This window comes from Streptococcus sp. 9903, from assembly GCF_013276625.1.
Taxonomy (GTDB): domain Bacteria; phylum Bacillota; class Bacilli; order Lactobacillales; family Streptococcaceae; genus Streptococcus.
The window spans coordinates 62,377-119,165 of the sequence record NZ_VMLI01000004.1 but is presented as its reverse complement, the minus strand read 5'-3'; the positions used below and the strand labels follow the sequence as shown (position 1 = coordinate 119,165).

Below are 56,789 nucleotides of genomic sequence, written 5' to 3'. Positions count from 1 at the left end.
GCAACCTGCGGCTAGTTTCCTACTTTGCTCTTTGATTTTCATTGAGTATGAATTTAAAGATAATCAAAATGATAATGATGGTTGCCAAGATAGTTTTATCGTGATTGTAACGGTTAAATCCATAAGCGATGGCCACGTTACCGATACCACCAGCTCCAACCGCACCGGCCATAGCTGTTTCACCAACAAGGGAAATCAAGGTCACAGTCGTCACACGAATCAAATCTGGAAGATCTTCTAGTAAGCCTTAGCTTTCTAGGCTAAAATTTTTTACCCGAAAAACTTCTTTTTTCTAGTGATAAAATCAACCCTATCACACTCACTACCAAAAACACCCACCAACAAAGTCTGATATCTTGTAAAGCTAAGAAGGAAAATACAGACATCCCCAAGGGTAATGTTAGGGAAAAAATCATACTCAAGAGATTATTACTTCTAGCTAATACATCCGCACTCAAATTAGACAATAACAGAGTATCTAATTTAGGCATTGATTTCGACATCAAATACATGACAAAAGCTAAGCAAGCAACACCTACTAGAGGAGAAAAATCTAAAATATTAGCAGTAGCAAGTAATACAAACAAAATTGCATTGAGCGATAGCAAACTTGAAAAAGACCATTTCCCAAAATAATCATGGGGAGTTAGGCTACCAAGAATAGCTCCTCCCAAGCTAACACATTCAATTAAAAATAGGGCTTGAGCATAACTGAGATGATAGATAGTATGATCTAATAAGTAAAAGTGATAAATACCTCCAACAGCTCCTCCCAAAGTATTCATTACTAAAATAACAAGAATAATTTTAAACAAAGATTTACTTTCTCTCTGTCTAAATATATTATCCATGTCCTCATAGATTGCCTTAACTTGTTGAAGTAAACTAATCGACTTATCCTCTACACTTACAGACAAATGCGTCAATTCTCTTCTATTTTTGAACAAAATAAGAGAAGATAGTAAAAAGAAGCCAGCATTCACAATTGCAACAAAAGAAAAATTTTGGTGGCTTGTTGTGAGTAACCACACTCCTAAGGCTTGACCTCCTAGATTTGATAAATAGGAGACAAACTGAGTAAAGGAATAAGCTTCATAGAGCTTATCTTCCGAAATATTATGCTGGATAATCGGCATACGAAGGCCTGCTGTATAATCTGATAAAATATCTGAACAGATATTAACCATACAGATAAAAGCAAACGTTACGAAGTTCTGGTCATGAATCACACTAGCAATCAAAAGAAATAGGAGGCTTTGCACACAACCAACCCAGATAATTGTCCCTGCTTTATTTCGAGTATGATCAGCCTTAATCCCAACATAAAAAGTAAATAGGAAAGGTAAAATCGTAATCATATTCGCCATAAATACAGCTATATTTTTAAAGGGTAGACTCGCAGCATAAACGATAAATACCAGATTATAAATATAAGCTCCACTTGAGCTTAAAAACCTTGATAAGGTCAGTATTCTAAATAAATGATGTCTTAAGAATAGTTTCATAACAGGCCTTTCTCCATATTTCAAAGAGTATTCTATTGAAACCAGTCTAACAAAAAAAGCGGGACTCCCCACTTTTTTGTAATATATTTTTTCTGAAAATAGAAACTCTAGCGCCTAGAAACTGCTAATTATCAATCCATCTACAAGCCTATTTATTTTGCATCAATAGATGTAACGAGAATATATTACAAATCTTTATTTGAGAGCTGATTTGCAAAATAATTTTCATAGTATCTTGCACCACCTACATACTCTAAATCTTGTAAGATTGTAATGCCTCTCTGGATTTTTTCAAGACCCTTATTTTTTACATTAAAAATAGTATCATAATACCCTTTAGCAATCATATAAATGATTTTAAGATAAGCTTGAGATTCTGGCAATTCTCGTTTTTCAATCTGAAAAACAAAATAGTCTGCTTTTAATTTATCCTTTTCCTCTATCGCTTTAAAAAGTCCATTAATCAAAATGGTGTCAATACCAACTTTGTTACTAGGTAAAGAGCCTAATAAATCCGTCTTTTGTAACATCTCCCTAGAATATTTAAAATAGAGGGGCAGAGGAAACAAAGTAGAAATCGTTGAAAATAGTTCCAATTCATAATTTCCCCAGATGTCAATAGTAAAAAAATAGTCATAGAGAAAAGTCAGTTCTTCATCCGTTGCCCTTATGTTTGAATCAAAAAACACGAGAAGGCTTTTGATACGAATCATTTGTAAGAGATAGCTTGTTTCACCACTTGATCTATACTTTTGAGTCGTCTCTTCATACAAGGAATGGAGAGAATCAATCCCTTCTCTATCATATAAATCCCAAAGATTTTCTTGAAAAGCCAAAACCTTTTTCTGAGAAAAACCACGTACCAAGTACATAAATTCATTCAAATCAGAGTGGATGTTATCTAAGGCAGTAATCAATTTCATAGATGATAAATCTGCTTCTCCACGCTCAAATTTGCTCAGCATAGAATAAGTAAACTCTCCTCCCGTCGCCTCCTGTAGAGATACATTCCGGCTCTTTCTCAATTCTTTAAAAACTTCTCCCAGATTTTGCATATTGACTCCCCACAATTCTTAACTCTCTTACTCATAAAAGTAACGGTTGATAGCAACCAGTATAGAGAATTTTAAGTCTTGACTATAACGACAACTCCTATGAATGATGTACAGATTGCCCAAATCTCTTTATTTATGGCTCAATTTCTTAGTCAAGAAGTCTCCCAAGAATTGGATTGCAAAGATAATCAAAATGATAATGATAGTTGCCAAGATAGTCACATCGTGATTGTAACGGTTAAATCCATAAGCGATGGCTACGTTACCGATACCTCCAGCTCCAACCGCACCGGCCATAGCTGTTTCCCCAACAAGGGAAATCAAGGTCACAGTCGTCACACGGATCAAATCTGGAAGACCTTCTGATAGGTAAACACCTACGATGTCCCAAAAAGTCGCTCCGCTCGCTTGAGCTGCCTCAATGACACCGCCATCCAGTTCAGCCAAGACAACCTGCACCTGACGGGCAAAGAAGGCAAAGACTGCAAAAGATAGGGGTACGATAGCTGCATTTGGACCAATGCTTGTTCCTACGATTAGATGAGAGAAGGGTGACAAGACTGCCAAGAGAATGATAAATGGTACCGCACGGAAAATGGAAGTAATCTTATCCAAAATCCAGAAAACAACTTTATTTTCCAAGACCCCACCTGGAGCTGTCAAGACAAGGAAAAGCCCTGCAACCAGTCCTAAGAAACCTCCGATGATAAAGGAAAGAACCGTCATATAAAGAGTCAAGTAGATAGCTGTCCCCCAGCCAGCTTGACCAGACCAACCCATCTTATAGACGTTTGGTAAGTATGCTTTAATCAATTCTGCCATCTTACTGTCCTCCCTTCAATACTTTTAGTTGTACACCAGCCTGACGGATGGCCTCTTGAGCGCTTGCCAAGGCTGCTTTTTCACCTGACAAGACCACAACTAATTCTCCAACAGGAGTGCCGTCGAGGATTTCGATATTTCCATAGAGGATATTAGCTGTTACTTGGTAACGCTTGTACAATTCATTCAAAAGTGGCTCGTCTGTTGAAGCCCCTGCATACTTGAGCTGCACCAAAAGGCTGTTTTCAGACAAGTGTTCCACGATTTCTTGCTTCTCGATTTTGACCATGGCTTCGTCAATACCTGTGGCTGTTGAGATAAAGTCTTGGGTCAAAGGTTGTTTAGGGTCTGAGAAGATTTCAAGGACACTGCCCTCTTCAATCAAATGCCCGTCCTGCATAACTGCCACACGGTTGGCAATATCTTTGACAATCTGCATTTCATGAGTAATCAAGACAACAGTCAAACCTAATTTTTGGTTCAAATCTTGCAACAAGGCCAAAATCTGCTTGGTTGTCTTAGGGTCAAGGGCAGAAGTTGACTCGTCTGAAATCAAGATTTTTGGATCATTTGCCAAGGCACGCGCAATGGCCACACGCTGTTTTTGCCCTCCAGATAGTTGTGAAGGGTAGTTTTCAGCACGGTCTGCTAAGCCAACCAAGTCCAACAACTTAGCTACTTTAGCCTTCTTTTCTTCCTTGCTAAGTCCAGAGTGTTTGAGTGCAAAGGCTACATTCTCCTCTGCAGTCTTCTGACTCATGAGGTTAAAATGCTGGAAAATCATTCCAATATCTTGACGTTTACGACGCAACTGTTCTGCCGTCAAGGTAACTTTGCCATCAAAAATCACATCGTCGTCAATGGTAATTTTCCCTGCAGATGGTTTTTGCAAGAGGTTAATCACCCGTACAAGGGTTGATTTCCCTGCTCCAGAATATCCAACGATTCCATAGATATCCCCTTCTTGGATGTGAATGGTCACATCCTTGACCGCTGTGATAGTTCTCTTCTTTTGATGAAAAGTCACATCGATCTGATCTAACTTGATAATATCTCTACTCATAGCTTCTAATCAGCTCCTCTACTAATTCAATATGGGTGTAATAATCGGCGATTCGCACGTTCTCATCTCCACCGTGGTCTCGGCTATTGGCATTTCCTAGACCGAATGCAACCATTGGCACCTCTAGGGCATCAAAGACCGTATGCATAGGTCCTGTCCCCGCTGTCGTCGGCAAGACTGAAACGCCCTGTGGATAGAATTTCTTGGCCAACTCGATTACATTGAGAATGGCTGGTGCGCTCATATCGCTTCGATAGCTCATCTCTCCCAAGGTATAGTATAATTCTACCTTATCAAAGCCATTTTTGTCTAGCTGTTTCCGAATTTTTTCCAGAACATCATGCGGTTCTAAGCCCGGAACCAGACGAACCTCTAGCTTGGCACTAGCTTCTGCAGGCAAAATAGTCTTAACACCCTGACCTTGATAACCTGACTGAATCCCTTCGATATTAAGGGCTGGCTCGAAAAAGAAACGTTTTAGAAAGGCTGCGCGATCCTCTTGTAAGAGAGGCAATTCCAAACCATAAATCTGGCTGATTTCCCCTGGATTTCGTTGGGCGTAAGTATCCACCAAGGCCAATTCACGTTCATTTGGTTCTTGCACTTCTTCGTACAAACCTTCAACCAAGATACGGCCATCTGCGGCACGAAGAGACTGTAGAGCTTGAAGGAGATACCATGGAGCTGATTCCACAACCCCACCATAACTAGAATGGATATCGACATCCGCACTTTTTACCTTGGCATCAAAGGTCACAATCCCTTTATTTCCACCAGAAATTTCCAGCTGTTCCAAGGCATTTTTGGTTCCTTGTTCCCAGACCAACAAATCCGCCCCACGGAGTTTATCCGCATGCTTTTCCAAATACTTATCCAGGTCTGTCGAAGCCGATTCCTCCGCTCCCTCCATGATAAAACTGATATTGACAGGCAAATCATCATGGTCCTGCATATATTTTCTCAAAGCACTCAAACGAGCTGTGATATGACCCTTATCATCGTCAACCCCACGCCCATACATGAAGCCATTGCGCACCGAAAGAGTAAAAGGATCCTCTGTCCAGACCTGATCCCCATCCGCTGGCACAGTGTCATAGTGGTTATAGAAAATCAAGGTCTTAGCATCTGGGCGCGAACTCTTGAAATGCGCCATGACAAAGGGCGCCGTGTAAGTCTCATCAATCTCCACTTCAGCCCCCACACGCTTGAAAATCTCACCCAGATAGTTGGCAACTTCTTTGAGACCCACCTGTTGGGCAAAGACCGACTTCTTAGAAATCAAGGTACGCAAAACCTCAAAATAATGCTGGGCTACATGATCCTTTTCAAATTTTTCAATCTGTTCTTGTTCACTAGGAAAAACCATATTCTCTCTACCTTTCTATGAACGAATAGTCTTCTTTACAATCCATGCTCTATACAAAAGCAAGAGGTGGAATTTTCTCTCCCACCTCCCTGTTTCTTATTACCAAACTGGTTGATCCAAACCGTCTGATGTTTCTTCGATAACTTTTTTCACGTCATCTGTGTGGTAAGCTGCGATCACTTTCTTGATAGCATCAGCCTTAGGTGATGTTTCCCAATCTTTTTTCGCAACGATGATGTTATACCATTGTTTTGAGTTTTCATCAGCTTGTTCTTTGAAAAGAGCTTTCTTGTAGTCCAATTTTGCTTCTGTAACGAAGGTATTGTTTACAACGGCAGCGTCAACTGATGACAATGAACGAGCTGTTTGGCTAGCATCCAATTCAGTGATTTTCAAGTTCTTTGGATTTTCTTTGATGTTAGCAACTGTTGCAAGGGCAGTTCCAGAAACATCCAATTTAATCAAGCCAGCTGATTGAAGCAAGTAAAGCGCACGGCTTTCGTTTGTAGCGTCATTCGGTACAGCGATTTCTCCGTTTGCTGGGATGTCTTCTACTTTAGTGTACTTGTTGTCACTTCCATTCAAACCTGAGTAAAGGCGAATTGGAGAGATGTAAGTATCAGCAATCGCTACAAGGTCTTTTCCGTTTTCTTTGTTCCAGTTGTTCAAGAAGTTATAGTGTTGGAAAGCGTTCAAGTCTACTTCCCCGTCAGCAGTTGCCTTGTTTGGTTGTGAGTAGTCTGTGAACTCTGTAAATTCCAAGGTAATTCCGTCTTTTTTAACCAATTCTTGAACTTTATCCCAACGAGCTTCTTCAGAACCGCTACGGTTAACAGTTGCGATTTTGATAGTTGTTGCATTGTCTGCTTTCTTTTCTGAGTTTCCGCAAGCTGCAAGAGCCAAACCTGCGACTGTAGCAAGGGCTGCTAGGCCAAGCCATTTTTTGATTTTCATGATTCTTTCTCCTTAAAAATAATACCGTACTAGTATCTCATACTTTCTTCAATTGCACAAATTGTTATTAGATAATCAGATATATAGTTTAAAACTATATCCCTAAAAACTGAGAAATCACCCATCTTATTCAGAATGGATGATTTCAAGAAATTATTTAATATCAGCCTCTGCTGGTAGATAAGTGTCTCCGAAGAATTGTTTAGACAATTTTTCAAGCGTTCCGTCTTTGTAAAGTTCTTTGATGCGTTTGTCCACAAATGATTTCAACTCATCTTGACCCTGAGCAAGAAGTGGGTAAACGTAAGGTTGTTGGTCGCTTGGAAGTTCGATCACTTTCAAGTTGTCCAAACCTTGGTCCTTGATGACTGTTTCAACACCGATTTTATCAAAAATCTTGTAGTCAAACTGGCCATCGCTCAAGCGTCCCATGATTTGTTGGAAGTCTGCTTTAGTATACTTTAGGACAGTTGGATTATCTGAATGTTGTTTGTTGTAGTCTTCTAGCTGTTTAGCAGAAGTTGTCCCTTGAACAACTTCTGTTGATTTTCCACCGATATCATCAAGCGATTTGATGCTAGGGTCATCTTTTTTCACTACAAGAACGTTAGGGTTTTTAGCAGTTGGAGCTGCATAAAGGTATTTTTCAGCACGTTCTTTAGTGTAGCTGATGTTGCTAACAGCCATATTGTAACGGTCGGCATCAAGTCCTGCAAAGACTCCTGACCACTCTGTCTTCTCAAACTTGACATCATACTTGTCAGAGTCTTTAAAGATAGCGCGAACCACTTCAATTTCGTAACCAGTCAATTCGCCATTTTCTTCATAGTTGAATGGTTTTGGTGTAGCATTAGTTGCAACGATAATTTCTTTCTTGCTAGCTGCTTCTCCTTCTTTCTTAGCACCCCCTGAGCAAGCTGCTAAAACACCTGCAGCAACAAGCCCTAGGGCAGCAAGAGATGAGTATTTAACGATTTTTTTCATGTCATTTCCTCCAAAATAGAATACCTTATTATCTTATCAGAAAAAAAGTAATTATGCCATTATATGATATTTATCTCTGTGATAGATTTTCTTTATAGCCCATTTAAAATAGTAAACGTAGGACGGCAATCAAGATCACTCCAAAGAGAACTGTTCCGACTAGATTGCGGTAGCGAAAGGCTACCCAAGCTGTTGGAAAGACTGCCAAGAAGTCCAGCCATTTGATTTGAGGAAGACTACCAACCTTGCCTGTTACTACGCTTGAAAGAATCAAGGCAAAAATAATAGAAACGGGCAAGAACTTCAAAAAACGCTCAACGATTGCAGGCAAACCCTTATACTTGACCAAGATGAAGGGAATCATACGGGGAATCCAAGTCACCAAGCCAGAGAAAATAACTGCTAATAAAAGATACTTACTGACCATCTAAAACCACCCCCATTGTACAACCAAGTAGCGTCGCAAACAGAACAGCTAGTGACTGAGACACCACTGTCAAGAGTAAAAAGAAGGACACCGCAACAACTGCTAGGATAATAAACAGATTGCGAACAGGAATCCGTCTTTGCATAATCTGGAATTGCGAAGCAAAAATGCCGATGAACATCCCAACTAGGGCAAAATCTAAACCAAAGATTTCTGGATTTGGCAGCAGGCCACCCAGAGCCGTTCCGACTACTGTTCCCACAAACCAAGCTACATAGCTGTTAAGATTGTTTCCGTGCATCCACATCGGATTGACCTTGTCTATATGGGCTAATTCTCCCATCAAAACGCTATAGGTCTCATCCGTCAAGATACTAGACATACCGATATTGTGCCAAAGACTGGTATGACGGAAATAGGTTGACGCATGCAAACTCAACAAAAAGAGACGTAAATTGATCAAAAAGACCGTCATAGCAATAGCTGCTACAGGTGCTTGAACCGCAATCAATGCCAACATGGCAAACTGGGCACTCCCAGCATAAACAAAGAGGCTCATCAAGCCCATCTCAACAGGTGTCACATAGGGTGCACCAATAATCCCGCAGGCCAGGCCGATACTGACATAACCAAGGGCCGTTGGCATAGCTGCCTGCGCCCCCTCCCAAAATCCTTTTTCTTTCATCTTTCTCCTCATATTGTCTTAATAATACTCAATGAAAATCAAAGAGAAAACTAGGAAGCTAGCCGCAGGCTGTACTTGAGTACGGCAAGGCGAAGCTGACGCGGTTTGAAGAGATTTTCGAAGAGTATAAATAGGCTGAAAAGGCTCCAGCCACAGCATGGACTATTATAACACATTCAGGAAAGAGAAAAAAGTCTGTTGATTGTAGCTATCATAAAAAGACTGGCAATCCAGTCTCAAACATATATTATAGAAATTCTCCGCTAGATACTTTCACGAATATTCAAGAGCATGGCAAAGGCAACTAGAAGAAATAGCAATAAAACAAAGCTAACTGCCAGAGTTCCAAAGCTAGTAGCAATGGTCACCAAAGCTATTGTAAATAAGCTAGGTAAAACAACCGTAATGGCACCGATAGAAGATTGAACTGCTCCCATTGACTCCTCAGGTATTTGTTTAAAGACGACTTCTTGCAATCTAGGAGAGAGAATACCCGCGAAAAAGGCATCCAAGGTACTAAAGATGAGAATCCAATCAAAACGAACTGTGGCAAATCCTACTAGAAGAAGCAACTGGATGACAAGTGAGGCATAGAGAGCTGTTTTTATAGAAATCATATTTTTCAGATAGCCACTTACAAGGCTTCCGACAATCAGGGCTGACAGTTCAAAAGTGGATAGCAAGGCAAGAGATTGACCTGTTTGTAAATTCAAAAAGGGTTGATTTCTCAAAAACAGAGTAGAAACAGGAACTGTAACATTTATCACTGCTTGACTAATAGAAATAATAAACAAAACCAAGAGCACCTTATTCATATTCCATATCAATTTCGATGATTGGAGCAAATGCTGGCAAAAGGATTTTACAGAGAGTCCTTTTTGATAGCTAATCGTTTTTTCTACTTTCAAGAGGTCAGTTTTTATGAATAGGATACCTAAAAATGCGATTAAAAATGTAAGAGCGTTCAGTAAGGAAATAAACTGGATAGATAGAATACCTAGTAAGACTCCTCCTAGAATATTACTGATTGTTTTTACTAAGCTAACAGTTGACTGTTTAAATCCAATAGCTTCTGCCAGATGGTCTTGTCCAATAATTCTAATGAAAATCGGAGTGAGCATGGCGCCTGAAAAATAACTCAATGTGTCAGACAAGAGGTTAATCAGACAAATAAATGCTACTAATACTAAGGAAAAGGACTGCCCTGAAAGTGATAAAGAAACGATAGAGTAAAGCAAAAATTTTGCAAAACTAATGACTGTGTATTTCAAGACACGATGATGTTGAAAATCCGCCAAAACTCCCAGAAAGATTTGTAGAACTTGGGGAAGAGTTTCTGAAATCGTGATGAGTAAAATCGCCAGAGGGGCAAAAGACGCATCTGCCACATAATTCAGGAAGGCCAGATAAAAAATCGTATCCCCAAGTGTTGAAATCCACTGGTTGATGGTTAATTGCCTAAAATCTCTATTTTGAAGAAATACTTTCATCACAACTCCTTTTTAAATTCCAGTTGGAATTTTTATTCCAGTGTATCAAAAACAAGACTTGGTTTGGCATTGAAATCCAAGTCTTGCTCATATATTTTTCATGTTAGATTCATTCATTATATAACCGTTAATACCGTATTTTATAATAAATCATATCTTAAAAATACCAGACCACACTATTCCCTGCTTGTATTTAGCTTCTTTCTTTTGTACAAATTTTGCTAAATCCAACAACTCTGTCGGCGGTTTACCTTTAAATCCCAACAATTCTTTAGAGATGGCAAATGAGAGACGTACAGCTAGCAAATCTTCATTACTACTAGAAAACTGTTTCGCTGTCTCCAGCAATTGCTTCCTAAATTCTTCCGTCAAGCTAATTTCTTTATTATTGTACAGGGAATGAATTAAAATTTGTAACTGACTCTGTTTTCCCATCGTTTACCTCATTTTACCTAGGACGCCAAGTTTCACTTTTAGTCCAACTATTTACAGTATGCTCAGAATTAAACATATACTGTCCGAATTCCCATCTATAAACCGCTTCTGCGACTTAGGATTTGCTTCAAGTGCTTTACAAGGATAGTATAACACAGAAATTGGCTTATTTTAGAAAATCGCATATTTGACATTTTTTCTCACAAAAATATCACATTTGCGATTGTTGACTAATCAATAAGTTCTTTGTATTGCTTCAAACGCAATTCGAAGAGGGCTAGCAATTGTGGATTTTCTAATACTTGCAGAGATTGGATAAAGTGTTCAATCTCTTTTTGATTGCTTCCTTTGGTTTGAAGGAAAATCTGCATTTTCTTTAAAAACTGCCACAATACTTTTTCAAAAACATCATACGGTCGTAACATCCTCTCCAGCTCAGCTTCAAATGAAAATTTCTTCATAGTAATTCAAAACTTTTTACCAAAATCAAATACTCTGAAATTTTCATCTTTTTAAATCCTAGTGTAATAACATCAAAATCTGACCAATGCCATTGTAGACTATATGCAGTCCAATAGGCCAATAAATGGACTTTGTCACTCTAAATAAGACTGCAAATATGAGTCCGCCACCCATATAGAAGACAAAGTCTGTCAATACCCAACCGTGATTACTAATGTGCGAGACCCCAAATAAAACAGCGGAACCAAGTACATCTAGCCCCCATTTCTTTCCTTTTTCCAGAGCAGTCATCACTAATCCACGATAAATCATGTCTTCAAAAATGGGACCTGCAATCACAGGATAAAAAAATACATCAAAAATGCCGTAGCTCCTGTAAAAGTAGGAGCAGCATGTTGATAAGAAATTTCATTTCGAGTAGGTGGGAAAAGAAAAAAGGTGACAAAATTCCAAGCAACAAAAGCAAGCAGAGCTAGGAAGGAATAGAAAAGATAAGATCCTTTAAACTTTCTACTATTGATTTTCTGCCATTTCCCAGACCAAATCATAGCAATAAGAGCAAATAAAACCACAAGAAAATTCAACATCATATCCGACAGATAATAGCCAAAGTCAGATAGCCCAGTAACAAGGTCGCTGCGTAAAACTAGAACACTGAACTTCTGGTCAGCAATGATAAGCAGAACAACTACAATAAAATAGTATTTAGAAATTATCTTTTTCATATTTCATCTTTCTAATATCCAAACACCAATAAGCTCACAATAATTAAAAAGGTATTCCACAAGATGTGAAGTGCCATTGACCAATAAATTGAACGTGTATAACGAAAAAGAATACAGAGTAGCAGACCTGCTCCTGCATAAACGATGAAGTCTGTTAACACCCATCCATATTGTAAAACATGGATGAGACTAAAGAGTGCGGAAGAAATAATGGCATCAATATAGTATTTTTTAAATTTAGATAGGGCTGTCATCAGAAGGCCACGGAAAACTAACTCCTCAACTATCGGAGCAATAAGACTGCCATAGAGAATACGTGTCACAAAATAACTAATTCCCGTCAAATTGGCTACGGCTTCTTTTATAGCACTACTATTTTGTGTGCTGGGAAAGATCCTAGTCGTTATATTTACCCACAAAAACATCAATATAAAGGAAAGAAAGAAGATACCCAGATAGGACCAACGAAACTGAAATCGACCGTAATCTTTCCAACGTTGACTCTTAACAAGAAGCACAGTACTAGCAATTCCTTCAATTACTATCAATAAAATTTGAATCCCATAAAATCCAAAATCTGATAATTGATCCACAAACTCTAATCTCACTACTAAACTAAAAATCAAGTAATAAGACATAAGTACCAAAATGGTTCCTAGGTAAAATTTCGTTTCTCCCCTTTTCATAGTTTCTTCTCCTAAATATTAGTTACGGCGTTTTCCAAACAGTCCTTCAATCAGCCCATTAGTCCAATCAAATGCCCCATAAGGTCTGGGACTAATACCTCTACCTCCCCAAGCAGGCAAAGCACTGCCACCACAACCAATATTTTCACCTGCGCAAACCGTAGTGAAATTTCCACCATAGACCTTCTCCAACTCAGTTTCTGTCAATTCCATTGTTTCTGCAAATTGTAAATTTAACATCTTTTACACTCCTTCAATTATTTTATTTGTAAACCACTTCTGCGACCTAGGATTTGCTTCAAGTGCTTTACAAGGACAGTATAACACGAAAATTAGCTTATTTTAGAAAATCGCATATTTGACATTTTTTCTTGTAGCAATTTCTTATTTGCGATTTTGGTAGATTTGATTATTTCCCTGCTATAATAAAGTTATTACTAATGAGGAGGAAAGTAATTATGAAGAAACAAGTTTTAACATTATTGACAATCATCGCTGAGATTATTATCTTTTTCCCATTTCTAACTAATCGATAAGTTCTTTGTATTGCTGCAAACGTAATTCAAAAAGGGCTATCAATTGTGGATTTTCTAATACTTGCAGAGATTGGAGATAGCTTTCAATCTCTTTTTGATTGCTTCCTTTGGTTTGAAGGAAAATCTTCATTTTCTTTAAAAACTGCCACAATACTTTTTCAAAAACATCGTATGGACGAAGCATGCTCTCTAGCTCAGCTTCAAAAATTGGGATATAAGAGAAAAGTTTACGCTCCATGAGTTCTGATATAATATTCAGAAATCCACTTTTCATATACAGTCTATTATGTACCAACTCTTTAAATTCCTTGGATTTTTCAAGTAAGGAGGTTGATAAAAATATCAAATCTTGGTTGCTCAAGAAGGGCATGGTATTGCAAAAGAGATAGAGTTCAAACCAGGTCCAAGACTCAATAGCATAGAGGTAGGTAGTCAAAAATTCGCTATCCTCCTCTGCTAGCGGATAGCTTTTATCTAAGGAATGGATGGCATCTTTGATTACAATAGCATTCAAACGACGATAGGTCTCTGCCATCTGTTCTTGCTTGACCTCCTCTAATAGTTGCTCTAAACCAGCTATATCTTGGTGGGCAAAGCGATCCACAACCTTTCTACCAATTTGCATATGTAGGGATTCTTGATAATTGTTGAGCTTATGACCAAACTCATCAAAATTCATATTGATCCCTTGGATGGCTAGGATCAACTTATCCGCAGATAGCATAGACTGCCCTAGTTCGAACTTGGATAGCTGAGAAGCTGTTAGTCCACCACAAGCCACATCTGACTGCTTGAGCTTTCTAGCCAAACGTAATTCCTTGTAAAATTCCCCCAATTCCATTTTTTCAATCATCCTACCACCTCCTAGCTTTTGCATATTATATCATTATTTTTATAGTTTTGTCAAAATATTCTGACACTTTGGCGATTAAAAAAGCCAGCCTTAAGCTGACTCCATTTTATTCCATCGTATCAAAAGCAAGACTTGGTTTGGCATTGAGATCCAAGTTTGCAAAGTTTTCTTTGTTCCACTCGCTGACGCTGGCATAGGCAATCATACCTGCATTGTCTCCGCAGAGGCGCAGAGGTGGAATGATAACATTGACATCTGTGATTTCAGTTGCTAGGCGTTCTCTGAGACCTTTATTGGCTGCCACACCACCTGCCACGACTAGGGTTTTAACAGGGTATTTCTCCAAAGCCTTCTTAGTTTTTGCCATAAGAATATCCAATACAGCTGCTTGGAAGGAAGCACACAAATCCTCTGTAGACAGACTTTCTCCCTTTTGCTCGGCATTGTGATGAAGATTGATAAAGGCAGATTTCAAACCTGAGAACGAAAACTCCAGATTATCTTCCTTAATCATGGCACGGGGGAAATCATAAATATCCTGTCCCTGATGAGCTAGCTCGTCAATCTCACGACCGGCAGGATAGGTCAAGCCCATGACACGGCCAACCTTATCATAGGCCTCACCAACCGCGTCATCTCGAGTTTCCCCAACAATCTTGTAGTCACCAGCCTCAGAAACATAAACCAACTCTGTGTGTCCACCGCTGACCAAGAGTGCCAACAAAGGAAACTCCAAAGGCTCCACACTCTGAGCTGCCATGAGGTGACCAGCCATGTGATTAACAGGAATCAGCGGAAGTCCATGTGCCCAAGCAAAGGCCTTAGCAGCTGACAAGCCAACTAGCAAGGCTCCGACCAAGCCTGGTCCATAGGTAACCGCCACAGCTGTCACGTCCTCTTCGGTAATCCCTGCTTCTGCTAGCGCCTCCTCGATGCAGGCTGTAATGACCTCGACATGGTGACGACTGGCTACTTCTGGCACTACGCCCCCAAAACGTTTGTGACTCTCAATTTGACTCGCAATGACATTGGACAAAAGCTCATCGTCGTTTTTCAAGACGGCGACACTGGTCTCATCACAGGATGTCTCAAATGCTAAAATATATCTATCCTTCATCTATTTCTCTCTTCATGATAATGGCATCCTCGACTGGATCATGGTAGTAGGCCTTTCGCTCAGCGATGACCGCCATCTTTTCTTTCTTGTAAAATGCTTGCGCTCGTTGGTTTGACTTTCTGACTTCAAGGAAAATCTCCTTGTCTGTTGGCAATTGAGCAAACAAGGCCGAGGCAATCCCCTGACCCTGATAGGCTCCTTTAACAGCGATTTGCAAGACTTCTGCCTCAAAGATATTTTCCTGCACAGCTAGAAATCCAATCACTTCTGCCCCATCATAAGCTAGAGCATACCAAGTCTGGTCTTGGGACAGGTCTGCTTGGATTTGTTCCAACGTCCAAGGACTGACTGGGTAAACAGCTGCCATGACAGCGTAGATGTCTTGAGCCAAGTCAGGCTGTTGTTGGATTCGTTTGATTTCTATCATAGGCGTTTAATGTAAGACTCACCAGACTCGGTGTGGTTCTTGAGCCAGTTTTCCTCAGCCTCGACTCGTTTGAGGTAATTCGGCACAAAATCATGCAAGGAGTCTGCTTCCTTGTCCCAGGCCCAGAGAGCTAGATTAGCTGCATTTGGCAAGGTTTCTTTGAGATTAGTCCTTGGCAAGTGTTCTTGAATCTGCTCCACAAAGGGGCCAACTTCTCCGACAAAGGTAACTTGACTAGCACCCTTGATTAGCTCAATGACTCGCTCAAAAGGCAGGTGTGCTTCTGGCATGACAGGTTTGGCATTTTCATAAAATCCTGCATAAACATTGTTGCGACGCGCATCCATCAAAGGAACGAACAGACCTTCTTGTTGGTATGGCACCAGAGCCAAGAGACTCGACATACCAACCAACTCAATGTTCAGAGTATGAGCCAGCGTCTTAGCAGTGGCTACCGCGATTCGCAAGCCTGTGTAGCTACCTGGTCCTTCCGCCACCACGATTCGGTCCAAGTCCTTGGGTATCCAATCCAAACTCGCCATCAAAAAATCGATGGCAGGCATGAGGGTAATACTGTGATTTTTCTTGATGTTAATCGTCGTCTCGGCAAGAACCTGCTTATCCTCTAAAATAGCGAGAGAAAGAGCCTTGCTAGACGTATCAAAAGCTAATACTTTCATAACACATTCCTATCTTTTTGTCTGCTTACTATTATACTACAAAAGCTGGCACATGGGAATTTTCTTTATCCCTAAACAAGAGTGCCCTCACTTAACTAAAAATAATTTAAAAAAATGTTCACTTTTCCTTTTCTTTTACGAATATAAAAGTGAACAAGAAAAAAGGAGGAAAGTTCAATGACAAATTTTGACGTTCTTGACAATCAATTTTTATCCTTATCTGAAAATGAATTATCAGATATTGATGGCGGTCTCGCTCCCTTGGTTATCTTTGGAGTAGCAGTATCTTGGAAAGCTATTGCAGGTGGAACAGCACTTATAGGTTCTGGTTTGGCAGCTGGTTATTTTTTAGGAGGAGATTAATATGATGAAAGATTTGAACAACTATTGTGAAATTTCTAATAAGGAATTGCAAGAAATAAAGGGTGGCTTTGGTGTAGGTGTTGGTATCGCTTTATTTATGGCAGGTTATACCATTGGAAAAGACCTTCGTAAAAAGTTTGGTAAATCATGCTAGATAAGAAACACATTTTTAGAAGGATAAATTTTATTATCTTTATCTCTTATAGTTTGCTCAGCATTCTCAATGATTTAAACATTACTACTATCCCTTTACCAATCGATTTATCTGTTTGTATTGTTTTATTTTTATGCTTCAACTCTATTTTTGAACAGAACAATGACTCCCATAAAAATAATAAGCTCTGAAAATTCCATTGTCATGTCATTTTAGAAAAATGCAAAGACCACCTCATCTTGATAGATGGGGTGGAATTTTCTTTATTCCCAAACAAAAATGCCCCAGCATGAGCAGGGCATCTAAGCATTTAATCCAAAGTAAAATACAAACCAAACGACATAGGTTACGAGGAGGAGAAAAATCGAGTAGAGAGTCACAAAGGTAATTTTCCACAAGAACTTGCTTTGTCGTTGTTCCAGTTTGGCAAATAGAAGATTCCCCGCATAAACGCAAGCAACAAAAACAATAAAAGCTACCAAGCGAGCTCCGATAGCAAAAGCAAATAAGTTATACATAGGGCAACCTCCTTGACTTAAAAACTATATGGAATTATGACAAACAATAAAACTCATTTCCATTATCAAAATAACATATTTTCTTTATTTTTGCAAACGTTTACTAAAGAAGCCGGCCTGTGACTTTCTCGTTTCCGTCTTTTACTAATTTTTCATTTTGTGGTATAATTGAAATAATTGTAACGAATCAAGGTCAATCTAGACACAAAATGGAATGAAATCAAGCAAATCTATGCTAAAAGTTTGGAATAAGCTGACCTGTAAAATAGAAAGGAACTATATGATTTACAAAGTTTTTTATCAAGAAACAAAAGAACGTAGCCCACGTCGTGAAACTACACGCGCACTTTACCTAGACATCGATGCCAACTCAGAACTTGAGGGCCGTATCGCTGCTCGCCAACTTGTCGAAGAAAATCGCCCAGAGTACAATATCGAGTATATCGAACTCTTGTCTGACAAATTGCTAGATTACGAAAAAGAAACTGGCGCCTTCGAAATTACGGAGTTCTAATATGGCCTATACTCTTAAACCTGAAGAAGTTGGCGTTTTTGCCATCGGTGGTCTGGGAGAAATCGGGAAAAACACTTACGGAATTGAATACCAAGACGAGATTGTCATCGTCGATGCTGGGATTAAATTCCCAGAAGATGACTTGCTGGGTATCGACTATGTCATTCCTGACTACTCTTACATCGTAGACAATATCGACCGCGTCAAGGCTGTCTTAATCACACACGGACACGAGGACCACATCGGTGGGATTCCATTCCTACTCAAGCAAGCAAATGTCCCTATCTACGCTGGGCCGCTTGCCTTGGCTTTGATCCGTGGGAAACTCGAAGAACACGGCCTCTTGCGCAACGCCAAACTTTACGAAATCAACCACAATACTGAGTTGACCTTTAAAAATCTCAAGGCAACTTTCTTTAGAACGACTCACTCTATTCCAGAACCTTTGGGGATTGTCATTCATACTCCTCAAGGGAAAATTGTCTGTACGGGTGACTTCAAGTTTGACTTAACACCAGTTGGTGAACCAGCAGATTTGCACCGTATGGCAGCTCTTGGTGAAGACGGTGTACTCTGTCTCCTGTCTGACTCGACAAATGCAGAAATTCCAACCTTTACCAACTCTGAAAAAGTCGTTGGCCAGTCCATCATGAAGATTATCCAAGGCATAGAGGGACGTATCATCTTTGCATCCTTTGCCTCAAATATCTTCCGTCTCCAGCAAGCAACAGAAGCTGCTGTTAAGACTGGGCGCAAGATCGCTGTCTTTGGTCGTTCTATGGAAAAGGCCATTGTCAACGGAATCGATCTTGGCTACATCAAAGCTCCTAAGGGAACCTTTATCGAGCCAAATGAAATCAAAGACTACCCTGCAGGAGAAATTCTGATCCTCTGTACAGGTAGCCAGGGTGAGCCGATGGCAGCCCTCTCTCGTATCGCCAACGGAACCCACCGTCAGGTACAACTCCAACCAGGTGATACAGTTATCTTCTCTTCAAGTCCAATCCCTGGAAATACGACTAGCGTCAACAAGCTGATCAACATCATTTCTGAAGCTGGTGTCGAAGTTATCCACGGTAAAGTGAATAATATCCATACATCTGGACACGGTGGTCAGCAAGAGCAAAAACTCATGCTCCGCTTGATTAAGCCAAAATACTTCATGCCTGTCCACGGTGAATACCGCATGCAAAAAGTCCACGCTGGACTAGCGGTAGATACTGGTGTTGAGAAGGACAATATCTTTATCATGAGCAATGGTGATGTGCTTGCCCTTACTGCTGACTCAGCTCGTATTGCAGGTCATTTCAACGCCCAAGATATCTATGTCGATGGAAATCGTATCGGTGAAATCGGTGCTGCTGTCCTCAAAGATCGTCGTGATCTATCTGAAGACGGTGTCGTTCTGGCAGTCGCAACTGTTGACTTCAAATCACAGATGATTCTATCTGGTCCAGACATCCTCAGCCGAGGCTTTGTCTACATGAGAGAATCTGGCGACTTGATTCGCCAAAGCCAGCGAATCCTCTTCAATGCCATTCGTATCGCACTGAAAAACAAGGACGCTAGCGTTCAATCTGTCAATGGTGCCATTGTCAACGCTATTCGCCCCTTCCTCTATGAAAATACAGAACGTGAACCGATCATCATCCCTATGATCCTCACACCAGATGAAGAATAAATCATAAAACAGCCCCGATTTTCGGAGCTGTTTTTCTCTATGCTTTCTTTTCTTGATTTTTAGAAATACTACGATTTTTACCTTCCAGATACACCATCAAAATAGAAATATCTGCTGGGTTTACTCCCGAAATACGGCTGGCTTGACCAATAGTTTCTGGATTGATAAGTTTGAACTTCTGGCGAGCTTCTGTCGCGATAGAATCAATATCATCCCAGTCGATATTGGCTGGAATGCGTTTTTCTTCCATGCGTTTCATCTTAGCAACCTGGTCCATGGCTTTGGAAATATAGCCTTCATACTTGATTTCTGTTTCAATCAATTCGATAATCTTGTCATCCAAGTCCTCTGCAGCTGGTCCGATGAAGGCCACCACATCTTGATAAGAAACTTCTGGACGGCGAAGGAATTCCTTGGCTGTCACTGCATCGGTCAACGGCTTGAAGCCCATCTCCTCAACCTTAGCATTGGTTTCTTTGACTGGCTTAAGTTTGATGCTATCTAGTCGCTTCATCTCATTTTCAAATTGATTTTTCTTGATTTCAAAGCGAGCCCAGCGTTCATCATCCACAAGACCAATCTCACGTCCCATCTCCGTCAAACGCATATCAGCATTGTCATGGCGGAGGATGAGGCGGTATTCAGCTCGACTGGTCAAGAGACGGTAGGGTTCAATGGTTCCCTTGGTCACCAAGTCATCAATCATCACTCCGATATAACCGTCACTTCGTTTTAGAATCAACTCAGGTTTACCTTGGATTTTCAGAGCCGCGTTGATACCAGCGATAATCCCTTGGCCTGCTGCCTCTTCGTAACCTGACGTTCCATTTGTCTGACCAGCAGTGAAAAGTCCTGAGATTTTCTTGGTTTCCAAAGTCGCACGCAACTGGTGAGGCAAGACCATATCATACTCAATGGCATAACCTGTCCGCATCATCTCTGCATTTTCCAAACCTTTGATGGAATGAACCAAGTCACGCTGGACATCCTCAGGCAGACTGGTTGAAAGTCCTTGAACATAGACTTCCTCAGTATTGCGCCCTTCTGGCTCAAGGAAGAGTTGGTGACGTTCCTTGTCCGCAAAGCGCACAATCTTGTCCTCAATCGATGGGCAGTAACGAGGTCCCACTCCCTTGACCACACCTGTAAACATAGGCGCACGGTGGAGGTTATTTTGGATAATCTCATGACTGGTACCATTGGTATAGGTCAACCAGCATGGCACTTGGTCCTTGACATAATCCTCATCACGTGAAGTGTATGAAAAATGATTAGGCGCTTCGTCTCCTGGCTGAATCTCGGTCACGTCATAATTGATAGAAGAAGCCTTGACACGTGGAGGCGTTCCTGTCTTGAAACGACCGATTTCGAGGCCCAATTCCTTGAGATTGTCAGCAAGATTAATAGAAGCCAAGCTGTGGTTAGGACCTGATGAATACTTAAGGTCTCCAATGATAATTTCCCCACGGAGGGCGGTCCCTGTCGTCACGATAACAGCCTTGGCAGCATACTCTTGATGGGTCGCTGTACGAACACCGACAACCTTGCCATCTTCCACCAAAATCTCATCAATCATGGTTTGACGAAGGGTCAGATTTTCTTGATTTTCAACCGTCTTGCGCATTTCCTTGGAGTAAAGCTCCTTGTCAGCCTGCGCACGAAGGGCACGGACAGCTGGCCCCTTCCCTGTGTTGAGCATCTTCATCTGGATGTAAGTCTTGTCAATGGTTTTGGCCATTTCACCACCAAGTGCATCAACTTCACGCACGACAATCCCCTTGGCAGAACCACCGATAGAAGGATTACAAGGCATGAAAGCCAGCATTTCAATGTTGATGGTCGCAAGCAAGACCTTACAGCCCATACGGCTAGCGGCCAAGGAAGCCTCGACCCCAGCGTGTCCCGCACCAATTACAATAATATCGTATTCTTCAGTAAAATGATAAGTCATATTTCTCTCCTATTCCTCAAGATGGATGTGTCTTAGTTGGCCGTCCCAATCTTGCAGGGCTATTTTTAAAAAGGCTGGAACTAGATTGATACCCTCAAGCTTGTCTATGTCAATCCATTCACAGGGCTGCCTTTTCTCATCTTCCTGCATGGTCAATGGGGCATCTTCAAGCAAGTCCGCCAAATAATGAAACTCGATATTGTGATAGGAAACACCGTCCTGTTCAAAACGATTTTCAACCACAAAAGCTAGCTGCCCAGCTTGAGCTTTGACACCCAGTTCTTCCTTCACTTCACGGACTACCGCGTCTTCCGTGCTTTCATTGACTTGAATCGCACCACCAATTGTGTAATACTTGCCCTTATCTTTGGTGACTAGAAGCTTACGATTTTGGACAATCAAAGCTGTCGCTCGAACACCAAAAACCGTATTTCCTACTTTTGTCCGAAAGTCTTGTTGAGTCATTTTTATCCTTTCCTCTAAACGACACAAAAACAGTCAAAACTCCAAAGAAGTGCAGGACAAAAAAGCCTGCAACATCCATGAGCTTTGACCATCATTTCTATTGCTTTTATTATTGTAGCAAATTGAGAAAATTTGTCAATCTAAATGTACTGACAAACTTGTCCATCGCGGTAGGCATTGTCAATCAAACCACCACCGAGACACTCTTCGCCATCGTAAAAGACAACTGCCTGTCCTGGTGTGATGGCGCGTTGCGGTTCTGCAAAGATAACCTCTGCCTTATCTCCTTTGACATGGACGGTCACCTTAGAATCAGGCTGACGATAGCGGAATTTAGCCGTACATTCGAGCGTAAACTCCTCTGGCATATCACGAGTAAAGTGGATTTGGCTAGCTTCTAGGCTGGTTGACATGAGCGAATCATGGTAGAAACCTTGGCCTACATAGAGAATATTCTTGCTTAGGTCTTTTCCGACAACGAACCAAGGTGCATTGTCACCACCGTGTTGCCCACCGATACCAAGTCCACCACGCTGACCAATCGTATAGTACATAAGACCTGTATGCTCCCCCATATCGCGACCATCCACAGTCATCATGCGACCAGGCTGAGCTGGCAGGTAGTTGCTGAGGAAGTTTTTAAAGTTCTTTTCTCCGATAAAGCAAATCCCTGTCGAGTCTTTCTTCTTGGCAGTTGCAAGGCCTGCTTCTTCTGCTAGTCTGCGAACTTCAGGCTTTTCCAAATGTCCTAGTGGGAACATGGTTTTTTGAAGTTGTTCTTGCGAAAGTTGGCTGAGGAAATAGGTTTGGTCCTTGCCATTGTCCACGCCACGAAGCATGTGAACAATGCCATCCTCATCACGCGCCACTCGAGCATAGTGCCCAGTCGCTACATAGTCTGCCCCCAAGGTCATGGCATAGTCCAAAAAGGCCTTGAATTTGATTTCCTTGTTACACATAACATCTGGATTTGGCGTACGCCCTGCACGGTATTCCGCTAGGAAATACTCAAAAACGCGGTCCCAGTACTCTTTTTCAAAATTGACAGAGTAGTAAGGAATGCCAATCTGGTCTGCCACCGCAGCCACATCCTTGTAATCTTCGGTCGCCGTACAGACGCCGTTTTCGTCTGTGTCGTCCCAGTTCTTCATGAAGATACCGATCACATCGTAGCCCCGCTCCTTGAGCAAAAGAGCCGTCACCGACGAATCAACACCACCACTCATCCCCACGACAACACGTGTTTTAGAGTTATCACTCATGGTAAGTCTCCCATCTATTCGTTTATTTATACCCCTCAAAATTCTATTTACTATGACTTTCAATAGAATTTCTTCGAGTATAGTCATTTCGTTTGCTTTTAATAGTAAAATGGTCTGGGAGACCATTTTAGCCTATCATCTTAAAATAAAAATATGATAGGTAACGAGTCGCAAGCATAACTTGAATTAGCTCAGCTTGCATCTCATTTCGAGTTAACGACGTAATAAAAGATAAACGAAATGACTAGTTCACGATTGAAGGTCGTGTGTGCTTCACGATTGAAGGTCGCTTGAGCAGTATTCATTATAACATGCTTGGTTGGAGAAGACAAGAAAGAGGCTGTCAATAGACCAACCTCTTATTCTAAACCTATCAATCTATCACTTTCTAGCTTCATTCGCTTTCTTAGCTACTGCAATTTGGTATTTCACTTGGTCAAATCCTGTACCTCCCAAGGAATTTCGTCTTTGAACAGCAGTTTTAGGTTGCAAGTAGACATAAATATCCTCGGCAATGAGGGAATGATAGGTTTGTAATTCCTCCAAAGTCCAATCTTGAATATTTTTAGCAGACTTGATAGAATCTAGCACTAATCTTCCCACAACCTCATGAGCTTCTCTAAATGGCAAGCCTTTCCCTGCCAAATAATCTGCTAACTCAGTTGCATTTGAAAAGTCCTTCTCTGTCGACTCTTGCATTTTTTCCTTGTTTACCTGCAAACTAGATAACATACCTGCCAACACATCGAGGGAATTTAAAATCGTTTCGACCGTATCAAACATTCCTTCCTTATCCTCTTGCAAATCCTTATTATAAGCTAAAGGCAAGGACTTCATGACTGTCAACAGTCCAAACAGATTCCCATAGACTCTACCAGTCTTTCCTCGAATCAACTCAGCCATATCTGGATTTTTCTTTTGGGGCATAATAGAGGAACCTGTTGTAAACGTATCTGACAAGGTAATGAATTGGTACTCAAAACTACACCAATTGATCATTTCTTCGCAAAAACGGCTCATATGCATCATGAGTATGCTGGCATTGGATAGAAATTCTAAGATAAAATCGCGGTCACTAACAGCATCCAAAGAATTTGTATAAGGTTGCTTAAACTCCAGCAAATCGCTAGATAATTGGCGATCAATGGGGAAAGTCGTTCCTGCCAAAGCTGCCGCACCTAGAGGGCATAGGTCTGTATGCTGCTGGTTAAATTCAAAACGTTCACTGTCTCTTTGAAACATATTGTAGTAAGCCATCAGGTGGTGGGCAAAACTAATAGGCTGGGCATGTTGCAGATGGGTATAGCCCGGCATGATCGTCTCCACATGATTTTCCGCCAAGTCTAATAAAACACCCTTGAGATGAGTCAGCTTATCTAGGACATGACCTAGTTGCTCCTTGAGATACAAGTGCATATCTGTCGCAACTTGGTCATTTCGAGAACGAGCCGTATGTAACTTCCCTGCAAGGGGACCGATTTTTTCTGTCAGCAACACTTCCATATTCATATGAATATCTTCGTTTGCAATATCAAAGTCAAGTTGGCCTGCCTCTAGCTCTTCTAAAAGCTCTTTCAAGCCTGCTTGAATCTTTTCTGACTCATTCAAACTCAAAATGCCCGTCTGACCCAACATCTGAACGTGGGCTAAAGAACCAATCACGTCAAATTTAGCTAATTTCTGGTCAAAAGATATACTCGCACCAAAGCGCTCTACCCAGTCTTCGACAGTACCTTCAAATCGACCACCCCATAATTTTGTATTCTTAGCCATATCACATCCACCTCTCTATCCAATCGCCCTATTTGGCACTTTTTTGAACCTCAGAATGAACCTTGGTTGGAAGTCCCCACAACTTAATAAAGCCAACAGCCGCATCTTGGTCAAAGGTATCTGCACTAGTATACGTCGCCAAATTTTCATCGTAAAGAGAATTTGGTGATTTCCGAGCCACGACCTGAGCGCTTCCCTTATACAGTTTGACTTTTGCAGTCCCATTGACAACTTTTTGAGTCTCTTTAATATAAGCAATCAAGGCTTGTGTAGCCGGACTAAACCACAAAGCATTATAAATGAGATTTGATAATTCATTTTCTATGATTGGTTTAAAATGAGCCACTTCTCTCACAAGCGTCAAATCCTCAATTTCCTTATGAGCTGTCAGCAGAGTCACTGCCCCTGGGCACTCATAGATTTCTCTTGATTTAATCCCAACCAAGCGATTTTCCACGTGGTCAATCCGTCCGACCCCATGTTTCCCAGATATTTCATTGAGTTTTTGAATCAAATCTGCCAATTTTAACCCTTCTCCATTGAGGGAAACTGGAACACCTTCACTAAACTCAATCTCAATGTATTCTGGCATATCTGGAGCTTGCTCTGGAGAAGTTGTGATGCCAAAGGCTTCTTCTGGAGCCTGATTCCACGGATTTTCCAAAATACCACACTCATTGGCACGTCCCCAAAGATTTTGGTCGACAGAGTAGGGATTGTCAAGGTCAGCAGGAACAGGCACCCCATTTTCCTTGGCATAATGTATTTCTTCCTCCCGAGACCATTTCCATTCACGAACTGGAGCAATCACTTTTAAATTGGGATCCAAGGCTGCAATCGATACTTCAAAACGTACTTGGTCATTCCCCTTACCTGTACAACCATGAGCAATTGTAGTCGCTCCTGTCTGATGCGCTATTTCAACCAATTTTTTAGAAATAAGAGGGCGGCTCAAGGCAGATACCAAGGGATACTTTTGTTCATAATAGGCATGTGACTGGAGAGCTACTAGCACATAATCTGTAGCAAATTCGTCCTTGACATCAATGACATAAGATTCGACTGCCCCAACCTTAAGAGCCTTATCATGGATGAAATCTAAGTCTTTCCCTTCACCCACATCCATACAAACTGCAACAACATCATAGTCTTTCTTCAGCCAGGTAATAGCAACTGATGTGTCCAAACCGCCAGAATAGGCCAAAATTACTTTTTCTTTACTCATGTTCTTTTCCTTCTTTCTATTTTTCAATGGACGCTTTAAAGGCATCCTCAATGAGTTTGTCTAATTCTCCAGACTCCTTCAACTTTTGAATGGTTTTATCGACTGCCTCTTTTAATTCCTTGCTATCTTTTTTCATGGCGACCGCGTAGGAATCATCTTGCTCTTTTTCAAAATTGAGGTCTGCGATTGCTAAATCAGGATTATTTTCCACAAATCCCTTGGCAACTGGTTCTTCAAAGATAACGGCATCCACTTGTCCTGATTTTAAATCTGTAATTAAATTCCCATTTTTAGGCAGAGATACGAGGGATGAATTTTGTAGCAAATCTTTCGCCATCGTTTCTTGAATCGAACCTTTCTGCGCTCCAACCTTTTTCTGCGCCAAGTCATTTACAGACTGATAAGTGGCCAAGTCAGATTTTTTGACAATGAGCTTATTTTTTGCAGTATAGTAGGAAGTTGAAAAATCGAACACCTTGCTCCGTTCATCTGTCTTAGAAACACCAGATATGGCAAGATCGGCTTTTCCTGATTGAACACTAGCCAGTACATTGTCAAAACTCATGGGAGATAGTTCCAATTCGACACCTAGTTCTGTTGCGATAGCCTTGGCTAATTCGATATCTGAACCCACAATCTGATTTTTCCCATCAACCACTTTTTGGTATTCAAATGGAGCAAAATCTGGATTGAGGGCTACAACCAATTTTCCTTTGGACTTGATGGCTTCAATTCCAGCCGATTGATTGTTACTACAAGCAAATAGTAGGGGGAGCATCACTAAACCAAACATCGTCATCAACACCTTCTTCATCTTATTCATAACAAAGCCTCCTTTATGTTTATTCTTTTTTGTTGTATAAATAATACTCCTATGCTCATCGTTTGTCAAGCCTAAATTGAAAAAATTTTCAATTTGAAACAAAAAAACCTAGAAATACTACATAAAAATGTCATTTCTAGGCGTATTTATGCTATTAGACTTCCTGCGAAACTAGAATCCTAGTTCACGGTTGATAATTTCAGCAATTAAATTTATTCGTAATCCAAAGCGTTTACGTCGATTTCGATAGGTTGTTGAAAACATTTTAAACGTTTCTACTTTGGCAAAAACATTCTCAACCTTGATTCTCTCTTTAGATAGCACATGATTATAGGATTTATCTTCAAGAGTTAGTGGCTTAAGTTTGCTTGATTTCCTCGGAGTTTGCGCTTGTGAATACATCTTCATGAGCTCTTGACAACCACTGTCAGCCAAGATTTTACCAGCTTGTCCGATATTTCTGCGGCTCATTTTGAACAACTTCATATCGTGGCAATAGTCCACTGCAATATCCAAAGAAACAATTCTTCCTTGGCTTGTGACAATCGCCTGAGCCTTCATAGCATGACATTTCTTTTTACCAGAATAATTGGTTAGTTGATTTTTTTAGGACGATTGATTTTTACCTCTGTTGCATCCACAATCACCGTATCCTCAGCACTAAGATGAGTTTTTAAAATCGTAAAACCACTTTGAAGAAGAGTCACTTCAACCCATTGACTCCGACGGATTAAGTTGCTTTCGTGAATGCCAAAATCAGCCGCAATTTGTTCATAAGTTCGGTATTCTCGCATGTATTGAAGAGTAGCCATGAGGAGGTCTTCTAGGCTTAACTTAGGGGTTCGTCCACCTTTTGCGTGTTTAAGTTGATAAGCTGTTTTTAACACAGCTAACATCTCTTCAAAAGTAGTGCGTTGAACACCAACAAGGCGCTTAAATCGTGCATAACTTAATGGTTTACTTGATTCATAATTCATAGTTTTATGCCAATTTGGCATAAAAGATAATCTTACTCTGGAGAGAAATATCCTAAAAGTTCTGCTTTATGGATTGCCTCCTGCCTATTATTAACACCTAGCTTTGAAAATACATTTGCCAAATGATTCGAAACAGTCCGCTTACTTAAAAATAAGGTTTCACAAACCTCATCAATTGTTAAACCATTTCTAATCGATTCTAACACTTCTATCTCTCGTTCAGACAAGATATCCACGATTTCTTCTACCGAAAAATACTTTTTTCCACTATATATACCTTTTAATTGAGTAAGAAGCTTATCTGGATCGATACTTTTATCAATAAAAGCATAGGCTCCCATCTTCTGAGCTCGATACTCATAAATTTTTTTGCTATACCCTGTTAAAATAACGATTTTAATACCTCGTTCTTTTTTTATCATTTCTTCTGCCAAGGCTAATCCATCTGTTTCATAAATACTAGTCAAATTAATATCTATCAAAATGATATCGTATGGACTATAATCAATATCATCTACTGATTGAAAATTTTCAACTAAATCAACATATTCAATTGTTTCTGATAACTCTAAAATCATTTTTATGCTCTGACTAAACAACTTGTGATCATCAATTAATAAAATTTTCATAGCATAGCTCCTTATCTATTGGTAATTGAATTTCTACTTGAAACATAGCATCCATTGTCTGAATTTCTATTGTTCCACCTAAAACACTAACACGATTTTCTAAATTCTTTAACCCATAACCAAGATGGTTACTAGAAATATCATAATTATTTTTACAAGATAAATAAATAATATCGTCAGATACAGAGAGAGATAACCAAATAGTATGTCCTGATGAATATTTAACAGCATTAGTCACTAATTCTTCAATAAAGCGATAAAGAATCTTATCATACGGTTCCATTAGAAAAAAATCAGACTGAAAATCTGTTTCAACTTCTTTCATAGTCTCATATCTCCTCAATATTCTATCAATTAATGATGTATATTTTTTAGTTAACTCCTCATTGCCACTACTCATTGGTTGATAATAATCCATTCTCTCTCGGATACGTTGAACTAGTTCATCTGAGACATATCCAATCTGAGTTCTAAACTTCTCATCTTCTCCATATTTATTAAAATTTTTAATAGCCATCACACTTTGTAATACTTCGTTATGAAGAAATTCTGCGAATTGTTGCTCTATATCTTCATTAGCTAACAAATTCTTCACCATCTTATTTCTTTTCAAAAATAAAACTTCTAAATAATCTTTTGCACCCGTTAGCCGCTTACCTCTAAATAATCTAATAAATTCTTCCGTTAGAAATCCAACAATCAGCACAAGTAAATTAAAACAAATAAAACTTTGTTTTAAATCTAGTCTTGCAATAATAAATGTAGCAATTAAAAGGATACTTACCCCCAGTAGTACTTTTAAACTTGCCTCAATATATAATAGTTTCAACTCATCTATCTTTTTTTGAAAACTCATATAAATTGTTTTCAAGTGGAACGAAACAAGTACCAAAAAAATTTCTACATACCATAAAAAATTTAAAATACCAATATCAGCCGTGTTAATATATAAAATGACATAAGTAACGGGTAGAAAAAATGAAAGGAAGGTTAAATTTTTCCTCTGGTAATTTAAAAAAGATTTCAACTCTTTTTTATACATCATTAACAGAACAATAGGTAAGCAAGAAATGAAAAATGATGTAAATATAGATAAGAATAAAAAGAGAGGCTCACTAAAAAAATAAGATATCTCTGTAATAATCGTAACAATAAAAGTTACAAAAAATAGTTCCTCACCTATTTTTTTACCTAACAGAATAATAGATACTGAACTATAAACTAATAGAAAAGAATTAATGGGATGAAGCAGATCTAAAAAATGGAATAATGTGTGTTCAACATTCAAACTCAGAGCCAATTGCCAACTAATTAAAAATAGAGATAGTAATAGCCACAACTTTAATTCACTATATTTAAACTTTAAGAAATTACAAATATAAGTAGAAATAATCAACAAAATAATAAAAACAACTGCAAATTTTTGAGTAAAAGTTGATGAAAAGTCAAATGGAATTTTAAGGTATATATAAACCATTAATATAAAATGATTTATTAAAGTGCTCCACCATAACAATAATGAGTTATCAGAAATATTCTTTAACCACGTCTTCATATTTAAAATTTCCTACTATGATTTTTTGTTATCATTATATCACAAAACCAGAATAAGGATAGCTAATATCCCATTCTGGTTTTCACTCATTAGATCTGATTACTGGCCCTCACACAAATTTTATAGGTAAAATAGATATAAATTGTAAATAAACCAATCATAAACAATAAATATTTTACATCAATTACAACTGTTGTATTTGCAAAATTTTCAAAGTAGCCTAATAAGCTATTACTAAGTGAACAACTCAATGGAATAGCTATTAGCAACGGTATTAGAAAATAGGCGAGAATCTGTTGAAAAATAATTTTTTTATTTTGCATTCTTTGATTTCCTAATAAATAAAGTATATTGTAATCATTAACACTTTCTAATGCATTTGTGGAAGCCTGCAACGACAGAATACTCAATGTGATAACTGTAAAAATAACTCCAACAAAAATTAGAACTAATACAATGACTCCCATAACTCCTAGATATAGTTCTGCTGATCGAACTTTTGTTTGATATACAAAATCAGCTTGATTTCCTTCTTGATCCGTAAAATAATAATTTTCAATCCAGTTCTCTAAAAATGATTCAACATTTCGTTTATCAATCCCTTTTTTATATAAGGCTACATAATGTAAACTGTTAATAGTCAATTTTTTCGCTACTTTATCAGGGACTATCAATGTCCCTCGATCATTATTTTCTACTGTAGTAACAAAATAAACATTTTCCAAAGGACTTTTAGAACTTGACCTTAACTTTACATCGGAAACAGTCAATTCGTTAGTTTTAGAGAGAAATTCCCTAATCTGCTTCCTAGTGCCTTTATAGTTTGCATTTATTAAAAATTCATTGTCTGACAAACTGACTTCTTTTTTCCCTTGAAGTCTTAATAAAGAATTATAATCAGTAAGCGAAACAATATTAACGAACGAGCCTCCTAATTCTTTATCTAAATCCCATAAATTGCTTGTATCAATAATATCTTTATAAGTCAATTCACTTATATAAGTTGGATACTCAAACTCTTTATCAATAATCGAAAAGTCAAAACCATCTTCTTTTAACTTATTCTTTACATCTATATTGTTATGATGGTATTTTTCTCCCTTAAACATCTGCACATCAATATCATAAGGAATAAATTTATTTAAATCATTACTCAATGAACTGTAGGCACTACCACTAAAAATCAATAAGCTAGTTGCTAATGCCAAGGAAAGCGATAATACCGATATGGTCACCGAATTACGATCTGCTTGCTTAGATAGTTGTCTGAGTTTAAATGAATTATATTTCTTGAAATACCAATTTGGCAATGAATAAGTTAAGCGGATCAAAGAATGACTTAATGTACTGTAAAAAATAAATATAACTAGTACAAACAGTGTTATAAGTAACATTCCCCAATTTCTAAGAATTGAAATATGTGTATAGTCTGATAAATAGACACATCCAAAGCAAATAACTAGTGCCGACAAGATAAATAGTAGCAATTGCCATTTTGTTTCTCCTTTCGAAAAAATAGAACTTTTAACACCATTTTCTTGAATAAGAGAAATAATAGCTTGCTTTCTAAAGGTAACTATGTCCATCACACCAATGATTACACTTGTTGCTAAATATGATATTCCTAATAAATTAACTGATTTCATGTCTAGAAAAAACATATTACCAAAATAATTCCCCATAAAAAAATTAGATGCAATATGTGCTAGAACAATCAATACTCCTAACCCTAAGATAAATCCTGCAAGCAAAGCAAACAGATTAACAACCATTGTCTCACAGAAAAGCGTTCCTACAATATGACGTTTTTTCATCCCCAATGTTGCGTATAGACCTAGCTCTTGTTTTCTTCGACCTAATACGAAACCAGTGGAGTAAACAACTAAAAAAGCAATTGTACTCAATACAACATAAGATAATAGTCCCATATATTGTGTCATAATGGTTGTCATCATCTCCTTAGCACCTGATAAACTTTGCATAACAGGATGACTTGGCAAAGCATTAAATGCATAGAGTAGACTATAAATTAACGTTAAACTAAGAAAATAAACTGTGTAGGTCTGTAAATTTCTTTGAACATTTCTGAGAATTAATTTTGGATACATCCTACTTCTCCTTATCGTGTATGTTTATAAATTTTTTGTAAGTATTCTTCATTTGATAAAGAATGGCGGTACATATCTGCTGTAACTTGTCCATCCTTTAATAGAATAATTCGTGATGAATACTTAGCTGCTGCCGGATCATGTGTCACCATTAAAATGGTAATGCCAAAAACTTGATTAATCTCTTGCAGAAGAGCCATTAAATTTTCTGAGTTAGCCGAATCTAAAGCACCTGTTGGTTCATCTGCAATAAGCAGTTTAGATTCATCAATTAGAGCACGTGCGGTGGCAACACGCTGTCTTTGTCCTCCTGATAATTGATTGGGAAATTTATTTCGTAATTGACCAATTGATAATTTTTCTAGGATATTTTCTATTTTTAAATGACAATCAGCAACTTTTTTCCCTTGAATTTGTAATGGTAAGACAATATTCTCATAAACTGTTAAAGTTTCAACTAAATTATAAGATTGAAAGATATAGGAAATATTTTGTGAGCGATAGTTTGCCAATTGATTATCTGTTGCATTGATGATATCAAATCCCTCAAAGGAAATATCACCTGACGTCGGCTTATCGATTGTTGAAATACAGTTTAACAAAGTTGTTTTTCCACTGCCGCTTGCTCCCATAATAGCAAGAAATTCTCCTGTCTTTACAGAGAGATTAACATCCGATAAAGCATGAACTAGGCTATCTCCCTCCCCAAACTCTTTATTTAAATTTTTTACAACTAATTGTGACATAAATATTCCTCCATTTCTATTTTACAAGACTATTATAATCAATCTGAGCTTTAATATCATGAGTAATTCGTGCATAATCTCTCTAAAGACAAGTAAAAAAGCCATAAACTAGTATGGCTTTTTAAATATACATCATTTTCGTTCTTTTCGTTTTTTCATAACGTAGACGATACCAATAATAGATGCTCCTAGAATCAATACGGGAGCATAAAACTCAAGTGTTCCAATAATTCCTTCCATCTTACTCTCCAATCTTGTTCATTCTATCTACAGCGGACATTTGGTGACGTACATTCATAAGAAAGCGTGAAAGCCCACCCACAGCGACCTTGACTAGTCATTCGAATTGCTGTTCTGAGTCCAGCTGCAGAATTACCTGCTAATTCTTGATTGTCAATTTCATGACGCAAGCTATCAACTTCTACATAATTTTCTTCCATTTTGTTTCTCCTATAATTTATCATTTAACTCTATATCTGTCAACTATAACAAGGAAAATTTTCACATCTCAAGAAACATATATACTTCCTAAATTAACAATTAACATTATTACTTGTACATTCATAAGAACATGTGAAACATCGACCGCAGCGACCAGCTAGAGTCATTTTAAATGCTGAATACCAGCCTCCTGCACCAGAAGTTCCTTCCAATTCTTGAGCGCTAATTTCAAAGTCTAAAGTGTCAATTTCTGAATTATATTGCTTGTTTTCCATATTGTCCCTCGCAAAACTTTCCTTGTTTATAATAAATTTAACAAATACTATTTATCAGAATAAAATTTTCTAATCCTTAGTTAACCGCATTTTACATGATTACTAGTACATTCAAATGAACCAGTAAACCATCGACCACAACGACCTGCTAGACTTAATTGAACTGCCGTGAACCAGCCTGAACCTGATTTGCCTGAAAGCTCCTGCTCGTTTACCTCAAAATCCAAATTATCAATCTCTGATGACATTTTCTTTTCTTCCATCATTTTCTCCTATTTTTATTTACCACAACTTACGTTGTTACTAGTACATTCAAATGAACCAGTAAACCATCGACCACAACGACCTGCTAGACTTAATTGAACTGCCGTAAACCAACCTGAACCTGATTTACCTGAAAGCTCTTGCTCGTTTACTTCAAAATCCAAATTATCAATCTCTGATGACATTTTCTTTTCTTCCATCATTTTTCCCCCATTTTTATTTACCACAACTTACGTTGTTACTAGTGCATTCAAATGATCCTGTAAACCATCGACCGCAACGACCTGCTAGACTTAATTGAACTGCCGTAAACCAACCTGAACCTGATTTGCCTGAAAGCTCTTGCTCGTTTACTTCAAAATCAAGACTATCAATTTCTTCACATTTATGAATATGTTTAGTCATAAACAACTCTCCTTTCTTTTTTTAAGATAATCATCTTTACACTACTAAGTATACATCGCTAAATAGCTTTAGTAATGAGTAAATCGTGCAATAATATTGAACGATTTAAAAATTAAAAATGGTAATACAGATTGATTAGCTAGATATTCTAATATAGCAATAGACTCCGTGTGAAATATCTTTTTCTATCTATGTCAAGCTAGCTTGAACAATTAAATTGGAACAATCAATTTAGCTCTATGACAATGTATCTATCATAATTCTCACACCTTCAGCATACTGCTAGTAGAAAATAAAGTTGGAGGCTATATTGATGTCACAACGGAGTATTTCTTTGGAAATTCCATAATCTTGTCGTTTTTTTCAGAAAAATAGAAATAATCTGTTCTTAAAGTTCGTATTAGAAAATTAAAACTTACCTTGTTTCAAGCTCTCAATCAAGAAACAATAGAAACCATTTTGAGTAAAGTGTTGATCGGTGGCAATTCGACTAGTCATAACCACCCGTGAAAACGGGTGGCTTGTACACTGGCTATAAGCCGTTTCTCTCCAGCGGCGTCTAAAAACGCTCGCTGAACTTCGTTCAGGTCATGCTATATTATTTGACTAATTTTTCTCACAGAGAAAAACTGGCTTGAAACCACAATTAAAAGGACTGAGTCCTGTGCAATACAGGATTCAATCCTTAGCATAAATTAATAGTTCAACTTTTGAGGTCATTACACCTTGACGAAGTAGAATTCTTTTCAATTTTTACATTTTCCAATATTTTTAGTGAGTGATACTATAAAACTAAACCCCATACTTCTGAGACATAAGTTTATTCTTACTTTTCTTGGAAGTGTGATACAAATGATAAGCATAATCAACTCATTTAATGCAAAATAACTTAAACTTGAAATTTTTTATTAAAATTAATAATTCATTTGATAAAGTTGACTGTATAAACCATCTCTATTATTTAATAGCTCTCTATGCGTCCCTCTCTCAGAAATTTTTCCATTGTCCATAACAAAAATCTGATCAGAGTCAATAATTGTAGATAAACGATGTGCAATCAAGATTATAGTAATATTCTGCTCTTTAAATTTTCTCATTATTTGTTTTTCGTTTACATTATCTAAATAGCTTGTCGCTTCATCTAAGAGCATAATTCGAGGTTTCTTGACTAATGCTCTAGCCAAAATAATTCTTTGACGTTGCCCACCAGACAAATTCAATCCCATCTCCGAAACTAGCGTATGATATCCCATAGGCATATTTTGGATTTCATCGTGAATATTTACTAATTTACAAATTTCCTCTACTTCTTCTTGTGAAATAATATTATCACCTATAATATTTTCAAGAATAGTTTTATTAAAGAGTGTCATATCTTGAGGTACAATTCCAATTTGTTGACGTAAGTATTTTTTCTCAAATTTATCATAATCTATATTATCAAACAATATTTCTCCTGAACTTGCTGGATATAGACCAATTAATAACTTAGATAGAGTGCTTTTCCCAGAACCAGATGATCCGACAATTGCAACCTGCTCTCCTTGTTTTATTTCTAAAGAAATATTTTCTAAAACCTTTTTACTATCTTTTGTATATGAAAATGATACATTTCTTAATTCAATATCGCCTTTTAAATCAAATTTTAATTCTCCATTTTCCTCCATGTCTTCTTCTAAAATTTCAACTATCCTAGCTAAAAACGTTTTACTATTGTAAAATGATACTACTGTTTCAAAAATATTATTAGTTTTACTGAATAAAAGAGTACTTAAAGAATAAAGTGCAAATACACTTCCTATACCAACACTACTATTTGATTGTAAAGCAACAAACAGCAATATAAAAGGTGAAATAAATGTGATAATAGTAAATAACGAATTCACAAATCCTGAAAAAATTTCACTACATTTATATCTATATATATTTTTATCAAATAAACTCTTCCACTGCTTATATGTCTGGTCTTCAAAACCTTCCATTTTAATTCCCATCATAGAATAAACCATTTCAATCTGTTTATTCTGTAAGTCATTTTGAGAAATTATAAATGACTTATTTCTTTGTTCTAAACTCTGTCTGGTCAAGAATAATATAAAAAGATTCAAAAAAAACAATAGAACAGCTAATAAGGATATAATATAATTAAATCTAGCAAAATAGATTAAAATGCAAATAGCAAACCCTATATCTAAAATCCCAAGTATAAACTGATTTGTAAATAACTGTCTGATTCTAGACAAACCATTTATTGAGTAGATTAAATCTCCGCTACTTCTAGTAGAAAAAAATTTATAAGGTAACTTAAAGAGATTACTTATCACATTATTGTTTAGTCGCTCATCAATAGCACTTGTCAATATAATTGCAAAATATCTCTGGCACAACATGATAATAAAATATATGGAGACAAAAACTAAGAATCTAAGTAATAAATCGAATTGTTTAATAAAAACTCCCTTTGAGACTTCGTTTAAAATTTGTTGCATCCATAGAGGAAAAATAAAATTTACTCCATAACTACCTAGTGTTAAAAAAAGCAATGGAATAAAATATGGCCAAGTTTTTAACAACTGTTTATAAACTACTTGAAAGTTTTCTTTACTCTTTCTCCTAGATACTTGTGAACTATCTACTATACTGATTAGATACTCTGAAAAACCTTCTGAAAATTCTTCCAAACTATATCTAATTCTACCAAGTTCTGGATCGACAACCCATACAAATTTTTCGTTTACCTTCTCAATTACTACAAAATGTTTACTTTGCCATAAGGCAATTGCTGGAGTCAAAATTTTAGAGAAATTTTCAATTTGTTCTTTGGGATAACGAAACGACTTAATAGAAAATCCAATATTTTCTAATATATCAATTAAGTTTCCAAAATTTGTTCCATCCCTTCCTGTTTCCTGAATATTACGTAAATCTTTGACAGAAATCTCATGATCAAAATAACTTGATACCATTGCTACACAACATAAACCGCACTCTGTTTTTTGATGCTGTTCTATAAATGGTACTCTTCTCTTCATTACATTCCTCCTTAATTTAATAATAGCAATTCATTAAGACATTTTCTACCCGCCTTATAATTAGACATCAATATTCCCATTTCACCTGTCAAAACACCCCAATCATCAGTTTCATAGGTCATTTTTTCTAATAAATATTGATTGCTTTCCTGATGTATCTCATTTTCAAATTGATTAGTTTGAACAGGTAAAATTGAATCCAAAATCACCAAATTACCCACATTCCCATGACAAATTGAATTATCCAAATTTAATCCATTAATTAGTATATCTCTGCTGTAATACTCCACTTCTTCCGATAACAACTTATCTGATAACCCATTAATTAACAAATAATGCTTAGCTTTTACAATACCAACAATACCATTACACCAGGAGTAGTATTTAGCATTTTTTCTTACTTTTAGAACTTTATTGGGATTTAGTTCCTCTCTCTCTTTCCTTAAATAGTCTTGTACACACTGAATAATCATTTTTCTAATATTTGAATCTGTACTTAAACTTAAACTATATTTATATAGCTGAACAATTACACCATAATTCCCGTGAGCATACCCTGGATCTTCTGAAATCCATACCCCTTCTTCGGCATATATTTTAAGCAGACGTTGAACAATTAGTTTCATCAACTTATCTGTCAAATTTAATATATCTAAATTTCCTTTAAATGTACTATTGACTTTCAATAAAACACCTAAAATACCAGAAATCCCACCGATAATATCTAAATTATCTAAATTTGAAACTATATCTTTAGTTCTAAAAATGGTTTCAAAGATACATGTTTCAATCTCCAAAGGAATATCTTTATTACTCTCCTTTAATACACACAATGCATATAGATAGCCATAAATTCCGGTAAAAGCTCCAACATTTTGATATGTAATATCAGAACTAAAATCCTTTATGTAGTTAACAGTGTATTTCATTACTCCAGGAAAAAGTTCTTCTAACTCCTTGATTTTTAAACTATTGATTCCAAGTAAAATGCCTGCTGTACCTGAATATAAATCATACTTCATAGGTGATATATCATAATTTTTATCCATAGCTAGCATTGCTAACCAGCTAATTTCGCCATTATGTTCAAACCTACTAGATAATAGTCTTTTTACAAATAATTCTCTTCCAAGATCTTTTCTTTTAGAAGGTTCAATATTTTTTACAAATAATTCGGTCCCCATAAAAGACATATTAATAATTCTCTTCTGACGAACTAAGTTTGAAGTAGATGCTATTTTTATTCTATTTAAAATTTTCTCTACAATACTTTCGCCCTCAAGTGATAAAATATATTCCTTAACTCCATTTGAAATATTATTATTAGATGAATCGGAATAAAAAATTGGGACATCATCATTTTTCAATTGATTAATCTCATCATGAATCATTTTACTATCAAATTCATTGGAAATATCACCATATTCACATAATCTAAGAAAATACATTTCAAAATCATAACGATTTTTTAAGAGTTCTGGGTGATGACTAGTCTCTAGCAACTGTACATATATATTGGTATTTCTATAAATGTATCTCGTTTCACAATTATTAAAATATTTCTTAATCATTTTTGAGATAACTGACTTATTATCAACAAAAATTCTATAAATCTCTTCAAATCCCTGTTGAACTTGAGGTAAATAATTAGAACAAGAGACATTCTCACCCTCGTATCTAACAGTACTGGGAAAGCTTCCAACCTCTTTAAAAACTTTTTCAATTCTGATTTCATCAGTGCCAACATTAGACAGCTGATGTGTTAAATAGGGAGATTCTCTTCTTGCACCAGAATTTAATGCACCTATTTCCATTCCTTTGTTATTATTAATTGAATATAGCGTCATTGGCAAAATACCTGTACTATATACTGAGTTAGCTACAAAGTCATACATTTTATGTATAGATGTATTAATTGTCTCATTTTCACTAAAATGAAGAATTGTTTCATTATCAATCAAATAAGGAAATCTCCCAGATGCTAATACATTTTCTCCATGATAATCTTTGGCACCAAACAAATGTAAAAATGCTAGAATTTTCCCCATATTTTCGAAATATATTTTTACATCTTCTAAAGTAGAACATTCTTGAATTTCAATCATTTCTACATAGCTATATCCTTTCTTAGTTAAAGTCTTAGGGATAAATAATGTATTCGAGATTCCAAATGTCTTTTCAAATTCTTCTGCAAATAATTTTAAATTAACATCCAATATCATATTACGAGGTTTATACACAATATCCTTATCTTTGAAATTTAATATACAAACTGTCTTGCCTTTAGAATGAGTATCACCTGCATTAAAATTAATTTTGGATAATTGTAAATTCGATACTTTAAAATAATTCTGAATATCTTGAATGTCGTCTTCTAAATTATTTAAAATTTCTTGAATATAAAAACTTATATTTTTTAATTTTTGATCTAATACCTCATATAACATTGGATATCTTTTATAAAAATCAACAATATATTCTTTATCTCGTAATAAAGTGTCTATATAGTATTTATATCTATCCTCACTACTCTCCCCCAGAAGTTTTGAATTTCTGCGTAAATCATTAATTTCTAAAACAACTGTACGATAACTAATATTCATACAAATCTCAAAAAAATATGTTTCAATACCTTCTATAAAAGTCTGTTTATCAGAAATATAATTCTTAGTTTCAACAATACTATAAATTTTTTGGACATATTTATAACACAATGGTTTATATAAATCTAACCAATTGATTCTAGTCTTAAGCCTTTGCTGTGGAGTATATAACATCCATTCACCTTGTTCTAGCGCTTCTTCAATAAATAAATCTTTACTTTCATCATAGTCATTATATAGTTGTTCCCATTCATTGAGCCCTTTCCCTGAAACATTCTTTAAAAATGTATCTAACTCCTGAGAATTATTGACATTATTAAATAGTTTTATCCATTTATCTGTAATTGCTGACATAGTAATTCCTCCTTATAATTACTTTAAGATTATCAAATTTTCAAGTAATGGTAATGAGTATTCTATGCACTTTTGAGATTGAGAGACCCAATTTGTAAAATTAAACTAGACAGAAAAAGCCATCTATGTTAGGCTCAGATAAACACCACATTTGTCTGAAAGAAACTAACATAAATGACCTATACTCAATAAATAGAATTCCTAGGAAATCATCGAATTATCAATCACCCTACCAAGTTTTTCTGAGTTACATGAAAAATCTAACTTAATTTGACAATTTAGTATTCACTCAGTCAAAATAAGCAGAACTAACTCATTTCCCCTCGCCCAATTCAATGATACGATGACATTGTTGGGCTACATAAGCATCGTGGGTCACAATAATGACTGTTTTCCCCTCGCGATTCATCTCTAAGAGAAACTTCAAGACCAAATCTCTATTTTCAGGATCCAGAGAACCTGTTGGTTCATCGGCTAAAATCAGCTGGCTGGGTTTTAAGATGGCTCTAGCAACTGCAATTCGTTGTTGTTCCCCACCAGACAACTCGGAAACCTTTTGATACAACGTAGCTGACAAACCTACTCTCTCTAAAATTTCTTCCACCTTTTTGAGCTTGTCTTTCTTAGACAATTTCACATATTTCAGTGCCAGCATAAGATTGTACTCGACCGTTTCATCATCAATCAGGGCAAAATTTTGAAATAGATAAGAGATATGTTCACGGATTATTGTTTGTGACTTGGCAGAATTAACCGCTAGATTTGTCTGGTCAAAAATCTCATACCGTCCGCTATAATCACCATCTATCAAACCTAATAAATTTAACAAGGTCGACTTACCACTACCACTCTTGCCAACAATGGCTACCAAATCCCCCTGATCAATCCTGAGAGATAAGTTATCCAAAATCACTTTTCCCCCAATGGTTTTGGTAATATTTTTCAACTCAATCATAAGATGCCCCCTTTCAATAACTCTACTAGACTTCTTTTCTCCATCCTAGAAGCCAAGCCTAGCACAAATAGTATATCCAAACATGTAAAGCCTGCAAACAGCAGGAGTGGCAAGAGCGCATGGGCAAAGAAAATCAAGACTAGAAGAGGCAGACTATAGCCCAGCAAGAGCAGAACGAGGAGAGGACGATAGCGATCGACCAGTTTCCACCCCATAAACTTCTTGGTAATGATATCCCTGCGCTTCAACAAGAAAGTAGTAACGAGTAAAAAGTAGGAAATCATCATGCTAAGGAGACCAAACAAAGCAAAGAGTATATTAAGATTTCGAACTGCATCTCGATAAGAATCCACTTTCTCTTGTTGAATGGCTTGAATCGATGAAAATTTTAAATAATTCCCATCTGATAATTTCTCAACTAACTCCGTAATCACTTTTTGATTTTGTTCTGTATTTTCAACTTTCATCGGGTTGTTTAAACCTGTCGTTGACAAGCGAGTCTTTTCTTCCCACATCATGTCTTGATCATTTACTAGACTAATGATTGGATTGTGGAGATTTTCCTTTCGCTCATTATTATAAGGGAAGAAAGACCAATCTCCTTCATAGTAGGCAATTTCTACATCCATATCTTCTATTGTTTGCTTTTGCTGATCTTCATACCTCAGAGAAAGATAGGCGATGGATTTTCCCAAGAATTGATTCTTGCCTTCTTGTCCTTTGTCACTGGCTGGCATCAAAATAACTTTTTTAGTGCCGGTATCTGGTAACTTGAATCCCTTGCTCTTTAGAAAATTGCTATTAGCATAGTAAACATCTACCTTATCAGGCAGTTGGTAGTTCTGCACTTGTTCAGCTTTGATGACTGGTTTGATAGAAAGACTCGCACTTCGCACATAGTTTACTTGTATTTTTGCTAGCAAGTCTTGATAAAATTGGTAGAAATAATCTGTAGATTTCCCTGACCCTGCTAGCTCTTCTTGCCACAGATTATCATTGAGTTTGAAGGTTTCCAAGGTCAGGTAATTTCCTTGGCTTACCCACTGTTGCTGATAAGCAAGTTCTTTGTTTTCTTGTTCTAGACTTCTGCCCACCCCAATCAGTAAGGCCGTCAGTAAAATAGTTGTCCCTATTTTCATCACATAATTGAAGATGAGACCAAGTTTGACAGATGAAAAACCTTTCAACATGGAACTGACTGTCATTTTCTGAATCATCAGGTAGGTCAGCCAACTGATGAACAAATATAACTGTAAAAGCAGAAATTGGGATAAGAGTAAACTTGGGAACAGAAGTTTTGGCCTGTAGTCCAGCACTAAAAATAGTCCCAAGTCAATGACAAGACTTCCACCCAAGAGAAGATAAAAATTAGTCTTTACAAAACCAGCTAAAATCGCCCCGCTTTGAAAACCAAGTAACTTTTGAACCCCCACTCGTTTCATCTCCATCATCGGCTGATAAACTGTTACTAACACAAGAAGTAAAATAGCCAAGACAAAAACAATGGCAGATAAAAGCAAATCTCGATTTATGACTTCCACTGCACTTTTATAGGTAGGCTCTAGCAAGGTAGCCTGGTCTATCTTGAAAAAATCGCTCCATTTCTGTACAATCCTATCCTTATCCATCTCTTGTGTAGAAGTTATCGTATAGCGACCATTTAAACTACGAGATGTATCCTTGATATAGGTTTGAAAAGTTATAAGCTGAATAGGCTTGGCTTTTAGAAAGGTCGGTATCGTATCAAGTTTATTAGAAATTTCTTTATTACTGTAGACTCCTTCACCATCTGTGGTAAAATCAAGAGAAGAAATCCCAAACTCTTGGTAGGGGAAGGTATCTTTATCAAAAACACCAGACTTGATTACCTCATCACCACTGTCTGTTTTGATGATGGAGACTTTGTACTCCTTTGATACATCCTCAAAAAATCGAAGAACAGACGCTGCAGGTTCGTTAATATCTTTCAAATACAAATCCAAAGAATCTACAGTCTTTCCCATTTCCCGAATCCGAACCGCTTCACGTGTGTAGTTTACATTAAAAACAAAAAAAGTGGTACACAGCAACAGCAGAAACATACAAAGATGACTGATTTTTTTCATAAAAGTACCTCCACTAAAGTTCTCCCTCTCCTAATAGAAGAGGGAGAATTTCACTTAAAATCCATAGAAATATTCCATTCCTGTTGGTGGAATTTGATTAAGGGCAGCTTTAGCCCAAACCTCGGGATCTTCACGATCCTTAGAGATTCTACCTCCATGCTTAACAGTTGCTGTATGAGATCGAGTAGAATGTAAATAATCAGAATATCCAAAAGTTCCTGTCCAACCTACTCCATAGTTCCATTGACCACCATCAACCCATACTGCTAAAGCATTTGTAGTAGCAAGTATACCACATACCATTAAAGATGCAACACCAATTTTAACTAATTTTCTCATGATTTATTTCTCCTATTATTGAGAGCTGTTCCGTAAAAACAGCTATAGTAATTTATCAACAAGTATCGTAGTCCATTGGACTCACCTTCCTTTCATTTTTACAACTAGCGCATTATATCGGCCAGTTCCATGGGAAAACCGTAGCAATGCTGAATAAGAAAGCAAGAAGAACTAAAAAGCGAAAAACTTTTTTATTCATACTTTTTCCCTCCTATCTGTATTTTGTATCTATAGTATACCTCTTCTTTATTCTATTTTAAAATTAGTTAACTTTTTTCACACATTATTTTAGTTTTCTTTTTTACTATTCCTGTTATTATGATACAATATTTTTAATAGGATTTTATTATTTGTTAACTTTTTTCACGAAAAGGAGAAAATTATGCGTTATGATTTCGGAAAGGTCTATAAAGAAATACGCGAGTCAAAAGGATTGACCCAAGAAGAGGTCTGTGGAAATGTCATCTCAAGAACCAGCCTATCAAAGATTGAAAGCGGCAAGGTAACTCCCAAATATGAAAATATGGAGTTTCTTCTCCGGCAAATCAATATGAGTTTTGAAGAGTTTGACTATATCTGCCATCTCTATCAACCAAGCCAACGAACAGAAATCATGCAAACCTATCTCAATATGAGCTCAATTCTAGGGACTAGTGAACTCGAAAAACTATTTCAAAAATGCCAAAACTATCTCAAGACCCGCCACGACCTACCTATAGAAGAAATCAGGGATATGCTGGAAGTTGTTATTTATCTCCGTCAACATGGGACTGGGGAACTGTCAGATCAAGTGAAACAGACTATCAAAAATCTTTGGGAAAAAATTGAAAAACAAGATACATGGTATGAAAGCGACCTAAAAATCCTCAATACCATCCTTTTCAGCTTTCCCATCGAACACCTCCATCTCATCACTGGAAAAATATTGCAACGCCTAGAAGTCTATAAAAACTACCAACATTTATATGACTTACGAATGGCAATCCTACTCAATCTGTCCACCATTTACTTATACCATCAAGACAAAAACATGTGTCAACAAATCTGCTATACTTTACTAGAGGATGCCAAGAAAAAGAAGCACTACGATAGGCTTGCTATCTGCTATGCCCGTATCGGGATTTGTAGGGATGACGCTAGACTTATCCAAAAAGGTTTCTCACTTCTGGAGCTGACCGAGGAAACTTCTATGCTGTCTCATCTCAAAAAAGAAGTAGAGACCTATTATCAACGGAAGGAAAGAGAAAAGGGCTTAGAAAAAACTAACTTCTAAATAAAACCACACTGTAATTCCAATCTTGAATACAATCAAGTTGAAAGGAATACCCTGTGGTTTTTAAATTTTTGAAGTTTCATAGGTCAGTTTGTTGGATAACGTTATAAGAAAATTCAGGCTCATCAATAGAAATCTTAATCCCCCTACTACTATCTGTTTACCTCTAATATATTCTAATTTTCTTTAATCAGTGCAACCTCTTTTTATTTTTTACTAAATTTTAAGTAGGTGTAAATAAATCCTGCACTGATAGCCAGAGTTGTCCACCACTTAAAATCAATATGCAAAAGTGAAAAGATTAGAAAATTGATGATTAGCGAGGCTAAAATATAAATAATGATTAAAATTTTATTTTTCATAGGAATTGCCTTTCTGAATGGATTCTAGTATTTACAGCTTATCTGTAAAGTTTACAATAAGCCGCTAGGGCAATTGTCTATCAGAATGTCCTTTTATCTGTCAATAATCCTAGAAAATCTTGTCGTTTCAAGTCTGAGAAATGTTTGGTAGAAAGACTTCCTTTTTGAAGTCCATCATCTCTAACCTGCAAATAATAGCTATGTTGGCTTGTTTTAATTGTCAAAAAATCGCCAAATACAAAAAATTTTTTCCAGTTACGAATCTCAAATTCTTTCATCTCTGATTTTGGAATGCGGATAAGGCCTTGTCGCAAATCACGATGATGCTCACTTGTGAAAGTCATCCCATTCCCAATATTTCTTATCAGTAGTTCATCTGGAGTTACCATCACCAACGCTATTTTAGTTAAGAAAATTTCAACTGTTGGTGGTAAAATCGCCAAATCAAACCAAGGATGTAGGTAGCGATAGGCTAAGAAATAATGAGGCTCCTCACCCAATCCTAGTTGTTTATATAAGTCCTTGACCTCACTATCTAACCTCGCTTCAAAAGACACATCCGAATGCTCTTCTTCCTTCCTCTGATTAAAATAACGCATCCAGACTAGGAAACCTATAAAGACTAGGACAAATATTCCTGATAAAAGATATTTTAAATTGTAGTTCATCACTTAACCTCCTGATTAACTTTTCCGCCTAAAACAGAGGCCTATCTATTTTGAAAATAGTTCCATAACAACTTTAAATAAGACTGGTAGTATTGTATCAAACTAGAATTCTTTCTTTTCTAGCTACATCATAATTCTTTGCTGAATACAAAGTTAAGGGCACTGCATTTGTTAACGCTTACACAACTCCTGCTTTACCTATATTATAAATCAACATATATAACCTGTCAAGTAATAAAAAAAAGAGCCATTCAAAGCTCCTTCCCTATTTCTTAATACCAGCCATTGTTAAGCCAGAAGTTTTTAGCGGCTGTCCATGAACCGTAACGTCCTGCAACGTAGGCATCTGCTACACGTTCTTGGTTTTCAGCTGAGTAGTCACCATTCAAGTATGAATCTGTCAATTGGTAACGTCCGATGTAACGTCCGTTTGTAGCTGTGTAGCTACCACCTGATTCTTTTTGTGCAATCCATTCTTTAGCTTCTGCTTCAGATCCGCTTACAGTTGAAGCAACAGTTTCTTCTGCTACTGTTTCACTTACTACTGGAGTTTCTTCCTCTACCTCTGTAGTTTCTGCCACTGGAGCTGAAACAGCCTCATCTTGAGCTGCTGGAGCTGCATAAGTCGTTGAAGCTGGTGCTGCTGGCGCTACAGGGCCGTCGATAACCAACTCTTGACCAACATAAATCAAATGAATGTTGTCGATGTGGTTGTTTTCTGCCAATTTTTCAACTGTTGTGTTGTGAGTTTCAGCGATTTCTGAAAGTGTATCACCTTCTTTAACAGTGTAAGTTGATGATTCTTGAGCAGATACAAATGATGGAGCAAATACTGCAAACAAGGCAGCTACTCCTGCAAGAGTTGTTTTAATCTTTTTAGTTGTTGATTTCATATTTGAAAATTCTCCTTCTTTCTATAATTCTATGATACCCTTTAAATATTACCGTTTCTTGACACTTTTATGTAGAAATATTACAAAATTATTTTTTATTTCCCTAAATAAGGTGTTTTTTGTCATAAAAGATACTATTTTTATGCTATTTGAGGTATTAGAAAGGTTTTCATCCACAATTAAAGTCAAGACCTTTATTCTTTGATATAATAGAGATAAGAATTTTTATAAGGGGAAACTGATGAAATCACTTCGTTTTCAATCTGTCTTTGATATCATCGGACCAGTTATGATTGGCCCATCTAGTAGCCATACAGCTGGTGCTGTTCGTATTGGGAAGATTGTCTCTTCCATTTTTGATGATACTCCGACAGAAGTCGAATTCCAACTTTTTAACTCATTTGCCAAGACCTATCGTGGCCACGGGACAGACCTAGCCCTTGTTGCAGGTATTTTGGGCATGGATACAGATGATCCTGAAATCCCAAACAGCCTGGAGATTGCCCACAAACGTGGTATCAAGATTGTCTGGACTATTCAAAAAGACAGCAATGCTCCGCATCCTAATACCACTAAAATTACCGTTAAAAATGCCCATAAAACTATCAGTGTGACTGGCATTTCTATCGGGGGAGGGAATATTCAGGTAACCGAACTCAATGGCTTTGCCGTCTCTCTCAATATGAATACACCGACTATCATCATTGTTCATCAAGATATTCCAGGTATGATTGCCCTCGTTACGGAGGCCCTTTCACGCTATGGTATCAATATCGCCCAGATGAATGTCACTCGTGAAAAAGCTGGTGAAAAAGCCATTATGATTATCGAAGTTGACAGTCGCAACTGTGATGAGGCTATCGAAGAAATTCGAAAAATCCCTCATCTCCACAATGTCAATTTCTTTAAATAGGAGGAAGCATGTTTTATTCTATCAAAGAATTGGTCGAGCAGGCAGAACTAGACTTTCAAGGAAATGTCGCAGAACTCATGATTACAACAGAGTTTGAATTGACAGGTCGTGAACGTGAAGAAGTCTTCCTTCTCATGGAACGCAATCTGGAAGTCATGAAAGCTTCTGTCCAACTTGGCCTCAATGAAAATAAATCTCGTAGTGGCCTGACAGGTGGAGATGCTGCCAAACTGGATCACTACATCAAAAACGGAAAAACTCTGTCAGATTACACAATTCTCTCTGCTGCCCGAAATGCTATCGCAGTCAATGAACACAATGCTAAAATGGGCTTGGTCTGTGCCACTCCGACCGCTGGAAGTGCTGGCTGTCTGCCTTCCGTTCTCACTGCTGCTATTGAAAAATTAGACCTCAGCCACGAGCAACAGCTGGATTTCCTCTTTGCTGCCGGTGCCTTTGGACTAGTCATCGCAAACAATGCCTCTATCTCAGGTGCTGAGGGTGGCTGTCAGGCCGAAGTCGGCTCTGCCTCTGCTATGAGCGCTGCCGCCTTGACTCTGGCTGCAGGCGGGACACCCTATCAAGCCAGTCAAGCTATTGCCTTTGTCATTAAAAACATGCTGGGCCTCATCTGTGACCCTGTGGCCGGTTTGGTCGAAGTTCCCTGTGTCAAACGCAATGCCATGGGAGCTAGCTTTGCATTTATCGCAGCAGACATGGCCTTGGCAGGTATCGAATCTAAAATCCCTGTTGATGAAGTGATCGATGCCATGTACCAAGTGGGTTCAAGCATGCCAACTGCCTTTCGCGAAACAGCTGAAGGTGGACTTGCTGCCACCCCTACTGGTCGTCACCTCCAAAAAGAAATTTTCGGAGAATAAGCTTATCAAATAGGAGAAATCATGACCTCTATCTCAGCTATCTTTTTCGATCTGGATGGAACCCTCGTTGACAGTTCTATCGGGATTCACAATGCCTTTACCCATACCTTTAAGGAGCTGGGGATACCTAGCCCTGATGCCAAAACGATTCGTGGTTTTATGGGACCACCTCTCGAAAGTAGTTTTGCGACCTGCCTGCCTAAAGAACAAATTTCTGAAGCCGTGCAGATATACCGTTCTTACTACAAGGAAAAAGGTATCTATGAAGCTCAACTATTTCCTCAGATTGTAGACTTGCTTGAGAAGCTATCGAGCAAATATCCTCTTTATATCACCACTACAAAGAATACTCCAACCGCTCAAGACATGACTAAAAACTTGGGAATCTATCATTTCTTTGATGGCATTTATGGTTCCAGCCCTGAAACACCTCATAAGGCAGATGTCATTCGCCAGGCCTTACAGATACATCAACTAGCACCGGAACAAGCCATCATCATCGGAGATACCAAGTTTGATATGCTGGGAGCTCAAGAAACAGGCATTCAGAAATTGGCCGTCACTTGGGGATTTGGGGAGCAAGCAGACTTGCTAGACTATCAACCTGATTATATCGCCCACAAACCATTAGAAGTTTTAGGGTATTTTCAATAACATAGACTGGGCAACAACCCCATTTCAGAATAAAATGAAGTAAATCTATACATAACAAAACGCATATTACCAAGGTTCTTCTGTACTGACCTGATAATATGCGTTTTTCTTTTTTATTCAACGTGGGTAGTTTGATTGGCAAAGGCGATAATAGCTTGCTTCAACTCATCTCCACTAAGAGTACGAAACTCTTCAATCTTTTGACTGATGACTTCTAGGGGCATGACATTGACCTTACCAACGAAAATCTTATCCATAACTTGGTTATCAACGAGTTCTGTTGATACCAAGAGTTCTTCGTAGAGTTTTTCACCTGGACGGATTCCAACTTCAACGATTGGAATTTCACTTTCGGTGTGTCCACTTAGAAGGACCATTTTCTTGGCCAGGTCATAAATCTTGACTGGTTTACCCATATCAAGGATAAAGACTTCCCCATCCTTGGCATAAGCACCAGCATGGATAACCAGACGGCTAGCTTCTGGAATGGTCATGAAGTAACGGGTCATGCGGAAGTCTGTCACCGTTACAGGCCCACCTTCAGCAATCTGGCGTTCAAAGACTGGAATGACACTACCACGGCTACCAAGTACATTCCCAAAACGAACCGCACAGTAGGTTGATTGACTACGTTGGTTAAAGCCAGTGACAATCAACTCAGCTACGCGCTTGGTTGCTCCCATAACATTTGGTGGATTAACCGCCTTATCTGTCGAAATCATAACCATCTTAGGTACTTTGGCTTCATCAACAGCCTTAGCAACATTGTAGGTTCCACGGATATTGTTTTTGAAGGCTTCTTTTGGATTGCGCTCCATCATAGGAACGTGCTTGTGGGCAGCTGCATGATAAACAATAGCTGGCTTGTACTGCTTAAAGACTTGCAAGAGACGGTCGTAGTCTTGAATATCTGCGATAACTGGCACATAATCAATCCCTTGGAACTTGCGAATCAATTCATGATACACAAGGTAAATTGAGTTTTCCCCATGCCCGAGCAAGACGATGCGTTCAGGATTGAAGCGACTAACTTGGCGACAGATTTCAGAACCGATTGAGCCACCAGCACCTGTAACCAAGATCGTCTTACCTGTAAGTTCTGCGCCCAGACGCGATTCATCAAGACGAATTTCTTGACGTCCCAAAAGGTCCGTAATATCAATTTTTTGGAACCCAGTAGCTGCTTGGTGAAGGCCTTGAACAACAGTTTCAACCTTAGGCATCTTGTAACATTTGACACCCAGTTTGTTACACATCTGCAAGATACGTTCATATTCTGACGGGTCAAGCGACGGAATCGCAACGATAACACGCTCGATTTGATGACGTTTAGCTAATTCAGGCAAATTGTCATAAGAGCCTAAAACAGGGATACCACCAAGTTTTTGACCCTTTTTCTTAGAATCCTTATCCAAGATACCGACCAGTTCTAATTCACTGGTTGGATGTTGGTAACTATCCATAAAGAGAGCCCCACCATCACCGGCACCAATCAAGAAGGTCCGACGGTGTTCCCCATCACCACTGCCTTTTTTGCGTCTGGAGTAGATTAACTGCCAAGTAATCCGTGGCAATAAAATCAAGAAGGTACTCAACAAGATAAAGAGAATGATGAAACGGATGGAGAAGAGTGGCAAGAAGGCATAGCAGATACTATATGACAAGACACTGCTAGCAGTCACACCAAAAAAGATTTTCATAAAGTCCGTAATCTTGCTGTAACGACTAATACTAGCATTCAACCCCCAAAATCCAATCATCAATTGATAGAACAGGAAGGCCAAACTCGTATAGATAATGTAGTCAACAGGTGCTGGATTAATCAGCCCATAAAATAAAATATAAGATACAATGATGGAAACCATCATACTGAAAATATCAAATATGCCCCAGAAGACCTGTTTTTGTTGTTTATTTAAAATTTCCACCAGATCAATCACATAATCTGTGAGTTTTTTATTCATAGAAATTTACTCCTCCTTAAAAGAGCTGGATGATTACATTGTTATTATAACACTTTTTCTCTAGTTTACGATTTGCTACAATCTTTTACTTGCTTTTTCGTAACAGTTTCATAAAAATAAACTGTCGGACAAATCCAGGACAAAGGGCAACAACCATCTGAATCGCAACACTCTTGGTATACTCCATGTAAGAAATTTGCCCTCTCTTCAGCATACGCTGACGAGCTTGACGATAGAGTTTGAGGTAACGCAGTCCCCCACGACGCTCAAACATCCCTGCTCCGACACGAACCTGACACAAGATTTGATCCAGATTTCCAGTCTTGGCTCCTGCAGCAATCATATTGAGCCAGAGGAGGTCATCCTCCATATAAAGGCCATCCTCATAGTTGCCTGCCTTGAGAACCATGTCCTTCTTGAACATGACAGTCATGTGGTTAAAGGCACTTCTCATCCTTTGATAAGCTACAATCTCTGCATGTTGAGTCGGAACACGACGGTAAGAAACAATCTCATCAGGATTATCAATAAACTCTGCAATATGTCCACCTAATAGGTCGAGCTTGTCCTTCTCCATTAGCTGAACCTGTTTCTCAAAACGGTCTGGAACAGCTATATCATCTGTATCCATACGAGCGATGATATCGTACTGACACTGCAAAACACCCTGTCGAAGAGCCAGACCCAAACCTTGATTCTGCTCAAGAGGATAGCGTTTCACTGGAATATCAGACTCAGCTTCCACCTGGTCTAATACCTGATAGAGCTCAGGTGTCAAAGGCCCATCCTCAACCAGAACCAACTCGCTCGGTTTCAGGGTCTGATTTTGAACACTCTCAATAGCATCCTTTAAAAATGTCGGATTTTCCTTGATATAGACCGACATCAATACGCTGATTTTTTGCTTTTCAGACACAGTTTTTCTCCAATGTATAGATTTCCTTCCACTATTTTATCATAATTTTCAAGAGTTTCCCATTTTTATCTTGAAAGCCAGAAACCTTACTTGACATTATAGGGAAAAAGCCTTAAAATAAGCTGTTATTAAAATCAGCTAGAAGAGGTATTATATGAAAAAGCAATCACTCTTTTTTGTTCCAGGTATTATCCTGATTGGTGTTTCCTTGCGGACTCCTTTTACTGTTTTACCCATTATTTTGGGAGATATTTCGCAAGGTCTGGGAGTAGAAGTTAGTTCGCTTGGTGTCCTGACCAGCCTGCCTCTCCTTATGTTTACCCTCTTTTCACCATTTTCTACCCGACTTGCTCAGAAAATTGGCTTGGAGCATCTCTTCACCTACAGCCTCTTCTTCTTGACCATCGGTTCTCTCATTCGACTAATCAATCTGCCCCTGCTCTATCTAGGAACCTTGATGGTTGGGGCAAGCATCGCAGTCATCAATGTGCTGCTTCCTAGTCTTATCCAAGCCAATCAACCAAAGAAGATTGGTTTTCTGACCACCTTATATGTAACGTCTATGGGGATTGCAACGGCTCTAGCCTCCTATCTGGCCGTGCCTATTACACAAGCCAGTTCTTGGAAAGGACTTATCATCCTCCTCACCCTGCTCTGTCTAGCAACTTTTTTGGTCTGGCTGCCTAATCACCGATATAATCACAGACTGGCTCCACAAACCAAACAAAAAAGTCAAACAAAGGTCTTGCGTAATAAACAGGTCTGGGCAGTTATTGTCTTTGCAGGTTTTCAATCCTTGCTCTTTTACACCGCTATGACCTGGCTACCTACAATGGCTATCCATGCAGGCCTATCCAGTCACGAAGCTGGCTTACTGACTTCTATCTTCTCTCTGATTAGCATTCCTTTCTCAATGACCATCCCAAGCCTGACAACCAGTTTATCTACTCGCAACCGTCAGCTTATGCTCACTCTGGTTTCACTAGCTGGTGTGGTCGGCATTTCCATGCTCTTTTTCCCTGTTAATAATTTCTTTTACTGGCTTGCCATCCATCTTCTCATCGGAACTGCAACCAGCGCCCTCTTCCCTTATCTCATGGTCAACTTTTCACTCAAGACAAGCGCCCCTGAAAAGACAGCCCAATTGTCCGGCCTATCTCAAACAGGAGGCTATATCCTAGCAGCCTTTGGGCCAACCCTCTTTGGTTACAGTTTTGACCTGTTCCACTCTTGGGTACCAGCTGTAGCTGCCCTCTTGCTGGTGGATATCCTGATGACTGTAGCCCTCTTTACAGTAGACAGAGCTGATAAAATTCTCTAAACTTCTAGTTTTTCCTAGAAGTTTTTTTATATATAAAAATTTTACACATTTCTCTTGACAGGGCTTTCTTTTAGATGTACAATGTATGTGTAGAAAAATTATATATAAAAATCCTACACATTAGAAAAGGAGGTTTCCCATGTACTTTCCAACATCCTCTGCCTTGATTGAATTTCTCATCTTGGCCGTACTGGAAAAAGGGGATTCTTATGGTTATGAGATTAGCCAAACCATTAAGCTGATCGCTAATATCAAAGAATCCACACTCTATCCCATTCTCAAAAAATTGGAAGGCAATAGCTTTCTGACAACCTATTCTAGAGAGTTCCAAGGTCGCATGCGCAAATACTACTCCTTGACAAATGGTGGTATAGAACAGCTCTTGACCCTAAAAGATGAATGGGCACTCTATACAGACACCATTAATGGCATCATAGAAGGGAGTATCCGCCATGACAAGAACTGAATACCTGACTCAGCTAGAACTCTATCTCAAAAAACTGCCTCAGGCTGACCAAATTGAAGCCATGGACTATTTCAGGGAACTCTTTGACGATGCTGGAGTCGAAGGAGAAGAAGAACTCATTGCCAGTTTGGGAACTCCCAAAGAAGCAGCCCACGAAGTTCTATCCAATCTTCTCGATAAAAAAATCAATGAGGCACCCGCTCAAAAAAATAACCGACAAATTTTACATATCGCCTTGTTAGCTCTCCTTGCAGCACCTATCGGCATTCCTCTGGGAATCGCCATCCTCGTGACCCTGTTCGCAATCCTTGTGGCCGCTTTGACTGTCATTCTGGCTTTCTTTGCGATTTCCATACTTGGTATCATTGGCGGATTCCTATTTTTAGTTGAAAGTTTCACTGTCTTAGCCCAAGCCAAACCAGCCTTTATCTTGATTTTCGGTTCTGGTTTACTGGCTATCGGTGCTTCTTCACTAGTTTTACTAGGCATTTCCTATGTAGCTCGTTTCTTCGGTCTACTCATTGTTCGCTTGGTGCAATTTGTTCTCAAAAAAGGAAAGAGAGGTGACCAGCATGCGTAAATTGACAAAAGGATTTCTCATTTTTGGTGTGGTGACTACCGTTATCGGCTTTATCCTGCTCTTTGTAGGCATCCAATCTGACGGAATCAAGAGCCTACTTTCCATGTCCAAAGAACCTGTCTATGATAGCCGTACGGAAGAGCTAACCTTTGGTAAGGAAGTCGAAAACCTAGAGATTACTCTCCACCAACACGCGCTGACCATCACAGACTCTTTCGATGATCAAATCCACATTTCTTACCATCCATCACTTTCTGCTCACCATGATCTTATCACCAATCAGAACGATAGAACTCTGAGTCTCACTGATAAGAAACTGTCTGAAAGTCCATTTATCTCTTCTGGAATTGATGGGATTCTCCATATTGTAAGTAGTTCATCTAATCGTTTTAATGATGTCATCATCGGACTACCGAAAGGGAGAACTCTAAAAGGGATCAACATCTCAGCCAATCGCGGACAAACCACCATCATAAATGCTAGCCTTGAAAATGCGACCCTCAATACAAACAGCTATATCCTCCGAATTGAAGGAAGCCGTATCAAAAACAGTAAACTCACAACGCCCAATATCGTCAATATCTTTGATACAGATTTTACAGATAGTCAGCTAGAATCAACAGAAAATCACTTCCACGCTGAAAATATCCAAGTCCATGGTAAGGTTGAACTGATTGCCAAAGATTATCTCCGAATCATCCTAGACCAGAAAGAAAGCCAACGAATTAATTGGGACGTCTCAAGTAACTATGGGTCTATCTTCCAATTCACAAGAGAAGAGCCTGAATCAAGAGGCACGGAATTAAGCAACCCTTACAAAACTGAAAAAACCGATGTCAAGAATCAACTCATTGCGAGATCTGATGATGATATTGAGCTAATATCCACACCAAGCAGACGTTGACAAAAACGCTTACATCTGCTACTATGGAAGCATATTTATCTAACTAAAAAGGAGGTTCTACCATGAAACAAGAATGGTTTGAAAGTAATGATTTTGTAAAAACAACAAGCAAGAACAAGCCTGAAGAGCAAGCTCAAGAGGTTGCAGACAAGGCTGAAGAAACGATAGCCGATCTCGATACACCAATTGAAAAAAATACTCAAGTAGAGGAGGAAGTCTCTCAAGCTGAGGTCGAATTGGAAAGCCAGCAAGAAGAGAAAATTGAAACTCCTGAAGGCGGTGAAGCGAGAACAGAAATAGAAGAAAAGAAAGCATCTAATTCTACTGAAGAAGAGCCAGACCTTTCTAAAGAAACAGAAAAAGTCACTATAGCTGAAGAGAGTCCAGAAGCACTTCCTCAGCAAAAAACAACTACGAAAGAGCCACTTCTTCTCAGTAAATCCTTAGAAAGTCCTTATATTCCCGACCAAGCTCCAAAATCTACGGATAGATGGAAAGAGCAAGTGCTTGATTTTTGGTCTTGGCTAGTGGAGGCTCTCAAATCTCCTACAAGCAAGCTTGAAACAAGTAGCACACACAGCTACACAGCCTTTCTCTTGCTCATTCTGTTTTCTGCATCTTCCTTTTTCTTTAGTATCTACCACATCAAACATGCTTACTATGGACATATAGCAACTATGCATAATCACTTCCCTGAACAATTTGCTTCATTAAATCTCTTTTCGATTATCTCTATCCTAGTAGCAACAACACTCTTCTTCTTTTCATTCCTCTTGGGCAGTTTCGTTGTGAGACGATTTATCTACCAAGAAAAGGACTGGACGCTAGAAAAGGTTCTCCAACAATATAGTCAACTCTTGGCAATTCCAATCTTCCTAACTGCCATTGCTAGTTTCTTTGCCTTCTTTGATAGCCTACGATTTTCAGCCCTTTTGTGTGTGATTAGCATTGGAATCATTCTGCTTGCTAGCCTCCATATCATTACGAGACCTAGTCAAGCAAGTGAAACCGACTCCTTCTATCAGTTATTCTTATCTGTCCTTGTGAACGGAGTCATTATCCTCCTCTTCTTTGTAGCTGAAGTGGCACTGATTGGGGATTATCTCCGTATCTTAACCTTTCTTTAAACTTCATACTATTCGAAAATCTCTTCAAACCACGTCAGCTTCGCCTTACCGTAGATATATGTTCCTGACTTTGTCAGT

56 protein-coding genes and 4 pseudogenes are annotated in these 56,789 nt (G+C 38.1%); 13 read left to right on the top strand and 47 right to left on the bottom strand.

What is annotated here, in order from left to right:
* Positions 1-19: 19 nt before the first annotated feature.
* The 20 genes and pseudogenes from HT696_RS02480 to tsaB all read right to left on the bottom strand — a co-directional run.
* A pseudogene (locus HT696_RS02480) lies at positions 20-232 on the bottom strand (hypothetical protein); the annotation flags it as partial.
* Between the two features lie 28 nt (positions 233-260).
* A complete protein-coding gene (locus HT696_RS02475) occupies positions 261-1,505 on the bottom strand; it encodes a transporter (protein WP_173283154.1) in 1,245 nt (414 codons plus the stop codon).
* A 185-nt stretch (positions 1,506-1,690) separates the two neighbouring features.
* A complete protein-coding gene (locus HT696_RS02470) occupies positions 1,691-2,470 on the bottom strand; it encodes an Rgg/GadR/MutR family transcriptional regulator (protein WP_240150238.1) in 780 nt (259 codons plus the stop codon).
* Between the two features lie 219 nt (positions 2,471-2,689).
* Positions 2,690-3,382 carry a methionine ABC transporter permease gene (locus HT696_RS02465; protein ID WP_000818850.1) on the bottom strand — a complete coding sequence of 231 codons (693 nt, stop codon included), beginning with the start codon at positions 3,380-3,382 and terminating at the stop codon, positions 2,690-2,692.
* Between the two features lies 1 nt (position 3,383).
* Complete coding sequence (locus HT696_RS02460; RefSeq protein WP_173283150.1) at positions 3,384-4,445, bottom strand: methionine ABC transporter ATP-binding protein; 1,062 nt, start codon at positions 4,443-4,445, stop codon at positions 3,384-3,386.
* Positions 4,438-5,811: a M20/M25/M40 family metallo-hydrolase gene (locus HT696_RS02455; protein WP_173283148.1), complete on the bottom strand. Its 1,374-nt coding sequence runs from the start codon at positions 5,809-5,811 to the stop codon at positions 4,438-4,440. The genes HT696_RS02460 and HT696_RS02455 overlap by 8 nt, the downstream gene beginning before the upstream one ends.
* A gap of 99 nt (positions 5,812-5,910) precedes the next feature.
* The gene (locus HT696_RS02450; protein ID WP_050207619.1) at positions 5,911-6,765 is read right to left on the bottom strand and encodes a MetQ/NlpA family ABC transporter substrate-binding protein; all 855 of its coding nucleotides are present in this window, start codon (positions 6,763-6,765) and stop codon (positions 5,911-5,913) included.
* Positions 6,766-6,918: 153 nt separating this feature from the next.
* Positions 6,919-7,749 carry an amino acid ABC transporter substrate-binding protein gene (locus tag HT696_RS02445; protein ID WP_173283146.1) on the bottom strand — a complete coding sequence of 277 codons (831 nt, stop codon included), beginning with the start codon at positions 7,747-7,749 and terminating at the stop codon, positions 6,919-6,921.
* A gap of 103 nt (positions 7,750-7,852) precedes the next feature.
* Positions 7,853-8,176, bottom strand: coding sequence for an AzlD domain-containing protein (locus tag HT696_RS02440; protein ID WP_143952742.1), 324 nt, complete (start codon positions 8,174-8,176; stop codon positions 7,853-7,855).
* The gene (locus HT696_RS02435) at positions 8,166-8,861 is read right to left on the bottom strand and encodes an AzlC family ABC transporter permease (RefSeq protein ID WP_173283144.1); all 696 of its coding nucleotides are present in this window, start codon (positions 8,859-8,861) and stop codon (positions 8,166-8,168) included. The genes HT696_RS02440 and HT696_RS02435 overlap by 11 nt, the downstream gene beginning before the upstream one ends.
* A gap of 263 nt (positions 8,862-9,124) precedes the next feature.
* On the bottom strand, positions 9,125-10,351 hold the full coding sequence (locus HT696_RS02430; RefSeq protein WP_173274944.1) for an MFS transporter: 1,227 nt from the start codon (positions 10,349-10,351) through the stop codon (positions 9,125-9,127).
* Between the two features lie 150 nt (positions 10,352-10,501).
* Complete coding sequence (locus HT696_RS02425; protein WP_173274943.1) at positions 10,502-10,786, bottom strand: bacteriocin immunity protein; 285 nt, start codon at positions 10,784-10,786, stop codon at positions 10,502-10,504.
* A gap of 230 nt (positions 10,787-11,016) precedes the next feature.
* Positions 11,017-11,232, bottom strand: a pseudogene (locus HT696_RS02420) (Rgg/GadR/MutR family transcriptional regulator); the annotation flags it as partial.
* A 73-nt stretch (positions 11,233-11,305) separates the two neighbouring features.
* Positions 11,306-11,973, bottom strand: a pseudogene (locus HT696_RS02415) (lysostaphin resistance A-like protein).
* Positions 11,974-11,984: 11 nt separating this feature from the next.
* The gene (locus HT696_RS02410) at positions 11,985-12,659 is read right to left on the bottom strand and encodes a type II CAAX endopeptidase family protein (RefSeq protein WP_061766830.1); all 675 of its coding nucleotides are present in this window, start codon (positions 12,657-12,659) and stop codon (positions 11,985-11,987) included.
* Between the two features lie 18 nt (positions 12,660-12,677).
* On the bottom strand, positions 12,678-12,899 hold the full coding sequence (locus HT696_RS02405) for a hypothetical protein (RefSeq protein WP_173274942.1): 222 nt from the start codon (positions 12,897-12,899) through the stop codon (positions 12,678-12,680).
* 285 nt (positions 12,900-13,184) lie between these two features.
* Positions 13,185-14,048 carry an XRE/MutR family transcriptional regulator gene (locus HT696_RS02400; protein ID WP_173274941.1) on the bottom strand — a complete coding sequence of 288 codons (864 nt, stop codon included), beginning with the start codon at positions 14,046-14,048 and terminating at the stop codon, positions 13,185-13,187.
* A 106-nt stretch (positions 14,049-14,154) separates the two neighbouring features.
* On the bottom strand, positions 14,155-15,165 hold the full coding sequence (gene tsaD, locus HT696_RS02395; protein WP_173274940.1) for a tRNA (adenosine(37)-N6)-threonylcarbamoyltransferase complex transferase subunit TsaD: 1,011 nt from the start codon (positions 15,163-15,165) through the stop codon (positions 14,155-14,157).
* Complete coding sequence (gene rimI, locus HT696_RS02390; RefSeq protein ID WP_173274939.1) at positions 15,155-15,592, bottom strand: ribosomal protein S18-alanine N-acetyltransferase; 438 nt, start codon at positions 15,590-15,592, stop codon at positions 15,155-15,157. Before rimI ends, tsaD begins: the two co-directional genes overlap by 11 nt.
* Positions 15,589-16,272: a tRNA (adenosine(37)-N6)-threonylcarbamoyltransferase complex dimerization subunit type 1 TsaB gene (gene tsaB / locus HT696_RS02385; RefSeq protein ID WP_050136988.1), complete on the bottom strand. Its 684-nt coding sequence runs from the start codon at positions 16,270-16,272 to the stop codon at positions 15,589-15,591. The genes rimI and tsaB overlap by 4 nt, the downstream gene beginning before the upstream one ends.
* 177 nt (positions 16,273-16,449) lie before the next feature.
* On the opposite strand from tsaB, the gene cibA reads away from it, so the two are divergent.
* Entirely contained in the window at positions 16,450-16,635 is a 186-nt protein-coding gene (gene cibA / locus HT696_RS02380; protein ID WP_000180841.1) for a fratricide two-peptide bacteriocin subunit CibA, read from the top strand.
* A gap of 1 nt (position 16,636) precedes the next feature.
* Entirely contained in the window at positions 16,637-16,789 is a 153-nt protein-coding gene (gene cibB / locus HT696_RS02375) for a fratricide two-peptide bacteriocin subunit CibB (protein ID WP_000974044.1), read from the top strand.
* A 302-nt stretch (positions 16,790-17,091) separates the two neighbouring features.
* On the opposite strand, the gene HT696_RS02370 is transcribed toward cibB, so the two are convergent.
* Positions 17,092-17,307, bottom strand: coding sequence for a hypothetical protein (locus HT696_RS02370; protein ID WP_050973707.1), 216 nt, complete (start codon positions 17,305-17,307; stop codon positions 17,092-17,094).
* Positions 17,308-17,587: 280 nt separating this feature from the next.
* Between HT696_RS02370 and HT696_RS02365 the strand changes: the two genes are divergently transcribed.
* Both HT696_RS02365 and HT696_RS02360 read left to right on the top strand, forming a co-directional pair.
* Entirely contained in the window at positions 17,588-17,821 is a 234-nt protein-coding gene (locus tag HT696_RS02365) for a DNA-dependent RNA polymerase subunit epsilon (RefSeq protein WP_000639571.1), read from the top strand.
* 1 nt (position 17,822) lies between these two features.
* Complete coding sequence (locus HT696_RS02360) at positions 17,823-19,502, top strand: ribonuclease J (protein WP_088777926.1); 1,680 nt, start codon at positions 17,823-17,825, stop codon at positions 19,500-19,502.
* 37 nt (positions 19,503-19,539) lie between these two features.
* Here HT696_RS02360 and mnmG read toward each other — a convergent pair whose 3' ends face one another.
* The 21 genes from mnmG to HT696_RS02255 form a co-directional block, all read right to left on the bottom strand.
* The gene (gene mnmG, locus HT696_RS02355; protein WP_173274938.1) at positions 19,540-21,453 is read right to left on the bottom strand and encodes a tRNA uridine-5-carboxymethylaminomethyl(34) synthesis enzyme MnmG; all 1,914 of its coding nucleotides are present in this window, start codon (positions 21,451-21,453) and stop codon (positions 19,540-19,542) included.
* Between the two features lie 9 nt (positions 21,454-21,462).
* Complete coding sequence (locus tag HT696_RS02350) at positions 21,463-21,918, bottom strand: NUDIX hydrolase (RefSeq protein WP_173274937.1); 456 nt, start codon at positions 21,916-21,918, stop codon at positions 21,463-21,465.
* A 140-nt stretch (positions 21,919-22,058) separates the two neighbouring features.
* The gene (mnmA, locus tag HT696_RS02345) at positions 22,059-23,180 is read right to left on the bottom strand and encodes a tRNA 2-thiouridine(34) synthase MnmA (protein ID WP_173274936.1); all 1,122 of its coding nucleotides are present in this window, start codon (positions 23,178-23,180) and stop codon (positions 22,059-22,061) included.
* A 381-nt stretch (positions 23,181-23,561) separates the two neighbouring features.
* Positions 23,562-24,953 (bottom strand): argininosuccinate lyase, encoded by a 1,392-nt coding sequence (gene argH / locus HT696_RS02340; protein WP_173270164.1) that lies wholly within the window; start codon positions 24,951-24,953, stop codon positions 23,562-23,564.
* Between the two features lie 28 nt (positions 24,954-24,981).
* Positions 24,982-26,178 carry an argininosuccinate synthase gene (locus tag HT696_RS02335; protein WP_173283270.1) on the bottom strand — a complete coding sequence of 399 codons (1,197 nt, stop codon included), beginning with the start codon at positions 26,176-26,178 and terminating at the stop codon, positions 24,982-24,984.
* A gap of 16 nt (positions 26,179-26,194) precedes the next feature.
* Positions 26,195-27,001, bottom strand: a complete 807-nt coding sequence (locus HT696_RS02330; protein WP_173249814.1) for an ABC transporter substrate-binding protein — start codon at positions 26,999-27,001, stop codon at positions 26,195-26,197.
* A 171-nt stretch (positions 27,002-27,172) separates the two neighbouring features.
* Positions 27,173-27,978 (bottom strand): IS5 family transposase gene (locus HT696_RS02325; RefSeq protein WP_100104433.1). Its coding sequence is split into 2 segments (ribosomal slippage): positions 27,173-27,601 and positions 27,604-27,978, totalling 804 coding nucleotides; the frame shifts between segments, so codons are not numbered across the junction.
* Positions 27,979-28,010: 32 nt separating this feature from the next.
* Entirely contained in the window at positions 28,011-28,607 is a 597-nt protein-coding gene (locus tag HT696_RS02320) for a response regulator transcription factor (protein ID WP_023945190.1), read from the bottom strand.
* Positions 28,588-30,162, bottom strand: a complete 1,575-nt coding sequence (locus HT696_RS02315) for an ATP-binding protein (RefSeq protein WP_023945192.1) — start codon at positions 30,160-30,162, stop codon at positions 28,588-28,590. Before HT696_RS02315 ends, HT696_RS02320 begins: the two co-directional genes overlap by 20 nt.
* Before the next feature lie 89 nt (positions 30,163-30,251).
* Complete coding sequence (locus HT696_RS02310; RefSeq protein ID WP_023945194.1) at positions 30,252-32,270, bottom strand: FtsX-like permease family protein; 2,019 nt, start codon at positions 32,268-32,270, stop codon at positions 30,252-30,254.
* 11 nt (positions 32,271-32,281) lie between these two features.
* On the bottom strand, positions 32,282-33,016 hold the full coding sequence (locus HT696_RS02305) for an ABC transporter ATP-binding protein (protein WP_023945195.1): 735 nt from the start codon (positions 33,014-33,016) through the stop codon (positions 32,282-32,284).
* Between the two features lie 263 nt (positions 33,017-33,279).
* Positions 33,280-33,456, bottom strand: coding sequence for a salivaricin M family lantibiotic (slmA, locus tag HT696_RS02300; RefSeq protein WP_057487960.1), 177 nt, complete (start codon positions 33,454-33,456; stop codon positions 33,280-33,282).
* A gap of 93 nt (positions 33,457-33,549) precedes the next feature.
* A complete protein-coding gene (slmA, locus tag HT696_RS02295) occupies positions 33,550-33,732 on the bottom strand; it encodes a salivaricin M family lantibiotic (RefSeq protein ID WP_078156164.1) in 183 nt (60 codons plus the stop codon).
* Between the two features lie 80 nt (positions 33,733-33,812).
* Positions 33,813-33,980, bottom strand: a complete 168-nt coding sequence (slmA, locus tag HT696_RS02290) for a salivaricin M family lantibiotic (RefSeq protein ID WP_240148716.1) — start codon at positions 33,978-33,980, stop codon at positions 33,813-33,815.
* A gap of 30 nt (positions 33,981-34,010) precedes the next feature.
* Positions 34,011-34,196: a salivaricin M family lantibiotic gene (gene slmA / locus HT696_RS02285; RefSeq protein ID WP_057487958.1), complete on the bottom strand. Its 186-nt coding sequence runs from the start codon at positions 34,194-34,196 to the stop codon at positions 34,011-34,013.
* Positions 34,197-34,212: 16 nt separating this feature from the next.
* Complete coding sequence (gene slmA, locus HT696_RS02280) at positions 34,213-34,401, bottom strand: salivaricin M family lantibiotic (RefSeq protein ID WP_057487957.1); 189 nt, start codon at positions 34,399-34,401, stop codon at positions 34,213-34,215.
* A gap of 914 nt (positions 34,402-35,315) precedes the next feature.
* Complete coding sequence (locus HT696_RS02275) at positions 35,316-37,433, bottom strand: peptidase domain-containing ABC transporter (RefSeq protein ID WP_078156163.1); 2,118 nt, start codon at positions 37,431-37,433, stop codon at positions 35,316-35,318.
* 11 nt (positions 37,434-37,444) lie between these two features.
* Positions 37,445-40,390 carry a type 2 lanthipeptide synthetase LanM gene (gene lanM, locus HT696_RS02270; protein WP_173283268.1) on the bottom strand — a complete coding sequence of 982 codons (2,946 nt, stop codon included), beginning with the start codon at positions 40,388-40,390 and terminating at the stop codon, positions 37,445-37,447.
* A 313-nt stretch (positions 40,391-40,703) separates the two neighbouring features.
* The gene (locus tag HT696_RS02265; protein WP_173249815.1) at positions 40,704-41,345 is read right to left on the bottom strand and encodes an ABC transporter ATP-binding protein; all 642 of its coding nucleotides are present in this window, start codon (positions 41,343-41,345) and stop codon (positions 40,704-40,706) included.
* Positions 41,342-43,450, bottom strand: coding sequence for an amino acid ABC transporter permease (locus HT696_RS02260; RefSeq protein ID WP_050242663.1), 2,109 nt, complete (start codon positions 43,448-43,450; stop codon positions 41,342-41,344). The genes HT696_RS02265 and HT696_RS02260 overlap by 4 nt, the downstream gene beginning before the upstream one ends.
* Positions 43,451-43,504: 54 nt before the next feature.
* On the bottom strand, positions 43,505-43,789 hold the full coding sequence (locus HT696_RS02255; protein ID WP_050242664.1) for a lactococcin 972 family bacteriocin: 285 nt from the start codon (positions 43,787-43,789) through the stop codon (positions 43,505-43,507).
* A 382-nt stretch (positions 43,790-44,171) separates the two neighbouring features.
* Here HT696_RS02255 and HT696_RS02250 point away from each other — a divergent pair, with 382 nt between their 5' ends.
* Positions 44,172-45,062 carry a helix-turn-helix transcriptional regulator gene (locus HT696_RS02250; RefSeq protein WP_001268180.1) on the top strand — a complete coding sequence of 297 codons (891 nt, stop codon included), beginning with the start codon at positions 44,172-44,174 and terminating at the stop codon, positions 45,060-45,062.
* Between the two features lie 442 nt (positions 45,063-45,504).
* Here the strand turns inward: HT696_RS02250 and HT696_RS02245 are convergent, their stop codons facing one another.
* Positions 45,505-46,092 (bottom strand): hypothetical protein, encoded by a 588-nt coding sequence (locus tag HT696_RS02245; RefSeq protein ID WP_001108794.1) that lies wholly within the window; start codon positions 46,090-46,092, stop codon positions 45,505-45,507.
* 272 nt (positions 46,093-46,364) lie between these two features.
* Entirely contained in the window at positions 46,365-46,985 is a 621-nt protein-coding gene (locus tag HT696_RS02240) for a LysM domain-containing protein (protein ID WP_173283266.1), read from the bottom strand.
* Between the two features lie 241 nt (positions 46,986-47,226).
* On the opposite strand from HT696_RS02240, the gene sdaAB reads away from it, so the two are divergent.
* From sdaAB to HT696_RS02225, 3 genes are read left to right on the top strand one after another with little or no spacing between them, the layout of a single operon-like run.
* The gene (gene sdaAB, locus HT696_RS02235; RefSeq protein ID WP_000838912.1) at positions 47,227-47,898 is read left to right on the top strand and encodes an L-serine ammonia-lyase, iron-sulfur-dependent subunit beta; all 672 of its coding nucleotides are present in this window, start codon (positions 47,227-47,229) and stop codon (positions 47,896-47,898) included.
* Positions 47,899-47,906: 8 nt separating this feature from the next.
* On the top strand, positions 47,907-48,779 hold the full coding sequence (sdaAA, locus tag HT696_RS02230) for an L-serine ammonia-lyase, iron-sulfur-dependent, subunit alpha (protein WP_173283264.1): 873 nt from the start codon (positions 47,907-47,909) through the stop codon (positions 48,777-48,779).
* 21 nt (positions 48,780-48,800) lie between these two features.
* Positions 48,801-49,433 (top strand): HAD family hydrolase, encoded by a 633-nt coding sequence (locus HT696_RS02225; RefSeq protein WP_112444490.1) that lies wholly within the window; start codon positions 48,801-48,803, stop codon positions 49,431-49,433.
* Positions 49,434-49,546: 113 nt separating this feature from the next.
* Here HT696_RS02225 and HT696_RS02220 read toward each other — a convergent pair whose 3' ends face one another.
* The 3 genes and pseudogenes from HT696_RS02220 to HT696_RS10880 all read right to left on the bottom strand — a co-directional run.
* Positions 49,547-51,397, bottom strand: coding sequence for a nucleoside-diphosphate sugar epimerase/dehydratase (locus HT696_RS02220; protein ID WP_112444487.1), 1,851 nt, complete (start codon positions 51,395-51,397; stop codon positions 49,547-49,549).
* 85 nt (positions 51,398-51,482) lie between these two features.
* The gene (locus HT696_RS02215) at positions 51,483-52,283 is read right to left on the bottom strand and encodes a glycosyltransferase (RefSeq protein WP_188110387.1); all 801 of its coding nucleotides are present in this window, start codon (positions 52,281-52,283) and stop codon (positions 51,483-51,485) included.
* A pseudogene (locus tag HT696_RS10880) lies at positions 52,263-52,410 on the bottom strand (glycosyltransferase family 2 protein); the annotation flags it as partial. The gene HT696_RS02215 and the pseudogene HT696_RS10880, both read right to left, overlap by 21 nt.
* Before the next feature lie 57 nt (positions 52,411-52,467).
* Between HT696_RS10880 and HT696_RS02210 the strand changes: the two are divergent.
* The 5 genes from HT696_RS02210 (at position 52,468) to HT696_RS02190 (ending at position 56,711) form a co-directional block, all read left to right on the top strand.
* Positions 52,468-53,634: an MFS transporter gene (locus HT696_RS02210; protein ID WP_173262855.1), complete on the top strand. Its 1,167-nt coding sequence runs from the start codon at positions 52,468-52,470 to the stop codon at positions 53,632-53,634.
* 139 nt (positions 53,635-53,773) lie between these two features.
* Positions 53,774-54,100 (top strand): PadR family transcriptional regulator, encoded by a 327-nt coding sequence (locus tag HT696_RS02205; protein ID WP_000273854.1) that lies wholly within the window; start codon positions 53,774-53,776, stop codon positions 54,098-54,100.
* On the top strand, positions 54,087-54,680 hold the full coding sequence (locus tag HT696_RS02200; RefSeq protein WP_023941404.1) for a DUF1700 domain-containing protein: 594 nt from the start codon (positions 54,087-54,089) through the stop codon (positions 54,678-54,680). The genes HT696_RS02205 and HT696_RS02200 overlap by 14 nt, the downstream gene beginning before the upstream one ends.
* Positions 54,673-55,584 (top strand): DUF4097 domain-containing protein, encoded by a 912-nt coding sequence (locus HT696_RS02195; protein ID WP_173283260.1) that lies wholly within the window; start codon positions 54,673-54,675, stop codon positions 55,582-55,584. The genes HT696_RS02200 and HT696_RS02195 overlap by 8 nt, the downstream gene beginning before the upstream one ends.
* A gap of 62 nt (positions 55,585-55,646) precedes the next feature.
* Positions 55,647-56,711, top strand: a complete 1,065-nt coding sequence (locus tag HT696_RS02190; RefSeq protein WP_173274929.1) for a DUF6574 domain-containing protein — start codon at positions 55,647-55,649, stop codon at positions 56,709-56,711.
* Positions 56,712-56,789: the final 78 nt, after the last annotated feature.

Excerpts from the sequence above, each read along its gene's own strand:
- HT696_RS02465 (WP_000818850.1), bottom strand. The coding sequence starts at position 3,382 with ATGGCAGAATTGATTAAAGCATACTTACCAAACGTCTATAAGATGGGT.
- HT696_RS02365 (WP_000639571.1), top strand. The coding sequence starts at position 17,588 with ATGATTTACAAAGTTTTTTATCAAGAAACAAAAGAACGTAGCCCACGT.
- HT696_RS02455 (WP_173283148.1), bottom strand. The coding sequence starts at position 5,811 with ATGGTTTTTCCTAGTGAACAAGAACAGATTGAAAAATTTGAAAAGGAT.
- slmA (WP_057487958.1), bottom strand. The coding sequence starts at position 34,196 with ATGGAAGAAAAGAAAATGTCATCAGAGATTGATAATTTGGATTTTGAA.
- HT696_RS02405 (WP_173274942.1), bottom strand. The coding sequence starts at position 12,899 with ATGTTAAATTTACAATTTGCAGAAACAATGGAATTGACAGAAACTGAG.
- HT696_RS02245 (WP_001108794.1), bottom strand. The coding sequence starts at position 46,092 with ATGAACTACAATTTAAAATATCTTTTATCAGGAATATTTGTCCTAGTC.
- HT696_RS02310 (WP_023945194.1), bottom strand. The coding sequence starts at position 32,270 with ATGTATCCAAAATTAATTCTCAGAAATGTTCAAAGAAATTTACAGACC.
- slmA (WP_057487960.1), bottom strand. The coding sequence starts at position 33,456 with ATGGAAGAAAATTATGTAGAAGTTGATAGCTTGCGTCATGAAATTGAC.
- HT696_RS02320 (WP_023945190.1), bottom strand. The coding sequence starts at position 28,607 with ATGAAAATTTTATTAATTGATGATCACAAGTTGTTTAGTCAGAGCATA.
- HT696_RS02275 (WP_078156163.1), bottom strand. The coding sequence starts at position 37,433 with ATGAAGAGAAGAGTACCATTTATAGAACAGCATCAAAAAACAGAGTGC.
- HT696_RS02255 (WP_050242664.1), bottom strand. The coding sequence starts at position 43,789 with ATGAGAAAATTAGTTAAAATTGGTGTTGCATCTTTAATGGTATGTGGT.
- HT696_RS02475 (WP_173283154.1), bottom strand. The coding sequence starts at position 1,505 with ATGAAACTATTCTTAAGACATCATTTATTTAGAATACTGACCTTATCA.
- HT696_RS02460 (WP_173283150.1), bottom strand. The coding sequence starts at position 4,445 with ATGAGTAGAGATATTATCAAGTTAGATCAGATCGATGTGACTTTTCAT.
- mnmG (WP_173274938.1), bottom strand. The coding sequence starts at position 21,453 with ATGACTTATCATTTTACTGAAGAATACGATATTATTGTAATTGGTGCG.
- HT696_RS02410 (WP_061766830.1), bottom strand. The coding sequence starts at position 12,659 with ATGAAAAGGGGAGAAACGAAATTTTACCTAGGAACCATTTTGGTACTT.
- sdaAB (WP_000838912.1), top strand. The coding sequence starts at position 47,227 with ATGAAATCACTTCGTTTTCAATCTGTCTTTGATATCATCGGACCAGTT.
- slmA (WP_057487957.1), bottom strand. The coding sequence starts at position 34,401 with ATGACTAAACATATTCATAAATGTGAAGAAATTGATAGTCTTGATTTT.
- HT696_RS02250 (WP_001268180.1), top strand. The coding sequence starts at position 44,172 with ATGCGTTATGATTTCGGAAAGGTCTATAAAGAAATACGCGAGTCAAAA.
- HT696_RS02305 (WP_023945195.1), bottom strand. The coding sequence starts at position 33,016 with ATGTCACAATTAGTTGTAAAAAATTTAAATAAAGAGTTTGGGGAGGGA.
- HT696_RS02200 (WP_023941404.1), top strand. The coding sequence starts at position 54,087 with ATGACAAGAACTGAATACCTGACTCAGCTAGAACTCTATCTCAAAAAA.
- HT696_RS02400 (WP_173274941.1), bottom strand. The coding sequence starts at position 14,048 with ATGATTGAAAAAATGGAATTGGGGGAATTTTACAAGGAATTACGTTTG.
- HT696_RS02220 (WP_112444487.1), bottom strand. The coding sequence starts at position 51,397 with ATGAATAAAAAACTCACAGATTATGTGATTGATCTGGTGGAAATTTTA.
- HT696_RS02435 (WP_173283144.1), bottom strand. The coding sequence starts at position 8,861 with ATGAAAGAAAAAGGATTTTGGGAGGGGGCGCAGGCAGCTATGCCAACG.
- HT696_RS02335 (WP_173283270.1), bottom strand. The coding sequence starts at position 26,178 with ATGAGTAAAGAAAAAGTAATTTTGGCCTATTCTGGCGGTTTGGACACA.
- cibB (WP_000974044.1), top strand. The coding sequence starts at position 16,637 with ATGATGAAAGATTTGAACAACTATTGTGAAATTTCTAATAAGGAATTG.
- slmA (WP_240148716.1), bottom strand. The coding sequence starts at position 33,980 with ATGTCATCAGAGATTGATAATTTGGATTTTGAGGTAAACGAGCAGGAG.
- HT696_RS02425 (WP_173274943.1), bottom strand. The coding sequence starts at position 10,786 with ATGGGAAAACAGAGTCAGTTACAAATTTTAATTCATTCCCTGTACAAT.
- tsaB (WP_050136988.1), bottom strand. The coding sequence starts at position 16,272 with ATGAAAGTATTAGCTTTTGATACGTCTAGCAAGGCTCTTTCTCTCGCT.
- HT696_RS02260 (WP_050242663.1), bottom strand. The coding sequence starts at position 43,450 with ATGAAAAAAATCAGTCATCTTTGTATGTTTCTGCTGTTGCTGTGTACC.
- HT696_RS02350 (WP_173274937.1), bottom strand. The coding sequence starts at position 21,918 with ATGACTCAACAAGACTTTCGGACAAAAGTAGGAAATACGGTTTTTGGT.
- tsaD (WP_173274940.1), bottom strand. The coding sequence starts at position 15,165 with ATGAAGGATAGATATATTTTAGCATTTGAGACATCCTGTGATGAGACC.
- HT696_RS02370 (WP_050973707.1), bottom strand. The coding sequence starts at position 17,307 with ATGTATAACTTATTTGCTTTTGCTATCGGAGCTCGCTTGGTAGCTTTT.
- cibA (WP_000180841.1), top strand. The coding sequence starts at position 16,450 with ATGACAAATTTTGACGTTCTTGACAATCAATTTTTATCCTTATCTGAA.
- argH (WP_173270164.1), bottom strand. The coding sequence starts at position 24,953 with ATGGCTAAGAATACAAAATTATGGGGTGGTCGATTTGAAGGTACTGTC.
- HT696_RS02450 (WP_050207619.1), bottom strand. The coding sequence starts at position 6,765 with ATGAAAATCAAAAAATGGCTTGGCCTAGCAGCCCTTGCTACAGTCGCA.
- mnmA (WP_173274936.1), bottom strand. The coding sequence starts at position 23,180 with ATGAGTGATAACTCTAAAACACGTGTTGTCGTGGGGATGAGTGGTGGT.
- HT696_RS02205 (WP_000273854.1), top strand. The coding sequence starts at position 53,774 with ATGTACTTTCCAACATCCTCTGCCTTGATTGAATTTCTCATCTTGGCC.
- HT696_RS02330 (WP_173249814.1), bottom strand. The coding sequence starts at position 27,001 with ATGAATAAGATGAAGAAGGTGTTGATGACGATGTTTGGTTTAGTGATG.
- HT696_RS02240 (WP_173283266.1), bottom strand. The coding sequence starts at position 46,985 with ATGAAATCAACAACTAAAAAGATTAAAACAACTCTTGCAGGAGTAGCT.
- HT696_RS02360 (WP_088777926.1), top strand. The coding sequence starts at position 17,823 with ATGGCCTATACTCTTAAACCTGAAGAAGTTGGCGTTTTTGCCATCGGT.
- rimI (WP_173274939.1), bottom strand. The coding sequence starts at position 15,592 with ATGATAGAAATCAAACGAATCCAACAACAGCCTGACTTGGCTCAAGAC.
- HT696_RS02470 (WP_240150238.1), bottom strand. The coding sequence starts at position 2,470 with ATGCTGAGCAAATTTGAGCGTGGAGAAGCAGATTTATCATCTATGAAA.
- slmA (WP_078156164.1), bottom strand. The coding sequence starts at position 33,732 with ATGGAAAACAAGCAATATAATTCAGAAATTGACACTTTAGACTTTGAA.
- HT696_RS02210 (WP_173262855.1), top strand. The coding sequence starts at position 52,468 with ATGAAAAAGCAATCACTCTTTTTTGTTCCAGGTATTATCCTGATTGGT.
- HT696_RS02215 (WP_188110387.1), bottom strand. The coding sequence starts at position 52,283 with ATGTCGGTCTATATCAAGGAAAATCCGACATTTTTAAAGGATGCTATT.
- lanM (WP_173283268.1), bottom strand. The coding sequence starts at position 40,390 with ATGTCAGCAATTACAGATAAATGGATAAAACTATTTAATAATGTCAAT.
- HT696_RS02190 (WP_173274929.1), top strand. The coding sequence starts at position 55,647 with ATGAAACAAGAATGGTTTGAAAGTAATGATTTTGTAAAAACAACAAGC.
- HT696_RS02225 (WP_112444490.1), top strand. The coding sequence starts at position 48,801 with ATGACCTCTATCTCAGCTATCTTTTTCGATCTGGATGGAACCCTCGTT.
- HT696_RS02440 (WP_143952742.1), bottom strand. The coding sequence starts at position 8,176 with ATGGTCAGTAAGTATCTTTTATTAGCAGTTATTTTCTCTGGCTTGGTG.
- sdaAA (WP_173283264.1), top strand. The coding sequence starts at position 47,907 with ATGTTTTATTCTATCAAAGAATTGGTCGAGCAGGCAGAACTAGACTTT.
- HT696_RS02315 (WP_023945192.1), bottom strand. The coding sequence starts at position 30,162 with ATGAAGACGTGGTTAAAGAATATTTCTGATAACTCATTATTGTTATGG.
- HT696_RS02430 (WP_173274944.1), bottom strand. The coding sequence starts at position 10,351 with ATGAAAGTATTTCTTCAAAATAGAGATTTTAGGCAATTAACCATCAAC.
- HT696_RS02445 (WP_173283146.1), bottom strand. The coding sequence starts at position 7,749 with ATGAAAAAAATCGTTAAATACTCATCTCTTGCTGCCCTAGGGCTTGTT.
- HT696_RS02265 (WP_173249815.1), bottom strand. The coding sequence starts at position 41,345 with ATGATTGAGTTGAAAAATATTACCAAAACCATTGGGGGAAAAGTGATT.
- HT696_RS02195 (WP_173283260.1), top strand. The coding sequence starts at position 54,673 with ATGCGTAAATTGACAAAAGGATTTCTCATTTTTGGTGTGGTGACTACC.